The 54,992-nt window shown below is 65.8% G+C and carries 57 protein-coding genes and 1 tRNA gene (2 of these 58 cut by a window edge); 26 read left to right on the top strand and 32 right to left on the bottom strand.

Annotated features, from left to right (window positions below; translation table 11 throughout):
- The 4 genes from LCL94_RS07510 to pepN form a co-directional block, all read right to left on the bottom strand.
- On the bottom strand, positions 1-297 hold the beginning of the coding sequence (locus tag LCL94_RS07510) for a cytochrome b (RefSeq protein ID WP_160608695.1). The gene continues 996 nt to the left of window position 1, outside the view; the window shows 297 of its 1,293 coding nt (coding positions 1-297); its start codon is at positions 295-297; its stop codon lies beyond the left edge, outside the window.
- 23 nt (positions 298-320) lie between these two features.
- A complete protein-coding gene (petA, locus tag LCL94_RS07505; RefSeq protein ID WP_160608694.1) occupies positions 321-893 on the bottom strand; it encodes a ubiquinol-cytochrome c reductase iron-sulfur subunit in 573 nt (190 codons plus the stop codon).
- Positions 894-1,109: 216 nt separating this feature from the next.
- On the bottom strand, positions 1,110-1,772 hold the full coding sequence (gene pgeF, locus LCL94_RS07500; RefSeq protein ID WP_224831661.1) for a peptidoglycan editing factor PgeF: 663 nt from the start codon (positions 1,770-1,772) through the stop codon (positions 1,110-1,112).
- Complete coding sequence (gene pepN, locus LCL94_RS07495) at positions 1,765-4,416, bottom strand: aminopeptidase N (protein WP_224831660.1); 2,652 nt, start codon at positions 4,414-4,416, stop codon at positions 1,765-1,767. Before pepN ends, pgeF begins: the two co-directional genes overlap by 8 nt.
- A 149-nt stretch (positions 4,417-4,565) precedes the next feature.
- On the opposite strand from pepN, the gene LCL94_RS07490 reads away from it, so the two are divergent.
- Together LCL94_RS07490 and LCL94_RS07485 are read left to right on the top strand one after the other, a co-directional pair.
- Positions 4,566-5,810 (top strand): M48 family metallopeptidase, encoded by a 1,245-nt coding sequence (locus tag LCL94_RS07490; RefSeq protein WP_224831659.1) that lies wholly within the window; start codon positions 4,566-4,568, stop codon positions 5,808-5,810.
- On the top strand, positions 5,807-6,598 hold the full coding sequence (locus tag LCL94_RS07485; RefSeq protein ID WP_224831658.1) for an SDR family NAD(P)-dependent oxidoreductase: 792 nt from the start codon (positions 5,807-5,809) through the stop codon (positions 6,596-6,598). Before LCL94_RS07490 ends, LCL94_RS07485 begins: the two co-directional genes overlap by 4 nt.
- On the opposite strand, the gene LCL94_RS07480 is transcribed toward LCL94_RS07485, so the two are convergent.
- Both LCL94_RS07480 and LCL94_RS07475 read right to left on the bottom strand, forming a co-directional pair.
- Positions 6,582-7,523 (bottom strand): DMT family transporter, encoded by a 942-nt coding sequence (locus tag LCL94_RS07480; RefSeq protein WP_224831657.1) that lies wholly within the window; start codon positions 7,521-7,523, stop codon positions 6,582-6,584. The genes LCL94_RS07485 and LCL94_RS07480 overlap by 17 nt on opposite strands.
- On the bottom strand, positions 7,520-8,524 hold the full coding sequence (locus tag LCL94_RS07475; protein ID WP_224831656.1) for a threonine aldolase family protein: 1,005 nt from the start codon (positions 8,522-8,524) through the stop codon (positions 7,520-7,522). The genes LCL94_RS07480 and LCL94_RS07475 overlap by 4 nt, the downstream gene beginning before the upstream one ends.
- 52 nt (positions 8,525-8,576) lie before the next feature.
- Here LCL94_RS07475 and LCL94_RS07470 point away from each other — a divergent pair, with 52 nt between their 5' ends.
- Positions 8,577-8,870: a GNAT family N-acetyltransferase gene (locus tag LCL94_RS07470; protein ID WP_224831655.1), complete on the top strand. Its 294-nt coding sequence runs from the start codon at positions 8,577-8,579 to the stop codon at positions 8,868-8,870.
- Here the strand turns inward: LCL94_RS07470 and LCL94_RS07465 are convergent.
- The 4 genes from LCL94_RS07465 to LCL94_RS07450 all read right to left on the bottom strand — a co-directional run bounded on the left by LCL94_RS07465 (position 8,867) and on the right by LCL94_RS07450 (position 12,327).
- Positions 8,867-10,396, bottom strand: coding sequence for a PH domain-containing protein (locus LCL94_RS07465; RefSeq protein ID WP_224831654.1), 1,530 nt, complete (start codon positions 10,394-10,396; stop codon positions 8,867-8,869). The two genes, LCL94_RS07470 and LCL94_RS07465, sit on opposite strands and share 4 nt — an antisense overlap.
- On the bottom strand, positions 10,396-10,863 hold the full coding sequence (locus LCL94_RS07460) for a PH domain-containing protein (RefSeq protein ID WP_224831653.1): 468 nt from the start codon (positions 10,861-10,863) through the stop codon (positions 10,396-10,398). The genes LCL94_RS07465 and LCL94_RS07460 overlap by 1 nt, the downstream gene beginning before the upstream one ends.
- Positions 10,864-10,895: 32 nt before the next feature.
- Positions 10,896-12,065: an acyl-CoA dehydrogenase family protein gene (locus tag LCL94_RS07455; RefSeq protein WP_224831652.1), complete on the bottom strand. Its 1,170-nt coding sequence runs from the start codon at positions 12,063-12,065 to the stop codon at positions 10,896-10,898.
- 187 nt (positions 12,066-12,252) lie between these two features.
- Positions 12,253-12,327, bottom strand: a tRNA-Thr gene (locus LCL94_RS07450).
- A 112-nt stretch (positions 12,328-12,439) separates the two neighbouring features.
- On the opposite strand from LCL94_RS07450, the gene LCL94_RS07445 reads away from it, so the two are divergent.
- The 11 genes from LCL94_RS07445 to LCL94_RS07395 are packed head-to-tail and all read left to right on the top strand — an operon-like array spanning position 12,440 to position 22,365.
- A complete protein-coding gene (locus LCL94_RS07445) occupies positions 12,440-12,583 on the top strand; it encodes a hypothetical protein (RefSeq protein ID WP_170290017.1) in 144 nt (47 codons plus the stop codon).
- A gap of 33 nt (positions 12,584-12,616) precedes the next feature.
- On the top strand, positions 12,617-13,303 hold the full coding sequence (gpmA, locus tag LCL94_RS07440) for a 2,3-diphosphoglycerate-dependent phosphoglycerate mutase (RefSeq protein WP_224831651.1): 687 nt from the start codon (positions 12,617-12,619) through the stop codon (positions 13,301-13,303).
- Between the two features lies 1 nt (position 13,304).
- Complete coding sequence (gene purE, locus LCL94_RS07435) at positions 13,305-13,787, top strand: 5-(carboxyamino)imidazole ribonucleotide mutase (RefSeq protein WP_224831650.1); 483 nt, start codon at positions 13,305-13,307, stop codon at positions 13,785-13,787.
- Complete coding sequence (locus LCL94_RS07430) at positions 13,787-14,845, top strand: 5-(carboxyamino)imidazole ribonucleotide synthase (RefSeq protein ID WP_224831649.1); 1,059 nt, start codon at positions 13,787-13,789, stop codon at positions 14,843-14,845. The genes purE and LCL94_RS07430 overlap by 1 nt, the downstream gene beginning before the upstream one ends.
- On the top strand, positions 14,842-15,330 hold the full coding sequence (locus LCL94_RS07425) for a dihydrofolate reductase (protein ID WP_224831648.1): 489 nt from the start codon (positions 14,842-14,844) through the stop codon (positions 15,328-15,330). Before LCL94_RS07430 ends, LCL94_RS07425 begins: the two co-directional genes overlap by 4 nt.
- Positions 15,327-16,508 (top strand): dipeptidase, encoded by a 1,182-nt coding sequence (locus tag LCL94_RS07420; RefSeq protein ID WP_224831647.1) that lies wholly within the window; start codon positions 15,327-15,329, stop codon positions 16,506-16,508. The genes LCL94_RS07425 and LCL94_RS07420 overlap by 4 nt, the downstream gene beginning before the upstream one ends.
- On the top strand, positions 16,505-17,431 hold the full coding sequence (locus LCL94_RS07415) for a bifunctional riboflavin kinase/FAD synthetase (protein WP_224831646.1): 927 nt from the start codon (positions 16,505-16,507) through the stop codon (positions 17,429-17,431). The genes LCL94_RS07420 and LCL94_RS07415 overlap by 4 nt, the downstream gene beginning before the upstream one ends.
- Complete coding sequence (locus LCL94_RS07410) at positions 17,428-18,483, top strand: glycerophosphodiester phosphodiesterase family protein (protein WP_224831645.1); 1,056 nt, start codon at positions 17,428-17,430, stop codon at positions 18,481-18,483. Before LCL94_RS07415 ends, LCL94_RS07410 begins: the two co-directional genes overlap by 4 nt.
- Positions 18,484-18,524: 41 nt before the next feature.
- Positions 18,525-21,419: an isoleucine--tRNA ligase gene (ileS, locus tag LCL94_RS07405; RefSeq protein WP_224831644.1), complete on the top strand. Its 2,895-nt coding sequence runs from the start codon at positions 18,525-18,527 to the stop codon at positions 21,417-21,419.
- The gene (gene lspA / locus LCL94_RS07400) at positions 21,416-21,958 is read left to right on the top strand and encodes a signal peptidase II (protein ID WP_224831643.1); all 543 of its coding nucleotides are present in this window, start codon (positions 21,416-21,418) and stop codon (positions 21,956-21,958) included. Before ileS ends, lspA begins: the two co-directional genes overlap by 4 nt.
- Positions 21,955-22,365 carry a DUF3035 domain-containing protein gene (locus LCL94_RS07395; RefSeq protein WP_160608675.1) on the top strand — a complete coding sequence of 137 codons (411 nt, stop codon included), beginning with the start codon at positions 21,955-21,957 and terminating at the stop codon, positions 22,363-22,365. The genes lspA and LCL94_RS07395 overlap by 4 nt, the downstream gene beginning before the upstream one ends.
- Before the next feature lie 42 nt (positions 22,366-22,407).
- Here the strand turns inward: LCL94_RS07395 and LCL94_RS07390 are convergent, their stop codons facing one another.
- Positions 22,408-23,733: a hemolysin family protein gene (locus LCL94_RS07390; RefSeq protein WP_224831642.1), complete on the bottom strand. Its 1,326-nt coding sequence runs from the start codon at positions 23,731-23,733 to the stop codon at positions 22,408-22,410.
- A 166-nt stretch (positions 23,734-23,899) separates the two neighbouring features.
- Here LCL94_RS07390 and LCL94_RS07385 point away from each other — a divergent pair, with 166 nt between their 5' ends.
- Positions 23,900-24,592 carry an OmpA family protein gene (locus tag LCL94_RS07385; protein WP_160608673.1) on the top strand — a complete coding sequence of 231 codons (693 nt, stop codon included), beginning with the start codon at positions 23,900-23,902 and terminating at the stop codon, positions 24,590-24,592.
- 62 nt (positions 24,593-24,654) lie between these two features.
- On the opposite strand, the gene LCL94_RS07380 is transcribed toward LCL94_RS07385, so the two are convergent.
- A complete protein-coding gene (locus LCL94_RS07380; protein ID WP_224831641.1) occupies positions 24,655-25,437 on the bottom strand; it encodes a 3'(2'),5'-bisphosphate nucleotidase CysQ in 783 nt (260 codons plus the stop codon).
- A gap of 121 nt (positions 25,438-25,558) precedes the next feature.
- Between LCL94_RS07380 and sucC the strand changes: the two genes are divergently transcribed.
- The 4 genes from sucC (at position 25,559) to LCL94_RS07360 (ending at position 29,635) form a co-directional block, all read left to right on the top strand.
- Complete coding sequence (sucC, locus tag LCL94_RS07375) at positions 25,559-26,758, top strand: ADP-forming succinate--CoA ligase subunit beta (protein ID WP_224831640.1); 1,200 nt, start codon at positions 25,559-25,561, stop codon at positions 26,756-26,758.
- 193 nt (positions 26,759-26,951) lie between these two features.
- Positions 26,952-27,698: an electron transfer flavoprotein subunit beta/FixA family protein gene (locus LCL94_RS07370; RefSeq protein ID WP_222554822.1), complete on the top strand. Its 747-nt coding sequence runs from the start codon at positions 26,952-26,954 to the stop codon at positions 27,696-27,698.
- Between the two features lie 26 nt (positions 27,699-27,724).
- On the top strand, positions 27,725-28,654 hold the full coding sequence (locus tag LCL94_RS07365) for an electron transfer flavoprotein subunit alpha/FixB family protein (RefSeq protein ID WP_224831639.1): 930 nt from the start codon (positions 27,725-27,727) through the stop codon (positions 28,652-28,654).
- A gap of 96 nt (positions 28,655-28,750) precedes the next feature.
- Positions 28,751-29,635: a TonB family protein gene (locus LCL94_RS07360; RefSeq protein WP_224831638.1), complete on the top strand. Its 885-nt coding sequence runs from the start codon at positions 28,751-28,753 to the stop codon at positions 29,633-29,635.
- 27 nt (positions 29,636-29,662) lie between these two features.
- On the opposite strand, the gene LCL94_RS07355 is transcribed toward LCL94_RS07360, so the two are convergent.
- From LCL94_RS07355 to LCL94_RS07330, 6 genes are all read right to left on the bottom strand, one after another.
- Entirely contained in the window at positions 29,663-30,874 is a 1,212-nt protein-coding gene (locus tag LCL94_RS07355) for a DUF445 domain-containing protein (protein WP_224832679.1), read from the bottom strand.
- An 82-nt stretch (positions 30,875-30,956) separates the two neighbouring features.
- Positions 30,957-34,460, bottom strand: coding sequence for an efflux RND transporter permease subunit (locus LCL94_RS07350; RefSeq protein WP_224831637.1), 3,504 nt, complete (start codon positions 34,458-34,460; stop codon positions 30,957-30,959).
- Between the two features lie 13 nt (positions 34,461-34,473).
- Positions 34,474-35,658, bottom strand: a complete 1,185-nt coding sequence (locus LCL94_RS07345) for an efflux RND transporter periplasmic adaptor subunit (protein WP_224831636.1) — start codon at positions 35,656-35,658, stop codon at positions 34,474-34,476.
- Between the two features lie 214 nt (positions 35,659-35,872).
- Positions 35,873-36,139, bottom strand: coding sequence for a GlsB/YeaQ/YmgE family stress response membrane protein (locus LCL94_RS07340; protein ID WP_224831635.1), 267 nt, complete (start codon positions 36,137-36,139; stop codon positions 35,873-35,875).
- Between the two features lie 139 nt (positions 36,140-36,278).
- A complete protein-coding gene (locus tag LCL94_RS07335; protein WP_160608664.1) occupies positions 36,279-36,578 on the bottom strand; it encodes a DUF1153 domain-containing protein in 300 nt (99 codons plus the stop codon).
- Positions 36,579-36,872 (bottom strand): hypothetical protein, encoded by a 294-nt coding sequence (locus LCL94_RS07330; protein WP_224831634.1) that lies wholly within the window; start codon positions 36,870-36,872, stop codon positions 36,579-36,581.
- Between the two features lie 105 nt (positions 36,873-36,977).
- Here LCL94_RS07330 and mnmA point away from each other — a divergent pair, with 105 nt between their 5' ends.
- The gene (mnmA, locus tag LCL94_RS07325; RefSeq protein ID WP_224831633.1) at positions 36,978-38,132 is read left to right on the top strand and encodes a tRNA 2-thiouridine(34) synthase MnmA; all 1,155 of its coding nucleotides are present in this window, start codon (positions 36,978-36,980) and stop codon (positions 38,130-38,132) included.
- On the opposite strand, the gene LCL94_RS07320 is transcribed toward mnmA, so the two are convergent.
- Complete coding sequence (locus LCL94_RS07320) at positions 38,133-38,471, bottom strand: hypothetical protein (protein WP_224831632.1); 339 nt, start codon at positions 38,469-38,471, stop codon at positions 38,133-38,135. It abuts the gene before it with no gap.
- Between the two features lie 34 nt (positions 38,472-38,505).
- Here LCL94_RS07320 and LCL94_RS07315 point away from each other — a divergent pair, with 34 nt between their 5' ends.
- Positions 38,506-39,639: a serine hydrolase domain-containing protein gene (locus LCL94_RS07315; protein ID WP_224831631.1), complete on the top strand. Its 1,134-nt coding sequence runs from the start codon at positions 38,506-38,508 to the stop codon at positions 39,637-39,639.
- Here LCL94_RS07315 and LCL94_RS07310 read toward each other — a convergent pair.
- Genes LCL94_RS07310 through pdxH form a run of 3 tightly spaced genes read right to left on the bottom strand, consistent with a single transcriptional unit; the run spans position 39,618 to position 41,973 of the window.
- Entirely contained in the window at positions 39,618-40,421 is an 804-nt protein-coding gene (locus LCL94_RS07310; protein ID WP_224831630.1) for a PhzF family phenazine biosynthesis protein, read from the bottom strand. The genes LCL94_RS07315 and LCL94_RS07310 overlap by 22 nt on opposite strands.
- Positions 40,418-41,353: a cation diffusion facilitator family transporter gene (locus LCL94_RS07305; RefSeq protein WP_224831629.1), complete on the bottom strand. Its 936-nt coding sequence runs from the start codon at positions 41,351-41,353 to the stop codon at positions 40,418-40,420. Before LCL94_RS07305 ends, LCL94_RS07310 begins: the two co-directional genes overlap by 4 nt.
- Positions 41,350-41,973: a pyridoxamine 5'-phosphate oxidase gene (gene pdxH, locus LCL94_RS07300; protein WP_224831628.1), complete on the bottom strand. Its 624-nt coding sequence runs from the start codon at positions 41,971-41,973 to the stop codon at positions 41,350-41,352. Before pdxH ends, LCL94_RS07305 begins: the two co-directional genes overlap by 4 nt.
- Before the next feature lie 205 nt (positions 41,974-42,178).
- Here pdxH and LCL94_RS07295 point away from each other — a divergent pair, with 205 nt between their 5' ends.
- Genes LCL94_RS07295 through fabI form a run of 3 tightly spaced genes read left to right on the top strand, consistent with a single transcriptional unit; the run spans position 42,179 to position 44,951 of the window.
- A complete protein-coding gene (locus LCL94_RS07295) occupies positions 42,179-43,117 on the top strand; it encodes a DnaJ C-terminal domain-containing protein (RefSeq protein WP_224831627.1) in 939 nt (312 codons plus the stop codon).
- Between the two features lie 6 nt (positions 43,118-43,123).
- Complete coding sequence (locus LCL94_RS07290) at positions 43,124-44,119, top strand: YihY/virulence factor BrkB family protein (RefSeq protein WP_224831626.1); 996 nt, start codon at positions 43,124-43,126, stop codon at positions 44,117-44,119.
- A 22-nt stretch (positions 44,120-44,141) separates the two neighbouring features.
- Positions 44,142-44,951 carry an enoyl-ACP reductase FabI gene (gene fabI / locus LCL94_RS07285; protein ID WP_224831625.1) on the top strand — a complete coding sequence of 270 codons (810 nt, stop codon included), beginning with the start codon at positions 44,142-44,144 and terminating at the stop codon, positions 44,949-44,951.
- 15 nt (positions 44,952-44,966) lie between these two features.
- Here the strand turns inward: fabI and wecC are convergent, their stop codons facing one another.
- From wecC to LCL94_RS07235, 10 genes are all read right to left on the bottom strand, one after another.
- On the bottom strand, positions 44,967-46,232 hold the full coding sequence (wecC, locus tag LCL94_RS07280) for a UDP-N-acetyl-D-mannosamine dehydrogenase (RefSeq protein ID WP_224831624.1): 1,266 nt from the start codon (positions 46,230-46,232) through the stop codon (positions 44,967-44,969).
- 73 nt (positions 46,233-46,305) lie between these two features.
- Positions 46,306-47,430 carry a non-hydrolyzing UDP-N-acetylglucosamine 2-epimerase gene (wecB, locus tag LCL94_RS07275; RefSeq protein WP_224831623.1) on the bottom strand — a complete coding sequence of 375 codons (1,125 nt, stop codon included), beginning with the start codon at positions 47,428-47,430 and terminating at the stop codon, positions 46,306-46,308.
- A 42-nt stretch (positions 47,431-47,472) separates the two neighbouring features.
- On the bottom strand, positions 47,473-48,057 hold the full coding sequence (locus tag LCL94_RS07270; protein ID WP_224831622.1) for a hypothetical protein: 585 nt from the start codon (positions 48,055-48,057) through the stop codon (positions 47,473-47,475).
- Positions 48,058-48,145: 88 nt separating this feature from the next.
- On the bottom strand, positions 48,146-48,673 hold the full coding sequence (locus tag LCL94_RS07265) for a demethoxyubiquinone hydroxylase family protein (protein WP_222554804.1): 528 nt from the start codon (positions 48,671-48,673) through the stop codon (positions 48,146-48,148).
- A complete protein-coding gene (locus tag LCL94_RS07260; RefSeq protein WP_224831621.1) occupies positions 48,670-49,149 on the bottom strand; it encodes a disulfide bond formation protein B in 480 nt (159 codons plus the stop codon). Before LCL94_RS07260 ends, LCL94_RS07265 begins: the two co-directional genes overlap by 4 nt.
- Positions 49,150-49,167: 18 nt before the next feature.
- Positions 49,168-50,508, bottom strand: a complete 1,341-nt coding sequence (locus LCL94_RS07255; RefSeq protein ID WP_224831620.1) for a S41 family peptidase — start codon at positions 50,506-50,508, stop codon at positions 49,168-49,170.
- 103 nt (positions 50,509-50,611) lie between these two features.
- Positions 50,612-51,835 (bottom strand): murein hydrolase activator EnvC family protein, encoded by a 1,224-nt coding sequence (locus tag LCL94_RS07250; RefSeq protein ID WP_224831619.1) that lies wholly within the window; start codon positions 51,833-51,835, stop codon positions 50,612-50,614.
- Positions 51,836-51,853: 18 nt separating this feature from the next.
- A complete protein-coding gene (locus tag LCL94_RS07245; RefSeq protein WP_224832678.1) occupies positions 51,854-52,276 on the bottom strand; it encodes a 23S rRNA (pseudouridine(1915)-N(3))-methyltransferase RlmH in 423 nt (140 codons plus the stop codon).
- A gap of 130 nt (positions 52,277-52,406) precedes the next feature.
- The gene (rsfS, locus tag LCL94_RS07240) at positions 52,407-52,823 is read right to left on the bottom strand and encodes a ribosome silencing factor (RefSeq protein WP_160608647.1); all 417 of its coding nucleotides are present in this window, start codon (positions 52,821-52,823) and stop codon (positions 52,407-52,409) included.
- A gap of 57 nt (positions 52,824-52,880) precedes the next feature.
- Positions 52,881-53,552, bottom strand: coding sequence for a nicotinate-nucleotide adenylyltransferase (locus LCL94_RS07235; RefSeq protein WP_224831618.1), 672 nt, complete (start codon positions 53,550-53,552; stop codon positions 52,881-52,883).
- 315 nt (positions 53,553-53,867) lie between these two features.
- On the opposite strand from LCL94_RS07235, the gene LCL94_RS07230 reads away from it, so the two are divergent.
- Both LCL94_RS07230 and LCL94_RS07225 read left to right on the top strand, forming a co-directional pair.
- Positions 53,868-54,953, top strand: coding sequence for a M23 family metallopeptidase (locus LCL94_RS07230; RefSeq protein WP_412070792.1), 1,086 nt, complete (start codon positions 53,868-53,870; stop codon positions 54,951-54,953).
- A 19-nt stretch (positions 54,954-54,972) separates the two neighbouring features.
- Positions 54,973-54,992 carry the beginning of a bactofilin family protein gene (locus LCL94_RS07225; protein ID WP_160608644.1) on the top strand. The gene runs 370 nt beyond the window's last position, so 20 of the gene's 390 nt are visible here — the first part of the coding sequence; it begins with the start codon at positions 54,973-54,975; its stop codon lies off the right edge, out of view.

The raw sequence follows: 54,992 nt of genomic DNA, 5'->3' as shown, positions 1-54,992 counted from the left end.
GTGCGCATAGCGCATCAGCCAACCCCAGTTGACGTTGCGCATGATGTGCTCGGTCGTCGCGAAGGCGACCTGCGCGTTCGCCGCATAGTGCATGGCGAGCACGATGCCGGTGACGATCTGCACCATGAGGAACACACCGGCGAGCACGCCGAAGTTCCAGAAATAGGACAGGTTGCGCGGAACCGGGTAGCCGGCACCGACAGCGTTATAGACGAGGCGCGGAAGCGGCAGCTTCTCGTCGAGGAAGCGGGTGAAGCCGTTGCTCGGCTGGTATTCGCGTGCCCAGGGAAAGCTCATGATCTTGTCTCTCGTCTCTTAGCTCAGCCGACCTGGATGACCGTGTCCGAGGTGAACTCGTATTCCGGCACTTCGAGGTTGGTCGGTGCCGGGCCTTTGCGGATGCGGCCGGCCGTATCGTAGTGCGAACCGTGGCAGGGGCAGAAATAGCCGCCGAACTCGCCCTTCACCTCGCCTTCGGCGGCGCCCAGCGGCACGCAGCCGAGGTGGGTGCAAACGCCCATGGTGACGAGCATGTCATTGTGGCCTTCCTTGGTCCGCTCTTCCAGCGTCTGAGGGTCGCGCATTGCCGACAGCGGGGCCGAGTTGGCTTCGGCGACTTCCGCCGGAGTGAGGCGGCGCACGAACAGCGGCTGCTTGCGGAACACGGCCTTGATCGCCTGCCCCGGCTGGATCGCCGAAACGTCGACTTCGGTCGTGCTGGCAGCAAGGACGTCCTTGGAGGGCGCCATCTGGCTCACCAGCGGGTAGACGACCGCGAGGCCGCCGACGCCGGCTGCGCCGATTGCTGCCACGTCGAGGAAGTCGCGACGGCGGATGCCGTCCTCGGTCGTGGTCACTGTTTCGTTGGAAGCGGTTGCAGTCGTGTCTGCCATCAGCGCGTTGCCTTGCCTGCCTTACATGTCACACGCCCAGGACGGGCGTTCGACCAAAAGAATTGCGATCCGTTTGCCGGAGATTCCGGTGTGGCTTCGGCGTGCCGAAAAAGCCTGCGCGAAAGCCCCCGGTGTCCCGGTTTGGTCCGGGCCTCTAGCCTTATTGCGCCTCCTTGCCAACCGCCATTTTGGCGACGGGCGTTCGCAAACATGCAACTATCCACGAAGCCCGATAACGCTGAGCTGGCGCCCCTCGGTGGGCTCCTGCCGGTGCGTGGCGCGGCGATAGGAATAAAACCGCGCAGGCTCGGCATAGGTATCGAGCGCGAGATCGTCGATTCGCCCGACGCCTGCCCTGCCGAGCCGGTGCGCGACATAGGCGGGCAGGTCGAATTGCAGGCGATCTCCCTGCCCGCTTTCGAAGAATCGCCCGTCCTCCGCCTCGAACTGGTCGCGGAAGCCGCTGTCCACCTCGTAGCTTGCCTGCGCGATGGTCGGGCCGATGGCGGCCTCGATCCGCGATGCGGAGGCGCCAAGCGATTCCATCGCCTCGATCGTGTTCTCCAGCACGCCGCCGCGTGCGCCGCGCCAACCGGCATGCGCCGCGCCGACCACCCCGGCCTCGCGGTCGGCAAGGAGGACCGGCGCGCAATCGGCCGTGACGATGCCCAGCAGGAGGCCCTGCCTGTCCGTCACCAGCGCATCGCCCTCGCGCGGCTCGCTCGGCAGTTCGCGCAGCTTGATCGCATCTGCGGAATGGACCTGGACCAGCTTGCACAGGGGCGCGCCGGGCAGGACATCCTCGGAGGTCAGGCCGCCGCGCGTCGAGAAGCCGTGCGGCACACCTTCGAGCAGCGGGGAACGGATGATCTCAGCCAAGGGAGCGGGTCACCTGCTCGAACGTATCGCGCGACAGCTTGGGCGCTTCCGCGATCCGTTCCAGCTGTTCGCGCATCATCGCCGCGCGGCCCGGTTCGATCCTGCGCCAGCGGCCAAGCGGCGGCACGAAGCGCGCTGCGGTCTGGGCATTGATCGGGTCGAGCGCGAGGATCAAGTCGCCGATCATGCGATAGCCTTCGCCGTCGGCGGCATGGAAGCCGTGCGGATTGGCGGCAAAGGCCATGTAGAGCGAGCGCACGCGGTTGGGATTGCGCAAGGTGAAGTCGGGATGGCCCGCCAGCGCCTTCACATGCTCCACCACGTCGGGGTGCAGCGAGGAGGCCTGCAGCGCGAACCATTTGTCGACCACCAGCGCATTGCCGCGATAGCGGTTGTAGAAGTCGAGCAGCTTGTTCGTCCGCTCCACCCCTTCGAGGCCGGTCAGCACCATCAGCGCGCCCTGCCGGTCGGTCATGTTGTCGGCGCGCTCGTACTGGTAGGCGGCCAGTTCGGCGGCCTTCGCTGGATCGCTCGCGGCGGCATAGGCTAGCACCAGCGTCTTGACCTTGCGCGCACCCTTGGCCTCGGCCTCGAGCGAGAAGGGGATTTTCTCCGCGCGGTCGTAGAGCGCGTGCATTTCTGCCGAGAGCCTGCTGCCCAACTCCGCCTTCAGCGCCTCGCGCTCGGCATGGATGCGGCCCGGGTCGGAGACGTCCATCTGCTCTGCAATGTAGGTCTGGCTCGGCATGGTCATCAGTTCGCCGCGCATCAAATCGTCGAGCTTCGCGTCGGTCAGGATCGCGCGCATCGCCTCGGCGATATCCTCGCGCCCGCCCTTGCGCTCATCCTCCGACAGCGTCCCGCCGACCGCGGCTACGAGATGGCCGACCATCAGGTCCTGCATCGCCTCGTAGCGGGCGAAGGGATCGTCGTCGCGCGCGGCGAGGAACACGAGCTCCTCGCGCGGGACGCTCCGCTCCACCGTGACGGGCGCGGAGAAACCGCGGTTGATCGAGAGCACCGGCTTTTCGGCAAAGCCCTTGAAGCGGTATTCGGCGCTCGCCTTGTCCAGTACGACCAGTTGCTCGCCCGAATGCCGTCCGCTGGCCCGGTCGAACAGGGCAAGTTTGAGCGGGATGGGCATGGGCTGCTTGAGCGGCTGGCCGGGCGTTTCCGGCACGGTCTGGCCGAGCTTCAGCACCGCCTCGTCTCCTTCGTGCGACAGGTCGACGGTCACTTTCGGTGTGCCGGCCTGCGAATACCACAGGCGGAACTGCGTGAGGTCGAGCCCCGCACCGTCCTCGATCGACTTGACGAAATCCTCGCAGGTCGCGGCCTCGCCATCGTGGCGCTCGAAATAGAGGTCGGTGCCCTGACGGAACCGTTCCTCGCCCGCCATGGTGCGCATCATGCGGATGACCTCGGCGCCTTTGTTGTAGACCGTCGCAGTGTAGAAATTGCTGATCTCGCGGTAGCTGTCGGGCCGGATCGGATGCGCCAGCGGGCCGCTGTCCTCGGGGAACTGGGCGCTGCGCAGGATGCGCACGTCCTCGATCCGCTTGACCGGGGCCGAGCCCATGTCCTGGCTGAACAACTGGTCGCGCAGGACCGTGAAGCCCTCCTTGAGCGAGAGCTGGAACCAGTCACGGCAGGTGATGCGGTTGCCCGACCAGTTGTGGAAGTATTCGTGCCCGATCACGCCTTCGACGGCGTCGAAATCGCCGTCCGTCGCGGTGTCGGGGTCGGCAAGCACGTATTTCGTGTTGAAGACGTTGAGGCCCTTGTTCTCCATCGCCCCCATGTTGAAATCGCTCACCGCGACGATGTTGAACAGGTCGAGGTCGTATTCGCGCCCGAAGGCTTCCTCGTCCCATTTCATCGAGCGCTTGAGGCTGTCCATGGCGTGCTGCGTGCGTTCGAGATCGCCTTCGCGGACCCACACGTTCAGTTCGACCTCGCGGCCGTTCATGGTGGTGAAGCTGTCGGTGTTGGCGACGAGGTCGCCCGCCACCAGCGCGAAGAGGTAGGACGGCTTGGGCCACGGGTCGTGCCATTCGGCCCAATGGCCCTCGCCTTCCTCGCCCGTCGCCACGCGGTTGCCGTTGCACAGCAGGATCGGAAACTGCGCCTTCGGTCCGCTCATGCGGACGGTATAGGTCGACAGCACATCGGGCCGGTCGGGGAAGAAGGTTATGCGGCGGAAGCCTTCGGATTCGCACTGGGTGCAGAGCATGCCGTTCGAGGCATAGAGGCCCATGAGCTGCGAGTTCGACGCCGGATCGATCTCGGTCTCGATGGCGATCTCGTGCGCATCGCCCGGCAGGGTCAGCACCAGGTCGTCGCCATCCATGGTGAAGGCGCTGGTCGGCTCGCCGTCGACCTTGACGCTGGTCGCGGTGATGCCGTCGCCGTTCAGGCGAATGGTCGGCGACTTGTCGGCCTTTGCATTGCGCACCACCGTCAGGCGCGAGCGGACGCGCGTGCAGTCGAGGCCGAGTTCGAAATCGATCCGGGTTTCCGGCACCAGCCACGCGAAGGGCCGGTAATCCTCGCGCCGGATCTCGGGCGGATCGTGCGGCTGCATCGCCGCATCGGCCATCTCGATATTGCCGTCGGGGTTCGAGGGGGTGCGGGCGATATCCATGGTTTTCCTGATAAATGCTGGGGTCGGGTGCTCTGTGTCACCCAAACCAACGCCCGTCGAGGGCTTGCGTTCACTCGTCGGACCGCAAGCGCGGTGCGATTGACAGATTCGCCGCGCTCCCGCAGCCAGCGCGCAGGAGGGAATTTGCCATGCTAGACCTGCTTGCGACGGCAGCGGGCGGTTTCGATGTCGAAACCGCGACGCGCGCCTATCTCGATACCTTGCAGGGCCCGGCCCGCGCACAGTCGGACGCCTATTTCGAAGGCGGCTACTGGCTGATCCTGTGGGGCGCGCTGGCGAGCATCCTGGCCGACTGGCTGCTGCTGCGCTTCCGCCTGGCGGCAGCCTTCCGCAACATCGGCGAGCGGGTGAGCAAGCGCCGCTGGGCGGTCACCGGCATCACTGCCCTGCTCTACTCGATCGTGGCGCCGATACTGCTGCTCCCATGGACGATCTACACGGAGTTCTTCCGCGAGAAGCAGTACGGCCTGATGTCGCAGGATTTCGGCACATGGGCAGGCGAACAGCTGATGGGGCTCGCCATCGAACTCGTCATCGCGCCGCTCCTGATCATCGCGATCTATGCGCTGATCCGGCGCGCGCCGAAGAGCTGGTGGCTGTGGGCGACCGGCGTCATCGGGGCGTTCATGCTGGTCGGCATGGTGCTGGCGCCGGTGTTCGTCTCGCCGCTGTTCAACACCTACGAGGAAATGGAACAGGGCCCGCTGCGCGACAGGATCGAGGCGGTGGCCGCGAAGTACGACATCCCGGCCGAGCACATTTACGTCTTCGACCAGTCGAAACAGCACAAGCGTATTTCAGCCAACGTTTCCGGCCTCGGCCCGACGATCCGCATCTCGCTCAACGACAACCTGCTCGAACGTACCAGCGAGGAGGAAATCCTTGCCGTGATGGGTCACGAGATGGGCCACTACAAGCTCGACCATGTCTGGTGGATCGTCGGCATCTACCTCGCGATCTTCGGCACCGGCCTGTTCACGATCAGCCGCGTCGCACCCAGGCTGATCGCGCGGCACGGCCAGAAATGGGATGTGCGCGACATCACCGACCCGGCTTCGCTGCCGGTCCTGACGATCCTGTTTTCCGCGTGGATGCTGGTGATGACCCCGGCGACCAATTCGCTCGTCCGCTGGGCGGAAAGCGGGGCCGATGCCTTCGGCCTCGATGCCGCGCAGGAGCCCGACGGTTTCGCCAAGGTCGCCATGCGCCTGTCCGAATATCGCAAGATCGAACCGGGTCCGATCGAGGAAATGCTGTTCTTCGACCACCCGAGCGGCGCAACCCGCGTGCGGATGGCGATGCAGTGGAAGGCCGACCACATGGCCGATCCGCAGGTCGTCATTCCCGAGGAGGGCTATCTCGACGCCAAATGAGCCGGCTTCTCATCTTCGGCCTTGGCTACACCGCCTCACGCATCGCCGACGCGCTGCGCGGGCGCGGCTGGGAGGTGCAGGCAACGGGCAGCGCGGGCGATTTTGCCTTCAAGGACCGGGATGCAGTTGCACGCGCGCTGGAGACGGCTTCTCACGTCCTCTCTTCCGTGCCGCCCGACCGCGAGACCGGCCTCGACCCGGTGCTGAGCACGTACCGGAAGCAAATGGGCCGGGCCTGGTATAGCTACCTGTCCTCGACCGGGGTCTATGGCGATGCGCAGGGCGCGTGGGTCGACGAAAACGCGCCGACCGGCGAGGGTCGCAGGACAGCCCGCAGTGAGGCGGACGCACTATGGCTCCGGCTGGGCGCCCGCGTGTTCCGCCTGCCCGGCATCTACGGTCCGGGCCGCAGCGCGCTCGACCGCGTGCGTGCGGGCAAGGCCCACAGGATCGACTTGCCGGAACAGGTCTTCAGCCGGGTGCATGTCGACGATATCGTTGCGGGCGTTGTCGCCGCAATCGAGAGCGATGCGCCGGAGGGTGCCTACAACCTTTCCGACGACCTGCCGACCAGCCAGAATGCCGTGATCGAGGAGGCCTGCCGCTTACTCGGCCAAGAGCCGCCACCGCTTCAATCGATGGAAGAAGCCGACCTCTCGCCCATGGCGCGCGGCTTCTATGCGGAGAACCGGCGCGTGGCCAACGGCAAGGCGAAGCGGGTGCTCGGCTGGGAGCCGCTCTACCCGACCTACCGTGAAGGGCTCGCGGCGATCAGGGCTCGGGAGTAGCGCGGCGCGGCGGCGCAGCGCGGGTGCGCATGGCAACAACCATTCCGGCGAGCGTGATGGCGGCGCCGGCTGCGGGCAGCCAGTCCCACTGGAACCCTTCGAACAGGGTCGAGAGGATCATCGCCACCACCGGCACCACGACCGAACTGTAGGCTGCCTGCCCTGCCCCGACCTTGCGCACGAGGCCGTAGTAGAGCGGGAAGGTAACGACCGACCCCATCAGGCCGAGATAAAGGATGCCGAGGGCGTATTCGGGCCGCGGATCGAATTGCGGCGGGCCCTGCGTCACCAGCGCGAAAACCGAATTGATCGCCACGCCGCACAGCATTGCCCAGGCGAGCAGCGTGAGCAGCGGGATGCGTTTCGCCCCCTCAGTCGCCTGCACGATATTGGCGACGCTGGCGGACAGGATCCCGCCCAGTGTCAGCGCCGCACCGAGCAGCACTTCGCCCAGCGTTGCAGGGGAAGCGCGATATTCATGCGCGAACAGCATGGCGACGCCGACCGCTGCGATGCCCGACCCGATCACGAACTCGCGCCGGATCGGCTGGCCCAGAACGAAGCGGCCGAGCACGGCATTGGGCACGACCAGCAGCGCGAACATCACCGCCACGAGGCCGGAGGTGATGTAATGTTCCGCATTGTAGACGAAGCTGAAATTGAGCGAGAACTGGAACAGGCCCAGCGCCAGCACCCAAACCCACCCTTCGCGCGGCAGGGCCAGCGGCTCGCCGCGCATCCTGGCGAGGATGAACATCCCCGCAGCGGCGACGATGAAGCGGTAGGCGATCGACCAGCTTGGCGGGACCGAGGATATCTGGTCGCGGATCACCAGCCAGGTGCCGCCCCAGATCACGCTCACCAGCAGGAAGGCCGCGAGGTTGCGCGGGGAGAGCAGGCTCTCGTCGCCCGATGCTGCGCTCATAGAGAGCCGATCGCTGTCGCCAGCGCGCGGGCGTCTTCCTCGCGCGTGTTCCACGCAGTTACGAAGCGCGCTGCGTCGTCGCCCCAGTCGTAGAAGGCAAAGCCCTTGGCGCGCAGCGCCTCGCGCTCGGCGGCAGTGCAATTCACGAACAGCTCGTTCGCCTCGACCGGGTGCATCAGCCGGTCGCTGCAGGCACCGGAGATTTCCTGCGCCGCATCATTCGCCGCGCGGGCATTGGCGAGCCACAGATCGCCTTCCAGCATGGCGTGGATCTGGGCTGCAAGGTAGCGGCCCTTGCTCTGCAAATGGCCCGCGCGCTTGCGGCGATAGCGCGCGACATCGGCCAGCGAGGCGTCGAAGAAGACGATCGCTTCCGCGCTCATCCCGCCGTTCTTCACGAAGCCGAAGCTCAGCGCATCGACATCGCCTGCCACCTCTGCGGCAGGAAGTCCGAGGAAGGCCGCCGCATTGCCGAATCGCGCACCGTCCATGTGAAGGCCGAGCCCGCGCTCGCGTGCCAGCGCGGAAACCTGCGCGAGCTCGTCGGGCCGGTAGCTGCGACCATATTCGCTCGCCTGCGTGATCGAGATCGCATGGGGCTGGACCTGGTGGACGTCGTCGCGGATCGGGTCGATTACCGCGCGGATTGCATCGGGCGTCAGCTTGGCGCCCTCGCCCTGCCCCAGCAGCAGCTTGGCACCGTGCAGATAGAAGCCGGGTGCGCCGCCTTCGTCCACCTCGATATGCGCCTCCTCGTGGCAGACCACGCCGCCATGCGGCTGGGCCATGGTGGCAAGCGCAAGGCAGTTGGCCGCGGTTCCCGTCGCCACCCACAGCGCAGCACACTCGCGGCCGAACAGGGCGGAAAACTTCTCGTCCAGCGCCGCGCTGACGGCATCGCCGTCGTACGGCGAATCGGGCGCATCGGCCGCCTGCATGGCCTCCCAGACCCTGGGATGGACGCGGGCGGCATTGTCGGAAAGAAAGAGGGCCTGGCTCATGTCAGGAACGCCACTAGCGCGCACGGCGTTGCTTGCACAGAAAGGATATTTTGTGAGCGATACGATCACCATCGAACACGAGGGCAGCGAAACCGCAGGCCGCTATTTCGCCACGGTCGAAGGCGCGCCGCGCGATGCCGAACTGACCTGGCGGGGGGATGGCAAGGTGCGCCATGCGACGCACACCTTCGTGCCGACCGCGGCACGGGGCAAGGGGATCGCCGAAAAGCTGGTCAAGGCGATGATCGCCGATGCGCGCGAGCAGGGTTTCCGCATTGCGCCCGACTGTTCCTATGTCGACACCTATTTCCGCCGCCATGCGGAGCTGTCGGACTTGCGCGCCTAGGCGGCGCGCGCATCCACCTGCGCTTCGACCAGTTCGGAAAAATCGGTCCTGCCGATGCTGTCGAGTATGCCGGCGCGCCATTCGCGCGCGCGTTCGACCGGCATTCCGTGCACGCGCAGATTGCCGCCCGCCAGCCCCAGCAGCAGGCTCGCATAGCCGCGGCGACGTGCGATCGGGCCCTGCAGGATTTCGACCGATTGCAGCTTGACCCGCGAGCCGATGGCGAGGCTGGGAGAGAACCAGCCGTGCAGGCTGTAGATCTGGCGGGCATCGATCGCGTGCCGGTCGTGGCGCCAGCGCCACCAGTTGTGCACGACGGTTACGCCGAGAATACCCGCCGGGATCAGCCACTGGACCGAATCGGCAATGAAGATGGCAGCGATGGTGGCCGGTAGCAATACGATGGCCGCCAGCACGATCTTGTCGAAGCGATAGCGGTCCATCGCACGCATCCAGCTTGTGTCCTGCGGCGGCAGGGCGAAGCCGGTTTCGGCGACCACCGGTGCGATTTCGTCCATCTGTCCGAACGGCACCGCTTCGTGATTGGCCGCCCCGCTGTCGCTCGCGAGGCTGACGACCTTGAGGCTGTGCCAGCCGAACAGGCGCCGCAGGAAGCCCGTCTCGACCCGCAAGGCCTGTACGCGGTGCACGGGCATGACGAGGTCGGTGCGGGTGAGCAGGCCACGCCGGCGGCGCAGGCCCTTGGCCGTGCGGTCGAGCCGGAAATCCCATTCACGCAGCGCGGTGCGAACAATTCCGGTCGCAAAGCCCACAAGCGAGAGGCTGGCGAGCGCCATAAGGATGCCGACCACCTGCGCCAGCGGGCCCAGCCCCGCGAGCCACTGGCCCGGACCGGTCAGCCTCTCCTGCCAGCCGTCGATGTCCCACAGGTCGAACGGCAGGAGGAATTCGAACTGCTGCGCGAGACCGCCGATCACTGCCACCACGGCGAGCGAGAATTCGAACAGGCCGAAGGTCAGGACGCGCTTGCCGTCCATCGCGAACAGCGGCGCAGCTTCCGGCAAGGCTTCGGCGGGAACGGCATCTGCCATGGCAGGCGCTTCACCCTCGCGGCGCTCGCGCACCAGTTCGCGCAGGCGCTCCCCTTCCGCTTCGGACAGATAGGTTAGCGCCAGGTCTTCCTTGCCGCCTGCGCCGGTCTCGAACTTCACTTCGACGAGGCCGAAGAGGCGCGGCAACAGCTTCTGCTCGAGGCTCACGTCCTGGATGCGTTCGTAAGGGACGGAACGCGCGGCGCGCGACAGCAGGCCGCTCTCGACGCGGATATCCGCCTCGCCCACCGTATAGGTCAGCCGCGTCCATTGCAGGTAGGCGACCGCCACGTTGAAGAGGATGATCGCGGCGATGAAGGGCACGGCGTAGGCGATCCGCCCGGCGAATTCGCCCTCGTCGAAAATCGTCACGGCCGCGATACCCATCGGAACGACGAGCTGGAACAGCATCATCACCGCGCGCACGGCGAAGCTGCGCGGATCGGTTCGCTGCGGGGTCGCGGGCGGTTGCATTACTGGGTGTCGCGCCGGATGGCCGCACGGATTTCCTCGCGCATGGCGACCGCATCTTCGTGCGCGAGGCCGGGAAGCGATACGGAGGCATTGTGGCTGCCGGCCGTGTGCACGGTCAGCGTTGCGAGGTGGAAGGCGCGCTCCAGCGGTCCCTGGTCGACATCGATATGCTGGACGCGGCCGAAGGGCACGACCGTGTCGGAGCGGAAGAGCACCCCGCGCACGACCCGCAACCGTTCTTCGGCCAGCGAATAGCCGCGCGCCGCGTAACGCCGCATGGGCAGCCACACGACCAGGTAGAGAATGATGAGCAGTGCCGGGACCCAGACGATACCGGTCCAGCCGGGTATCGCCATTTCGGCGATACTCGCGCCCAGCAGCAGGAAGGCGGCGGTAATGCCCGCAACCAGACGCATCATCGTCTTGTAGCGCGGGTCGAGCTGGGTGAGATCTGCGGTATGGTCCATACCGTTCTATCTATGCAATACAGCGCAGCCTATCAACGCCTTTGATCGAACCTTCGCCCGACGATCGCCGCGGCGATATTGGTCTTCTGCACATCGGTCGTCCCGCCAGCGATGCCCCAGGCGAAACCGTCGCGCACGCGCTGCTCCATGCCGTAGTCCTTGTGGTAGCCGTAGCCGCCCATGACCTGCATGCCATTGGCCGTCACGCTGCGCACGATCTCGTTGGCAAAGCACTTGGCGGTGGAACTTTCATAGACGCTCGGCAGGCCGTCCGCATTGTGCTCGGCATTGGCGGCGGCGCGGTAGATCAGCAGCCGAGCTGCCTCGACCTGCATGGCCATTTCGGCAAGCCGCATCTGGACCGCCTGGAAATCGACGATCGGCTTCCCGAAGGCCTTGCGTTCCTGGACGTATTCGGTCGCCTGCTCCAGCGCGCCGGCGGCAAGGCCGAGCGACTGGGTAGCGTTGCCACAGCGCTCGAGGCCGAAAGCACTCATCAGCTTGCCGAACCCGCCGGCCGGCACGATCCGGTTTTCCTTGGGCACCCGCACGCCGTCGAAAGAGATGTCGCGCGTCTCGATGCCGCGGAAACCCATCAGGTTCTCCCGCTTGCCGAAGCCGACGCCCTCCATCTCCTTGTCCACCAGCAGCGCGCCGATGCCGCGTGCGCCGGGTTCGTCCGAAAGGCGCGTGTAGACGACATAATAGCGGGCATGGCCTGCCCCGCTGGTCCAGCGCTTGTTGCCGTCGAGCACGTAATGGTCGCCTGCGTCCTGCGCGCGGGTCGTCAGGTCGGTCAGCGCCGTACCGGCATCGGGTTCAGACATGGACACCGCGACCGTGGCCTCGCCCGAGACAACCTGCGGCACGATCTGCGCCTTCAATGCATCCGAGGCGAAGCGCTCGACCGTGCGCACCGGACCGACCAGCGCCTCGAACACGGGAAAGGCGACAGCGTTCGAAATCATCGCGAACTGTTCGAGCACCAGCAGCGCCTCGAGATGGCCGAGGCCGAGGCCGCCGTATTCCTCCGGCAGGTTGACGCCGAGGAAGCCCATCTCGCCGTAGCGGCGCACCATGTCTGCCGGGACGGAGAAATCCTTCTCCTCCATCTCCCGCGCCAAATCGGGCAATTCCTTGCGCGCAAACGTGCGCGCCGCATCCTGCAGTTCGCGCTGCTGTTCGGTCAGGCGGAAATCCATGTGTGTCTCCCTCTGCGAGAGAACTGCCGCCGAGAGTGGGCTGGTGCAACCGAAAATCCGGGCCGGCGGAGGCCCGGCAAGGGCGACCGCCCGCCCGCAGGCGCTCGGCGCGGAACGCGACGAGACTGCGCCGAGGACGCTCGCACGGAGGTGCGAGCGAAAAACCAAGTCTCATTTTCGGAGAAAATGGTGCTGCTGGGGAGGATTGAACTCCCGGCCTCACCCTTACCAAGGGTGCGCTCTACCACTGAGCTACAGCAGCACTGGTCCGCCGCAAGACGCCTTGCGGGGTGGAGGCGCGCGCTATTGGCAGGACCGGCGGGAAAGTCAACCTTCGCTTGCGGAGGCAGGCGATTTTCGCAAAAGGTTGCGCGATGAGCGCTGCCGACGAAAAGATGACCCGCGAGGAACGCCTCGCCGCGAAACTTCGCGAGAACCTGCGTCGCCGCAAGGCGCAGGGACGCGAAATGCGCGAATCGGACGCAGACGGGGTTTCCAAGCCGGACGCGGACCGCTAACGCGCAGTGCTCCTAGGGAAATCGGGAGCTTTCATGTCCAAGCTGATCCTCGTTCGCCACGGCCAGAGCGAGTGGAACCTCGCCAACCGCTTCACCGGCTGGTGGGACGTCGACCTCACCGAGAAGGGCGAAGCCGAGGCGCGCGCTGCGGGCGAGCTGATGAAAGCCAAGGGCGTCCTTCCGACGATCGCCTTCACTTCCGTGCAGAAGCGCGCGATCAAGACTATGAACCTGGCGCTCGAGGCTTGCGACCGGCTGTGGATCCCGGTGACGCGCGACTGGCACCTCAACGAACGCCACTATGGCGGCCTCACCGGCCTCGACAAGCAGCAGACCCGCGAGCGGCATGGCGACGAGCAGGTGCACATCTGGCGCCGTAGCTTCGACGTGCCCCCGCCCGAACTCGAGCCGGGCAGTGAATTCGACCTGTCGGACGATCCGCGTTACGCCGGAATCGACGTGCCGCGCACCGAAAGCCTCAAGCTGACGATCGAGCGCGTCCTGCCCTATTGGGAAGAGGCGATCCTGCCGCAGCTGGCCAAGGGCGAGAACGTGATCATCTCCGCGCATGGCAATTCGCTGCGCGCGCTGGTCAAGCACCTGTCGAACATTTCCGACGACGAGATCACCGAACTGGAGATCCCGACCGGCCAGCCGATCGTCTACGACTTCGATGGCACCACGGTCGTCGGGGACCGCTATTACCTGAAGGACAGCTGATATGGGGGCAAAGGTCGCAATCGTCATGGGCAGCCAGTCGGACTGGTCGACCATGACCTGCGCCGCGCAGGTGCTGGAAGAACTGGGGGTCGAAACCGATGTGCGGATCGTCTCCGCCCACCGCACGCCCGACCGCATGTACGAGTTCGCCAAGGGCGCGGAAGCGGCCGGCTTCGAGGTCATCATTGCCGGTGCCGGGGGCGCTGCGCACCTGCCCGGCATGATCGCCGCGCTGACCCATGTCCCCGTGCTCGGCGTACCCGTCCAGTCGCGCGCCTTGTCGGGCGAGGACAGCCTGCTTTCAATCGTGCAGATGCCCGCCGGCATCCCCGTCGGCACGCTGGCCATCGGCGAGGCGGGTGCGACCAATGCGGGCCTGCTCGCCGCCGCGATCCTCGCCAGCCATGACGAAGGACTGAAGTCCCGCCTCAAGGACTGGCGCGCGGCACGCAGCGCCGCCGTGACCGAGCGACCGCACGACTGATGCTGAAGCGCGGCTCCACCATCGGCATCCTCGGCGGGGGCCAGCTTGGCCGGATGATGGCAGCAGCCGCCACCCAGATCGGCTACAAGTGCATCGGCTACGCCCCCGAAGGCGACAATGTCGCAGGCGAGCTGTGCGAGGATTTCTTCACCAACCGCTGGGACGACAAGGCTGCGCTCGCCGCTTTCGCCGCCCGCTGCGACGTGGTGACCTGGGAATTCGAGAACGTGCCGGTCGAATCCGCCCGCGCAATTCCTGCCGGCCGTATCTTCCCCGACCCCCGCGCGCTCGAAACCGCGCAGGACCGGTTGAACGAGAAGCGCTTCGTCGAAGGCCTCGGCGGGCGACCGGCTGCCTATGCCAAAGTCGATTCGCCCTCCGACCTCGAAGCTGCCGCCGACCGGCTCGGCGCGCCCGGCATCCTCAAGACCCGACGCGACGGTTACGACGGCAAGGGCCAGTGGCGGATCATGTCGGGACGCGATGCCGCAGGGCTCAAGCTGCCCGACGTGCCCGCGATCTACGAAGGCTTCGTCGAGTTCGACGCGGAATTCTCCGTCATCCTCGTGCGCGGTCAGGACGGCGAGATTCGCTTCTGGGATAGCGCGCGCAACGTCCATGAGGACGGCATCCTTGCCGCCTCGCTGCTGCCTGCCGGCGATATCGTCGAACCGCAGGTGGCCGAAGCGCGTCGCCTTGCCGGAGAGGTTGCCGACGCGCTCGGTTATGTCGGCGTGCTGACGCTCGAATTCTTCGCAACGCGCGAAGGGCCGATCTTCAACGAGATGGCGCCGCGCGTGCACAATTCCGGCCACTGGACCATCGAGGGTGCGGCGACGAGCCAGTTCGAGAACCACATCCGCGCCGTCGCCGGTCTGCCGCTGGGCGACACGCGCACGGTCGCGAAGGGCATCGAGATGCGCAACATCATCGGCAGCGAGATCGAGGGCGCGCACGCCTTCCTCGCCGAGCCCGATTGCCACGTCCACGACTATGGCAAGGCCGAGGTGCGCGAAGGTCGCAAGATGGGCCATCTGACCCGCCTCAGCCGCGCATGAGCCTGTTCTGCATCTATGCCCGCGCCGCCAATGGCGCGATCGGCAAGGACGGTCAGCTGCCGTGGCACCTGCCTGCCGATCTGAAGCGCTTCAAGGCGCTGACCATGGGCAAGCCGATGATCATGGGCCGCAAGACTTTCGAGAGCCTGCCGGGCCTCTTGCCGGGCCGCCGCCACATCGTCCTCACCCGGCGCGAGCGCTGGGATTCAGCCGGCGCGGAAGTGGTCCGTTCGGTCGAGGAAGCGATTGCCACCGCAGGCGAGGACGCGGCTGTTATCGGCGGCGCGGCGATCTTCGCTGTCTTCCTGCCGCATTCGGCCCGCGTCGAGCTTACCGAGATCCACCGCGAGTTCGAGGGCGACGTCTTCATGCCCCCGCTAGGTCCCGAATGGGACCTGTCGGGACGCGAGGACTTCGCGGCCGAGGGCGAAACCCCCGCCTATTCCTTCCTCACCTATAGCCGCGCGGGAGAGAACGCAGGATGAAGCGCAAGGCCGGGATCGCTATCGGCGTGCTGCTGCTCACGAGCGTGGTGGCGTTTTTCGCCATCGGCCCGGGCTGGATCGAGCGCGACCTCAACCGCATCGACGGCGAGCCGCTGATCGAGATTTCGCAGGAGGCGCGCGACTTGCACGCGCGGCTGCAGATCGTCGATTTGCATTCGGACACGCTCCTGTGGAAGCGTGACCTGCTGGACCGCGCCGACCGCGGCCATGTCGACCTCCCGCGGCTGAAGGACGGCAATGTTGCCCTGCAGGTTTTTTCCAGCGTGACCAAGTCGCCGCGCGGCCAGAATTACGATTCGAACACTGGCGAAACCGACAACATAACCCCGCTGGTGATCGGCCAGCTGCAGCCTTTCCGCACCTGGAGCAGCCTGCTCGAACGCTCGCTATGGCATGCAACGAAGCTCGACCGCGCGGTAGAGGAAGAGCGCGACACGCTGTTCCAGATCCATGGCCGCGAGGACATCGAGCGCCTCATCCGTTCGCGCGACATGGGCCGCCCGAGCGTGGGCGCGATGCTGTCCATCGAGGGCCTGCACAATCTGGAAGGCGATCCGGCCAATCTCGACACGCTCCACGCGGCGGGCTTTCGCATGGCAGGCCTCACCCATTTCTTCGACAATGACCTCGCCGGATCGATGCACGGGACCGAGAAGGGCGGTCTCTCCGACAAGGGCCGCGCAGTGGTCCGCCGGATGGAAGAGCTCGGCATGGTTGTCGACATCGCGCATTGCAGCCCGGCCTGCGTCGCCGACATCCTGTCCATAGCCCGCCGCCCCGTCGTCTCCAGCCATGGCGGGGTGCAGGCGACCTGCGAGGTCAATCGCAACCTTTCGGACGAACAGATTCGCGGCGTCGCGGCGACCGGCGGCATCATCGGTGTGGGTTACTGGCCGGGCGCCGTGTGCGACACCTCGCCGCGCTCGGTGGCGAAGGCCATGCGCCACATCCGCGACCTCGTCGGTATCGGCCATGTCGCTCTCGGCAGCGATTTCGACGGCTCGGTCACGACACGGTTCGACACCAGCCAGCTGGTGCAGGTAACGCAGGCGCTAATGGATGAAGGCTTCACTGAAGAAGAGATTCGCGCCGCAATGGGCGGCAATGCGCTGCGCGTCCTGACGGAAGGGATCGAGCCGATGGAGCCTGCCGCGTGAGGTTCCTCGATCACCGCGAGGCCCTGCCGCAGTCGCTGCGCGGAGCGATCATAGCGCTCGGCAATTTCGACGGGTTCCACCTCGGCCACCAGGCGGTGGCGCAGGAAGCGATCGACTGGGCGCGCGCCGAGGGCCGCCCCTCGATCATCGCCACTTTCGACCCGCATCCCGTGCGCCATTTCCGGCCCGATGCCCCGCCCTTCCGCCTGACCACGCTGGAGCAGCGGCAGGAGCTCTACCTCGCCGCCGGTGCCACCGCGATGCTGGTGTTCCATTTCGATGGCGAGCTTGCCGGGACCACGGCTGAGGATTTCGTGAAGGTCCTGCTGGCCGAACATCTCGGCGTGGCAGGCGTGGTGACGGGCGAGGATTTCACCTTCGGCAAAGGCCGCGGGGGCAATCGCGAAGTGCTCGAAACCCTGGGCCGCGAAGTCGGTATCGAGGCCCGCGCGGTAGCGGCCGTCATGGAAAAGGGCGCGCCCGTATCCTCCAGCCGCGTGCGCGACGCCTTGCGTGACGGCGACCCGCAGGAGGCCGCCCGCCTGCTCACTCGCCCCTTCGCGATCCGCGGCGTGGTCGAACATGGCGACAAGCGCGGGCGGACCATCGGCTATCCCACCGCGAACCTGTCGATCGAGCATTACCTGCGCCCGCAATACGGCATCTACGCCGTCACGGGCCGCATCCTGTCGACCGGCGAGGTGCTGAAAGGCGCGGCCAATATCGGCGTGCGCCCGCAGTTCGAACCGCCCAAGGAATTGCTCGAGCCCTATTTCTTCGACTTCTCCGGCGACCTTTACGGGCAGGAAATCGAGGTGGCGTTCCACCATTTCCTGCGCGGCGAAGCGAAGTTCGACAGCCTCGATGAACTGGTCGCGCAAATGGAAAAGGACTGCGAGAGGGCAAAGGCCCTGCTCGGATGAGGAAATACCTCAAGCGGGGCGGCCTCGCCTTCGCGCTTGCCCTGCTGGTCTTCAGTCTCGTCAATGCCAGCTGGCTGGCCCCCGACCCCGTCGGCGCGCCCAAGCTGATTGCCCATCGCGGGCTCTACCAGCTGTACGACAAGGCAGGCGTGGGGCGCGACACCTGCACCGCCGACCGGATCTTCGAGCCCTATCATCCCTATCTCGAGAACACGATCGAGAGCGTGCTGCGCGCACAGAAGCTGGGCGCTTGGCTGGTCGAGGTGGACATTGCGCCCACGAAGGAGGGCGAGCTGGTCGTCTTCCACGACTGGACGCTCGATTGCAGGACCGAAGGCACGGGCGAAGTGCGCGATGCGACGCTCCCTGAACTGAAGGCGCTCGACATCGGCCATGGCTACACTGCCGACGGCGGCAAGACCCATCCGTTTCGCGGCAAGTTCAAGGGCGCGATGCCCACCTTCGCCGAAGTCCTCGCCGCCCTGCCGCCGCGCGGGCGCCTGATGGTCAATTTCAAATCGAAGGACCCAGCCGAAGCCGATCTGGTCGCCCGAGAACTGCGCAAGGCGGGCCGCGATCCGGTGAAGGCCGGCGACGGCTTCTACGGGCATCCGGGTCCGATCGACCGCATCCGCGAGTTCTATCCCGATGCCTGGGCGTGGAGCCAGGAGCGCGCAAAGCAGTGCTCGAAGGACTATGTCGCCTATGGCTGGACCGGCTACCTGCCGCAGAGCTGCCGGGGCGAGACATTGTTCGTGCCGCTCAACTCCCAATGGGCCTTTCCGGGCTGGCCCAACCGCCTGATCGCGCGGATGGAAGCCCATGGCGGGCGGGTCATCGTGATCGGTCCCATCGGCAAGAACCGCCTCCGCGGCCTCACCCTGCCCGAGCAGCTGACCGAGATACCCGACAGCTTCAACGGCTATGTCTGGGTGGAGGATGCCTTTACCATTGCACCTGCGCTCTACCCGAGCTTCGATGATCGCACGGTGGAGGAATGGGAAGCGAGCGAGGCCGCACTCGATCAGCGCAGGGCAAGGAACCGCGATTGACGCTTTATCGCGCGGCGCAAATCCCCTAACGGCCAGCACCTATGTCCGAGCAGCGCGATTACAAAGACACGGTCTTCCTTCCCAAGACCGATTTTCCCATGAAGGCCGGCCTCCCGCAGAAGGAGCCGCAGATCCTTGCGCGCTGGCAGGAAGAGAACCTCTATGCCCAGCTGCGCGAGGCGCGCGCGGGACGCGAGAAGTTCATCCTCCACGACGGCCCGCCCTATGCCAATGGCGACATGCATATCGGCCATGCGCTGAACCGCATCCTGAAAGACATGGTGGTGCGCTCGCAAACGCTGCTCGGCAAGGATGCGCCTTTCGTGCCCGGCTGGGACTGCCACGGCCTGCCGATCGAGTGGAAGGTCGAGGAACAGTTCCGCAAGAAAAAGCGCGACAAGAACGAAATCCCGGCCAGCGAATTCCGCGCCGAATGCCGCGCCTATGCGCAGCACTGGGTCGACGTGCAGCGTGAACAATTGAAGCGCCTGGGCTTGATGGCGGACTTCGACAATCCGTACCTCACCATGCAGTTCGACAGCGAGGCGACCATCGTTGCCGAGCTGATGAAGTTCGTCGAGGCCGGAAACCTCTATCGCGGATCGAAGCCCGTGATGTGGTCGCCGGTCGAGGAAACCGCGCTGGCCGAAGCTGAGGTCGAATACGAGGATATCACCTCGACCCAGATCGATGTGGCGTTCGAGATCGTGGAATCGCCGATACCGGAACTGGTCGGCGCGCATGCGGTGATCTGGACCACCACGCCTTGGACGATCCCGGTGAACCAGGCTTTGGCTTATGGCGAAGAGGTGGATTACGTTCTGCTCGGCGAGCTAGACGAAATGGCCGAACCTACGGGTCGTCGGTTTCTCGTAGCTCGTGACCTCTCCGAAGCGTTCCGCGATCGCGTAAGGTCGCAAGGTGCCCCCCAACAGAATTACGAGACGATCGAGTTCTATTTTGGCCCGGCACTCGCCGGAACCGTTGCCCGCCATCCCATGCACCATCTCGGCGGGTTCTACGCCAAGCCGCGTCCGCTGCTCGCGGGCGATTTCGTCACCACCGACAGCGGTACGGGCCTTGTCCATATGTCGCCCGACCATGGCGAGGACGACTTCCTGCTCTGCCGCGAGCACGGCATCGAGCCGGTTTTCGCGGTCATGGGCGATGGGCGCTATCGCGACGACTGGCCTTGGCTGGGTGGAAATGACGAGCGCCGCCGCGCGGTGATCAACAAGGCTTTCAACGCGCCCGACGGCCCGATCTGTTCGGATTTGCGCGCAGCAGGCGCGCTGCTGTCGGCCAGCGACGACTACCAGCATAGCTACCCGCATTCGTGGCGTTCGAAGGCCAAGGTCATCTACCGCTGCACGCCGCAGTGGTTCGTGCCGATGGACAAGCCGCTCGACACCGGCGACTTCGACGTTGCTGCACCCGAAGGTTTCGGTGCCGCCGTCGCGATGTTCACCAGCAAGGACCACTCCACGCTGCGCGAAATCGCCATGCGCGAGATCGAGCGGGTAAAGTTCTATCCTGAAAAGGGCCGCCGCCGCATCGGCTCCATGGTCGAAGGCCGCCCCGACTGGGTGCTTTCGCGCCAGCGCGCATGGGGGGTGCCGATCACGCTCTTCGTGCGTAGCGACGGGACCTATCTGCAGGACCCTGCGGTCAATGCCCGCGTAGTCGAAGCGGTGAAGCAACAAGGCGTCGATGCCTGGGACGAGGCCCGCAAGGCCGAATTCCTCGGCCCCGATTACGACGCCAACGAATTCGAGATGGTCACCGACATTCTCGACGTCTGGTTCGATTCGGGCTGCACCCATGCCTTCACGCTCGAAGGCGACCGCTGGCCCGACCAGCGCTGGCCCGCAGACCTCTATCTCGAAGGCAGCGACCAGCATCGCGGCTGGTTCCAGTCGAGCCTGCTCGAAAGCTCCGCCACCCGCGGCCGTGCGCCTTATGACGCGGTGCTGACCCATGGCTTCACCATGGATTCGGCCGGTAAGAAGATGTCGAAGAGCCTCGGCAACACCATCGACCCGCTGAAGGTCATGGAACAGTACGGCGCGGACATCATCCGCCTGTGGGCGCTTTCCGTCGACTTCACCGAAGACCACCGCATCGGCGATGAAATCCTGAAAGGTGTCGGCGACCAGTACCGTCGCCTGCGCAACACCTTCCGCTATTTGCTCGGCGCGCTCGACGGCTTCGTCGGCGACATGGGCGATGTGGGCGAAATCCCCGAGCTCGAGCGCTACGTCCTCGCGCTGCTGGCCGATCTCGACGGCAAGCTGAAGGCCGCGCTCGAAAGCTACGACTACAACACCTACACCCGCCTGCTGGTCGATTTCTGCAACGAGGACCTGTCGGCCTTCTACTTCGATATCCGCAAGGACTGCCTCTATTGCGACGGGCCGGATAGCGTGAAGCGCAATGCCTATCGCACCGTGCTCGACCTCCTGTTCCACGCGCTCGTTCGCTATGCCGCGCCGGTGCTGGTGTTCACCGCGGAAGAGGCCTGGACCACGCGCTATCCCGATGGCGGCAGCGTGCACCTGCTCGACTGGCCGGCGGTCCCGGGCGTCACCGCCGACGGCGCGCGCTGGGACAAGCTGCGGGCGCTTCGCGAAAAGGTCACCGAGGCTATCGAGCCGCTGCGCCGCGACAAGACCATCCGGTCCAGCCTCGAGGCCGACGTGGTCGTGCCCGCTGCCGCAGTTCCGGAAGGCTTCAGCGACGAAGACCTCGCCGAACTGTTCATCACCGCGTCAGTCACACGCGGCGATAGCGACAGCGTGACTGTCACGCGAACCGGCGAACACAAATGCGGCCGCTGCTGGCGCCTGCTTCCCTCGGTCCCCGAGGACGGCGCGCTGTGCGATCGCTGCGAGGACGTGATCGAACTGATGGATGCTGCCGGGAGTGCGGGCCAATGACCCCTGTCCTGCGCAATCGCCTGATCGGCGTCGCCATCGCCTTTGCGATCTATGCCGCGGATCAGCTCACCAAATGGTGGGTCGACGGCCCGCTGGGCCTCGAGGTGCCGGGCGACAAGCTCGACCTGCTGCCCTTCTTCGATTTCTACCGCGTCCACAATTATGGCGTGTCGCTGGGCATGTTCGAGGCGACCAGCCCCGAAACGCGCTGGGCGCTGGTCGGCGTGACCGGACTGATCGCGCTGCTGGTCACCGTCTGGATGTTCCGCGAGAAGCTGTTCGGGGATATTCTCGGCCTGTCGCTGATCCTCGGCGGCGCGCTCGGCAACATCAAGGATCGCTACGAGCTCGGCTACGTCCTCGACTTCGCCGATTTCCATATCGGGGAATTCCGCCCCTTCCTCATTTTCAATATCGCCGATGCCGCTATCACCATCGGTGTCGTTATCATCCTTGCCCGCGCGTTCTTCATGCGCGACAAGGACGTCGACGACATGATGGACGGCAAGCCGGCAGACGCCGCGGAGAGCAATACATGAAGACTATCACCCGCATCGCCCTCGTGAGCGCAGCCGCGAGCACGCTCGCCGCCTGTGGCAGCGGCGGTTTCCTCAACCGCGACCGTCCCGACGAATTCGCCGTGCAGCGCGCAGCCCCGCTGGTCGTGCCGCCGGACTTCAACCTCGTGCCCCCGGCACCAGGCGCACCGCGCCCGGCCGAAGGCACTGCCGCAGAGCAGGCACTCGATGCACTGTTCGGCGGTCCGGCTCCGCGCAGCAGCGTGGAAACCTCGGTGCTCGATCGTGCCGGCACGCCCGAACCGGGCATCCGCAGCGCGGTCGGTAGCGCGGGCACCAACACGGTCGCCAAGGGCACCGTGGTGCGCGACATCGTCGCCGCCCCCGAAGGCGACGGCGCTTCGGCACAGGCCGTCATTCCCGGCTGATGCAGTGATGTTCGCACCCGCTTGGCGGCGGGTGCGGCAGACCTAGCCGTCGTCCTGGTCGACCGGTTTTGCCGGTCCCAGTGACGTGACGAGCAATTTGTCGATCCGCCGTTCGTCGAGGTCGACCACTTCGAACCGCCAGCCCTGCTCCTCGAACCATTCGCCTTCGACCGGCAGCTTCTTGAGCACGGCGAGGACGAATCCCGCCACGGTCGCGAACTCGCGATCGTCGCCGTAATCGAGCCCGAGCCGGTCGGCGAGCGCATCGGCGCTGAGCGAGCCAGCCACCAGTAGCGAGCCATCCGCACGCTCGACGATGCCCGGCGCATCGCCCGGGTCCTGATCGCTGGCGAAATCGCCGACCAGCGCGGTCAGCAGGTCCACCGGCGTGACAATTCCGTCGAGATGGCCGTATTCGTCATGCACCATGGCCATGGCGACATCGGCCTGCTGCAGGACGCGCAGCGCATCGACCGCGTCGAGCTGGTCGGGCACGACCTCCGCCCGGTGCAGCAGGTCGGCAAGCACCACCGGCTCGCCCGCGACCTGCGCGGCAAGGATTTCACGCACGCGCACGAGCCCGACGACCTTGTCGGGCGATCCGTCGGCAACCGGCCAGACCGAATGCGGGCTTTCCGCAAGCAGGGACGCAATCGCTTCCTCGTCGGCCGAGATATCCAGCCAGTCGACATCGGTCCGCGGCGTCATCACCTCGCGCACGGGGCGCTGGGCGAGACGGACCACGCCCGCCAGCATCTGGTGCTGTTCGTGTTCGATGATGCCGGTCTTGGTCGCTTCGGCGAACAGCATGTGAAGTTCTTCCGCCGTGACCGAGCTCTGCCCTGCGGGGCGCACGCCCAGCGCGCGTATGATCACGCTCGACGAGGTGTCGAGCAGCCAGACGAGCGGTGCTGCCACGCGCGCCAGCAGGGCCATGGGCAGCGACATGGCAGTCGCAATCGGGACGGCGGCGCGCAGGGCGACCTGCTTGGGGACGAGTTCGCCGATGACGAGGCTGAAATAGGTGGTCAGCGCGATGACCAGCGCGAAGCCGGCTTCGCTGGCCCAGTCGGTCGGGACACCGAGCGCCGCAAGCCGCTCGCCCACGGGTCCGCCAAGGCTCGCGCCGGAATAGGCACCGGCAATGATACCGACCAGCGTGATGCCGATCTGCACGGTCGAGAGGAACTTGCCCGGGTCGGCAGCGAGCGCCAGCGCGGCCTTCGCGCCGGCGCTGCCCTGCTGGGCGGCCGAACGCAGCCGCGCGGTGCGCGCCGAAACGATGGCGAGCTCGCTCATGGCGAAGACGCCGTTGAGCAAGATCAGCCCGGCGATAATGAGAAGGTCGGTCCAGGGGAAAGGTGTCACACTGCTGCGCTAGCACAAATATGGCCTCATGCCAGCGCTTCGCGGAACACGTAGGCGGTTCGCTTGTTAGAAGCTTCAGAGGCGCTGGTGGGCGCGTCCCGCCATGCGCGGTTCCGGCAGGAAAGAACAAGAGGCCGGTGCCGCACTCTGACAAGGGGAACGACATATGAAAAAATCACGCATTTTCCTCGCAGGTTTCTCGGCAGTGGCCCTGATGGGCACCTCGGCCTGCGTCACCGACCCGAATACGGGTGAGCAGAAGGTTTCGCGCACCGTCCTCGGCGGTCTCGGCGGCGCGGTTGCCGGCGGCCTGCTGGGCGGCGTCATCGGCGGCAAGACCGGCCGTATCGTCGGCGCGGTCGCAGGCGGCGCAGCTGGCGGTTACGTCGGCTACCGCATGGACCAGCAGATCAAGGAACTGAAGGAACAGACCGCCGGTTCAGGCGTCGATGTGACCGAAACCGATGGCGGCGAGGCGATTCTCGTCAACCTGCCGAACGGCGTTACCTTCGCCACCGGCAGCTCCAACATCAACGAGACCTTCCGCCGCACGCTCGACAATGTCGCGGCGAACCTGGTCCAGTATCCCAACAGCCTGATCGACGTGTACGGCTATACCGACACGGTCGGCGCTTCGGACTTCAACCAGCGCCTTTCGGAACAGCGCGCGCAGGCCGTTGCCAACTACCTGACCTCGCGCGGTGTCAGCTCGTCGCGCATCCGCTGGATGGGTTTCGGCGAAACGCGCCTTGCAGTGCAGACCGGCGACAACGTCAACGAGCCGCTCAACCGCCGCGTCGAAATCAAGATCATCCCCTTCGACCAGCAAGACGTCGAAGCCGCCCAACAGGGCAACTGAAGAGCCGAGCCCTTCGGATAGTGTCGCAGAGGAAGGGGCCGGGTCGAACCCGGTCCCTTTTTCTATGCGCGCGAGAACGTCGCGGCGCGGTCTGACAGGTGATCGACTGTGGCGCCGTGAATGCCCGGCGCGCTGGCGATGAGGCCGAAGGCGCGCGGGTCGCGCTTGTTGTAATCGAGCTTGCGGCCGAACGCATCGGACACGGCTGCCCCTGCTTCTCGCGCGACGAGCGCAGCAGCGGCAATATCCCATTCGAAACCCCAGCGCAGGGTCGCCACGAGATCCGCCTCATCGGCGGCGACCATCGCGATGCGCAGGGCGATGGAATTGGGCTGGTCGACCTTGGTCAGTATCCGGTCCTGCTTCATCAGGTCGGCAGCAGGCACGCGCGCGCCTGCGAACTCGAGCCGGTTCGATGCCTCCAGCTTCGCGCCGTTGCGCGTCGCGCCCTTGCCTGCGACGGCCTGCCATACCTCGCCCCGGGCGGGCGCGCAGAGCGAGCCGATCAGCGGACGGCCGTTCGAAATCAGCGCGACCGACACGGCCCAGCCGGCCCTGCCGCGAATGAAATCGCGGGTCCCGTCGATCGGATCGACCAGCCAGATGAGATCGCGTTCGAGCCGGGCGGGATCATCTGCCGTCTCTTCGGACAGCCAGCCTGCCGAGGGTAAGAGTGCGCCCAGTTCGCGCTTCAGGAAGGTGTCGACGGCGAGGTCCGCCTCGCACACGGGACTGCCGGGAGTCTTCTCCCAGATGCGCACGTCGGCACCCGCCCCCGGCCAGAGGTCGAGTGCGATCCGCCCCGCTTCGGAGACGATCGATTCGAGTCGCTTGTCGTCGATCATGGATGGCGTGCGCCCCTGCACCCGAAAGTCGCACTTTTCAAGCGCCGCCAGACATGCTTATGCGCCCACGCGACTCTCTATCCCTCCAGCCGCGCCATTACGCGAAGGACGAAAGCCCGACATGAACATTCACGAATACCAGGCCAAGGAACTGCTGGCGAAGTACGGCATTGCGATTCCCGCCGGTCACGCCGCCCTTACCGTCGAAGAAGCGGTCGCAGGTGCCAAACAGCTGCTCGGCCCGCTCTACGTGGTGAAAGCCCAGATCCACGCCGGTGGCCGCGGCAAGGGCAAGTTCAAGGAACTTGGTCCCGACGCGAAGGGCGGCGTCCGCCTGTCGAAGAGCATCGAGGAAGTCGAAGCCAACGCGAAGGAAATGCTCGGCAACACGCTGGTCACCATCCAGACCGGCGCCGAAGGCAAGCAGGTCAACCGCCTCTACGTCACCGACGGCGTCGACATCGCCAAGGAATACTATCTTTCGATGCTGGTCGACCGTGCCAGCGGCCAGGTCGCGATGATCGCCTCGACCGAGGGCGGCATGGACATCGAGGACGTGGCCCACAACACGCCCGAGAAGATCACCACCATCACGATCGACCCGGCGCAGGGCTTCATGCCCCACCACGGCCGCGCGGTCGCCTTCGCGCTCAAGCTGACGGGCGAGACCAACAAGCAGTGCCAGAAGCTGGCCAAGCAGCTTTACACCGCCTTCATGGACCTCGACATGGAAATGCTCGAGATCAACCCGCTGGTCGAAACCGACAAGGGCGACCTGCTGGTGCTCGACACCAAGATGAGCTTCGACGGCAATGCGCTCTATCGTCACAAGGACGTTGAAGCGATGCGCGACGAAACCGAGGAAGACCCGGCCGAAGTCGAAGCGAGCGAATACGACCTCGCCTACATCAAGCTCGACGGCAACATCGGCTGCATGGTCAACGGTGCCGGCCTCGCCATGGCGACGATGGACATCATCAAGCTCAACGGCGCCTTCCCGGCGAACTTCCTCGACGTGGGCGGCGGCGCCACCACCGAGAAGGTTACCGCGGCGTTCAAGATCATCCTCAAGGACCCGGCGGTCGAGGGCATCCTCGTCAACATCTTCGGCGGCATCATGAAGTGCGACGTCATTGCCAATGGCATCGTCCAGGCGGCGAAGGATGTGAACCTGTCGGTTCCGCTGGTGGTCCGCCTCGAAGGCACCAATGTCCAGCAGGGTAAGGACATCCTCGAAAACTCGGGCCTGCCGATCGTGAGCGCCGACGACCTCGGCGATGCGGCGAAGAAGATCGTCGCGGAAGTGAAGAAGGCCGCCTGAGGGGCTGCCTGAAGGCACTGGAAGATTACCAAGGGCGGGCTCTGGCGACAGGGTCCGCCCTTCAAGTTTAAGGCGCGGGGAACACTCGCTCTCCGCCTGTCTTGTCTAAGCAAGGACTGACCCCGTCACAGCTTGACGTTTACGTAAACGCAAGGTAGGTGGGCGCCAGACACATCCAGAGGAAGGAATACCCATGAAAATCCTCGTGCCCGTCAAGCGGGTGATCGACTACAATGTGAAGCCGCGCGTGAAGGCGGACGGGTCGGGCGTCGACCTCGCCAACGTGAAGATGAGCATGAACCCCTTCGACGAAATCGCCGTCGAAGAGGCTATCCGCATCAAGGAAGCGGGCAAGGCGGAAGAAATCATCGCCGTGTCCGTCGGCCCGGCCAAGGCACAGGAAACGCTGCGCACCGCGCTCGCCATGGGTGCGGACCGCGCGATCCTCGTCGAAACCGACGACGAAGTCGAACCTCTCGCCGTCGCCAAGATCCTCAAGGCCATCGCCGAGGAAGAACAGCCCGGCATCGTGATGCTCGGCAAGCAGGCGATCGACGACGATTCGAACCAGACCGGCCAGATGCTCGCCGCCCTGATGGGCCGTCCGCAGGGCACCTTCGCCAACACGGTCGCAGTCGAAGGCGATAGCGTCACCGTGAAGCGCGAAGTCGACGGCGGTCTCGAGACCGTGAAGCTGTCGCTTCCCGCGATCGTCACCACCGACCTGCGCCTCAACGAGCCGCGCTATGCTTCGCTGCCGAACATCATGAAGGCCAAGAAGAAGCCGCTCGATACCAAGACCCCGGGAGATTACGGCGTCGACACCGCGCCGCGCCTCAAGACCACAAATGTCTCCGAACCGCCGGTTCGCCAGGCAGGCGAAAAGGTCGAGGACGTCGATGCGCTGGTCGCCAAGATCAAAGCCCTCGGCATCGCCTGAACCCCGGACAGGAAAGGAATAGACTTATGAAAACTCTCGTCTGGGTCGAACACGACAATGCCGAGATGAAGGACGCAACGCTGGCCGCCGTCACCGCTGCCGGCAAGCTGGGTGAAGTGCACCTGCTGGTTGCAGGCTCGGGCTGCCGCGCGGTCGCCGAGCAGGCCGCCAAGGTCGCCGGCGTGGGCAAGGTCCACCTCGCCGACAACGCTGCCTACGAACACGCGCTGGCCGAAAACGTCGCCCCGCTCGTGGCCGACCTCATGGGCCATCACGACGCCTTCGTCGCTCCTGCCACGACCACCGGCAAGAACGTCGCCCCGCGCGTCGCTGCCCTGCTCGACGTGATGCAGGTGTCGGACATCCTGTCGGTCGAAGGCCCCAAGACCTTCACCCGCCCGATCTACGCCGGCAACGCCATTGCAACGGTCGAATCCTCGGATCCCAAACTGGTCGTAACCGTGCGCGGCACCGCCTTCGAAAAGGCCGCTGCCGAAGGCGGCTCGGCCACGATCGAAGACGTTGCAGGCCCCGGCGATGCCGGCCTGTCGAGCTTTGTGTCGGCCGAAATCGCCGAAAGCGATCGTCCCGAGCTCACCAGCGCCAAGGTTATCGTCTCGGGTGGCCGCGCGCTGAAGGACGCGGCGACCTTCGAGGAATTCATCACTCCGCTCGCCGACAAGCTCGGCGCAGGCATCGGTGCCTCGCGCGCCGCGGTCGATGCGGGCTATGTTCCCAACGACTACCAGGTCGGCCAGACCGGCAAGATCGTGGCACCGGAAGTCTACATCGCCATCGGCATTTCGGGTGCGATCCAGCACCTCGCCGGGATGAAGGATTCCAAGACCATCATCGCGATCAACAAGGACGAGGACGCCCCGATCTTCCAGGTCGCGGACATCGGTCTCGTCGGCGACCTGTTCAAGATCGTGCCCGAGCTGACCCAGAAGCTCTGACAAGAACGCGAACGAAAAAAGGGCGGCAATTCCATTGCGAATTGCCGCCCTTTTCTTATGGTACACCCACCAGCGTTTGCAGGAGGGGTCGCATCCATGAAATTCGTTACGCCATTATTTGTCCTTGCCGGACTGCAACTTGCAGCTGCTCCGCTTTCCGCGGCAGAGCCGGTGGCCCTCCAGCCTGCAAGCAGCTGGAATCTCGACTACAGCAAGGAGGCCTGCCGCCTGGGACGCAAGTTCGGCGAAGGCGAGAACCAGGTCCTCCTCGTAATGGCCAAATATGCCCCCGGGCCAAACATAGAGATCATCGCGTCGGGCAAGCTCCTCTACGACAAGCGCGTCAGGTCGCTGCACTACAGCTTCGGCGAAGGAAACGAGGTCGAAGTCGAGCGGCCGCTGTTCGGTGATCTGGAGAACGGCGAGAGGGTGTGGCAGTGGTCGGGCAGCATCCTGCCACCTGACACGCAGAAAGCGCTCGAGGACGCGGAGGCAGATACGGTCGCCTACCGTGCGGCGGAAGATGATGCGGCAGCCGCAGCCGACAGTTTCACCATGAAGCTCGGCAGCTCGAAAAAGGTAAAGCTCGAAACCGGACGCCTGGCCGCAGGATTCAAGGCCATGGACGACTGCCTGGAGAGCCTGGTGAAGAGCTGGGGTTACGATCCCGAAACCATCGCCACGATCGTCGACGGACCCGAACCGGTCGGGCGCATCACGCAATGGTTCAACACCTACGACTATCCGAGCGAGGCATTGCGCAAGGATTTGTCGGGCGCCGTACGCTTCAGGCTCGGCATCGACGAGGCAGGGCAGATTACCAACTGTACGATCCAGTCCTCCTATTCGGACCCGGCTTTTCCCGAAACCGTCTGCAAGGAATTCACCCGCAAGGGCCGGTTCACCCCTGCACGCAATGCGGCGGGCGAACCCGTCGCCAGCTATTGGGCGAGCACGGTCCTGTTCGTGAGCGGATCGTAAGCGAGGTTGGCCGGCGGCCAGCGTCGATCAGGCGATCGCCTCGCTAATCGCGTGAAGGGTCACGCCAACGAGGCCGCCGACCAGCGTGCCGTTGATGCGGATGAACTGGAGATCGCGGCCGACTGCGCCTTCCACCCGGTCGGTCAGCGTGGTTGCATCCCAGCGGCGCACCGTTTCCGATACCAGTTGCACGATCTGGTCGCCATAGCGCGTGGCGATGCCGACGGCAGTGCGGCGGGCAAAGCGGTTGACCTGCATCTGTAGTCGTTCGTCATCGCGCAGGGCCGCGCCAAGCTCTGCCAGCGTCTCGCCGAGATAACCGGGACCCGTCCCGCCCGAATCGCGGATCGAGCGGATCAGGCGGGCCCGAATGCGCTCCCATACCCCTTGCCACCAATCGGCAATGGCCGGGTTGTGCAGCAGCTCGCGCTTCATACGCTCGACCCGTTCCTGCATCTCGGGATCTTCGCGCAGGCCCTTGGCGAGTTCCTGCAGGCCTTCCTCGATCTTGTCGCGCAGCGGGTGCTGCGGATCGACCAGCACCTCGGCGAGCAGCTTGTAGAGACCGTCGATGACGGAGTTTGCGAGCCGTTCGTCGAGCCCGGTAAAGCGCAGCACGGCATTGGCACGGCGGTGGACCATGTCGCGTACCAGCGCCTCGTTGTCCTCCAGCACCAGCCCCGCCCAGCGGATGATCTTGTCGATCAGCGGCTTGTGCCGCCCGTCGGCAATCATCGCGTCCAGCATGCCGCCGAGCAGTGGCGCGATCTCGAGCTTTTCCAGCTGCGCTGCGATGCCGCTGCGGACCTGCGTGCCCAGCCTGTCGGGATCGAGCGATTCGAGGACTTCGACCGCGAGTTCGCCTGCACCTGCCCTAATGCGCGTGTCCTGAGCTGCCTTGGGATCGGCGAGATAGCTGCCGACCGCGCCTGCAAGGTTCATCGACCCCATGCGTCGCGCGACGACCTGGGGGGTGAGGAAATTGCTGCGCAGGAAGTCCGCCATCGTATCGGCGATGCGGTCCTTGTTCTCTGGAATGATCGCGGTGTGCGGGATCGGCAATCCGAGCGGGCGGCGGAATAGCGCCGTCACGGCAAACCAGTCGGCAAGGCCGCCGACCATGGCGGCCTCGGCGAAGGCGTGGATGTAACCCCATGCCGGATGCACATCGAGATAGCGGCTCGAAGCGATGAAGATCGCGGCCATCAGCACCAGCATGCCGGTTGCGGCGCGGCGCATGGACCGCGCGCGGTCGGGCGGGAGTGGAGCCACTCCCGCGCCGGTCGTTCTGGTGGAAAGTCCCGCCATGATCAGGCGACGATCACTCGGCCGGATCGATCCCGGCTTCCCCGCCAAGGGGCTGCAAGGGCTTGTGCTCGTCACCCGGCTTGTAGGTCAGGAACCGCTGGCGCAGCCACGGACCAAGGCGCTTTTCGAAGCCGTCGGCAAGGCTGAAGCCGGCCGGCACGATCAGCAGGGTCAGCAGCGTCGAAAGGATCAGGCCGCCGATCACGACCCAGCCCATCGGCGCGCGCCACGCACCGTCGCCGGCAAGACTGAGCGCGGTAGGCACCATGCCGGCAGTCATAGCGACCGTGGTCATGACGATCGGCTGTGCGCGCTTGCGGCCGGCATCGACGATGGCCTCGAACTTCTCGACCCCGCGTTCCATTTCCTCGACCGCGAAGTCGATCAAGAGGATCGAGTTCTTCGCGACGATGCCGAACAGCATCAGGATGCCAATGAAGACCGGCATGGAGAGCGGCTGCCCGATCGCCCAGATCAGGAGCAGGCCGCCAAGCGGCGCGAGCAGCAGCGAGGTCATGTTGACCAGCGGCGACACGAAGCGGTGGTAAAGCAGCACCAGCACGGCGAAGACCAGCAGCATGCCGGACAACAGGGCTATCTGGAAATTGACCATCATTTCCTGCTGCCACTCGTCCTCGCCAAACGGCGCATTGGACACGCCCGAAGGGAGGTCTTGCATGATTGGCAGGGCATTGATGGCCTGCATCGCATCGCCCTTCGCCATGTCCGGCTCGAGGTCGGCGCCCACGAAGATGCGGCGGTTCTGATTGTAGCGCTGGATCGAGGTCGGACCCGAACCGAAGCTGATTTCGGCAACACGGCTCAGCGGCACCGAGCCGCCGATCGAGGTCGGCACGGGCAGGTTCTGGATCGTCGCGATGTCCTGGCGCGATTCCTCGGGCAGGCGCACGCGGATCGGCACCTGGCGGTCGGACAGCGAGAACTTGGCGGCGTTCTGGTCGATATCGCCGAGCGTGGCGATACGGATAGTCTGGCTGAGCGCGGCCGTGGTCACACCGAGCTGCGCGGCAAGGTCGAGACGCGGCTTGATGAGGATTTCGGGGCGACGCATGTCCGCCTCGATGCGCGGGGCGACAAGGCCCTTCACGCCCTTCATCTGCTCGACCAGCGTCGCCGCGGTCGCATCCAGCGTCTTGGGATCGCTACCCGACAGCATCACCGAGATCGGTCGGCCTGTGCCGCCGCCGCCCTGGTTGGACTGGAAGGTCACGCGGGCATCGGGGATGTCCTGGAAGACAGGCGTCAGGTTCCGCTCGAATTCCTGCTGGGTCTTCTTGCGGTCGTCCTTCAGCGTGATGAAGAGGCGGGCATTGCCCTCGTTCACGCGCTGGAGCGCGGCCTCCACGTCGGGATCCTCTCCCACGATGCTCGCGACGCGGTCGGCCACGCGCTCGGTCTGTTCGAGCGTGGTGCCCGGCACCATCTCGATGCGCACGCGGCTGAAGTCGCCATCGGAATCGGGGAAGAACTGGCCCGGAAGCGCTGCGCCGACGAGGCCGGTGAGGATAAGCGCGGCAAAGCCGACGCCCAGCATCCATACGCGGTGGTCGCGCATGCGCGCCGCGAAGCGATCGAGCCTCATGCCGAACCACTGGCGATACTCACCGCCGAACAGGCGCGAGGCCAGTCCCATCACCCAGGCGACGAACTTTGCGGCGAGGAAGCCGACGAAGAAACCCAGCCCGAGGAACAGCAGCATGGTCGGGAAGGCGATGAAGAAGCCGATCGCCTGCGACATCCAGTCGGGCAGCATCGTGAGATGGCCCTTCCAGAAGCCAATATCGGTCATCCCGCCGATTACAGAATTCAGCCCCATGACCGTGCCGAAAAGACCTCCGAGCCAGGCTATGGCGATGATGCCGAACATCACGAGGCCGCCGAATGCATAGTACCAGTGGAAGCGGGCCGGCTGGATGCCGGCACGCGCGCGGTCGGCGCCGCTGCGGTCGAGCGTCCAGCGCAGCAGCCGCTCGTACCTGTCCATCATCGGGCCTTCGCCGTGCGAGGCATGGCCCTTGGCCTTGAGGAAGTAGGCCGCAACCATCGGCGTGATCATGCGCGCGACGAGCAGCGACATGGTCACCGATGCGACGACAGTGAGGCCGAAGTTCTTGAAGAACTGGCCCGACACGCCCGGCATCAGGCCGACCGGCAGGAAGACCGCAACGATCGAGGCAGTGGTGGCGACCACCGGCAGGCCGATTTCGTCGGCTGCGTCGATCGAGGCCTGGTAGGCCGTCTTGCCCATTCGCATGTGTCTGACGATGTTCTCGATTTCCACGATCGCATCGTCGACCAGCACGCCGGCCACGAGGCCGAGCGCGAGGAGCGAGAGCTGGTTCAGGGTAAAACCGAGCAGATCCATGACCCAGAAGGTTGGGATGGCCGAAAGCGGGATGGCCAGCGCGGAAATGAAGGTCGCGCGCCAGTCGCGCAGGAAGAAGAACACCACGACGACCGCCAGGATCGCGCCTTCGATCATCGCCGCGATGGAGCTGTCGTACTGCGCCTTGGTATAGTCGACCGAAGTGAACAGGCGGGTGAATTCGATGCCCGGGTTCTCTTCCTTGATCTTCTCCAGCTCTTCGACCGCATTGTCGTAGACGCTGACGTCCGATGCGCCGCGAGCGCGGGTGAGGCTGAAGGTCACGACCTGGCGACCGTCGATCTTGCCGAGCGAGCGGACCTCGCCGAAACTGTCGCGCACTTCGGCGACATCGGAGAGCTTGACCGTGCGGCCGCCGCCGATGGCGACCTGGACCTGCGAGAGCGCATATGCGGTATCGGCATTGCCGAGCACACGGACCGACTGGCGCGATCCGGCGATTTCCGCCTGGCCACCGGCAGCGTTGAGATTGTTCTGCCGCAGCGCGCCGTTGACCTGGCTGGCGGTGACGCCGAGCGACTGCATGCGGGCAGGATCGAGGATTACGAGGATCTCGCGCTCCACTCCGCCGCCGCGGCTCACTTCGGCCATGCCCTCGATGCCGAGCAGGCGCTTGGCGACCGTATCGTCGACGAACCAGCTGAGCTGCTCGAGCGTCATGTCGGGCGCGCTGATGGCGAAATAGCCGATCGGTTCGGACGAGGTCTGCACGCGCTGGACGCGCGGTTCGAGAATGCCGTCCGGCAGTTCGCCGCGGATCTGGCCGATGGCGGTTTCGACCTCGTTCACGGCCTGGCCGATGTCGTGGCCGATCTCGAATTCGATGAAGGTCGAGGAGAAGCCTTCGCTGGCAGTGGAGTTGAGGTTCTTCACCCCTTCCACGCCGCGCACGGCGGATTCCACGCGCTGGGTGATCTGGTTCTCGATTTCCGTCGGAGCGGCGCCGGGCTGCGAAATGCCCACGGTCACGCCGGGGAATTCGATATCGGGCTGCTGCTGCACCTCCATGTCCGAAAAGCTCATGATGCCGGCCAGCATCAGCCCGATGAACAGGATAATCGGAATGATCGGGTTACGGATCGACCATGCGGAGATGTTGCGGAAATTCACCTGCCGGCTCCCGTCACTTCTTCTCGACGACCGGCTTCACCGTCTCGCCTTCGTTGAGGAAGCCGCCGGCGCGCAGCACGACCCGTTCCTGTCCGGTCAGGCCTTCGCGAATGACGATGCCGTTGGACGTGACATTGCCCAGCTTGATCGGGCGGCGGGCAACCCTGTTGTCGTCACCGACGATGAAGACGTAGCTTTCGCTGTCGTCCGACATGATCGCGCTTTCGGGCAGGATCGGGGCGACGATCGTGCCGCTCTTGATCAGCGCCGTGGCGAAGCCGCCCGGGCGCAGTTCAGGGGCATAGGGCAGCGCGATGCGCGCCGTGCCCTGGCGGTCCTGCGCGTTGATGGTCGGGGCGACCTGCCAGATCTGGCCGGTGAAGCTCTTTTCCGAACCGACCGGCGTCACTTCGGCGCTTTCGCCAGCCGTGATGCGCGACAGCTCGATTTCGCCGAGACGGGCCAGCATTTCCATCTCGCCGCCCTTGGCGATGCGGAACAGCGGCTGCGAACCGCCGCTGACTGTCTGGCCGGGTTCGACATTGCGTTCGAGCACGAGACCGGCGGCAGGCGCGACGATGTTGAGGCGCGCATTGCGGGCCTGCAGTTCGCGAAGCGAGGCCTGCGCCACACGCACGCGAGCAACGGCTGCATCGCGGGTCGCCGTCAGGCGGTCGACATCGGCCTTGGAAACGAAACCGCGCTCGACCAGCTGGAGCGCGCGGTCGAGATTGGCCTGCGCGAGATTGGCATCGGCCTGTGCTACCTGAATCTGGGCAGCGGCACTCTGCGCCTGCTGCGTCTGGACCGAACGGTCGATCACGGCGAGCACCTGCCCGGCCTGCACCCAGCTGCCCTGCTCGACCGGGACGGAGACGACGCGGCCACCTTCTCCCACGACGCCCACGGGCATTTCGCGGCGGGCAGCGAGCGTGCCGGTGGCAGTGATTTCACCTGCGATGGTCATGCGACCGGGCGCGACGACGCTGACGGCAGGGGCCTGCGCCTGGCCGGCGTTCGGATCGGCAGGCGCCGAGGAAAGCATGAGGTATGCGCCGATTGCGGCCGCGAGAAGGATAATCGCGCCGATAATCAGGGGCTTCTTGTTTCGTGCAAGGCGCGACACGCTACCTCCTTCGTCGAATTCTACGCTCGACGTGTCGTCGATCTCGGATTGGATGCCTGCCTCGTAATTCATCGTTTTGCCCCGAATGGTCGCAGCCCTGTTCTCGACCACTGTATTAGTCGAGTAAAGCACAATCCGCAAGACTGCGCATGTCGGCCCTAGAACTGCCTGTAAGAGAGGGCAATGGCGCTCTCTATGAAGGGGCTATCTCGCCTGACGAATGCGCCAGACAAAAAGGGCGGCAGGTTGCCCCGCCGCCCCTTCGCATTTCGTATCGTCTTCTCGTTTAGCGGACGCGGCCGCGCTGCACGAGGTTCGCAATGCCCAGCAGCACCACAGCGCCGACGATGGCGATGATGAGGCCGGTCAGCGAGAATTCCTGGACGCTGCCGGAAATGCCGAGCAGCGGTCCGGCGATGAGATTGCCGATCACCGAGCCGATACAACCGACGACGATGTTCCAGAAGATGCCCATTGATGCGTCACGGTTCATGACCAGGCTCGCGAGCCAGCCAGCGATACCGCCAACGATAAGTGCAATAATCCAACCCATTGATAATCCTCCTGCTTTTGCCGTCGTCCTCCCCTGAAACAGAGGCAAAGTGACGGAGAACACCCGGGATACTACTGCCCCGGGGTTAGATAGCAAGCGGCTGGATTCTCGATTGGTTCCCGCAGGCGCGGGCTAGGGCTCAGTACTTGAACTGGCGTTCGTACAGGTCGCGGTAGTGCTGGATGCGCGTGACACGAAGGCCCTGCATGCCCGAACGGTCGACCGCGCGCTGCCACGAAGCGAACTCTTCCAGCGTGAGGCCGTAACGTTCGAGGACCTCGTCGATCGTCAGCAGCCCGCCGTTGACGGCTGCCACGACCTCGGCCTTGCGACGCACGACCCAGCGCTTCGTCGAGGGCGACGGCAAGTCCTTGAGGGTCAGCGGCTCGCCGAGCGGGCCGATTACCTGTGCAGGGCGGATGTCCTGGTTCTCGATCATCTAATTCTCTTCGTCGCCATGCGCCGCACCATCTGCGGCATCTGCCCCGTTTAGCGGCTCGCCTTTGCCATGCGCTAAATCAGTATGGTTACCGACGCATTTACCTTTGTCGCAGGTTTCGCGGCGTGCTTCCCCGAAAGCCTCGAACCCGCCGGCCGAAGACCGGGCGAGTTCCGCGCGCAGTTCGCGAGTCGCTTCCAGCCGCGCAACCAGCTCGGTCCAGCGAAACCGCTGCAAAACCTCGCTTTCACGTCCGTCGACGAAAGCCTGACGATTGATGTGCCCCTCAAACATGCCTCTGTGGATAAGCCCTCATGGTAAAGAACCCGTGAAGCATCGCCTGCGGCACAAATCGGTAAATGGTGGAGGCAAGCCCCCAAGCCGTGTATGGGGCGCGCCATGCCCGAATCCCGCCTCCTCGAACCGGCCTCTGCCGCCGGCCTGTTCGACCTGCCGCGCCCGGCAAGCGAATGCCGCATCGTTGTCGCGATGTCGGGCGGGGTGGATTCCTCCGTGGTCGCCGCGCTGGCCGCCAAAAGCGGTGCCGAAGTGATCGGCATTACGCTGCAGCTTTACGATTACGGTGCGGCTACCGGGCGCAAGGGCGCCTGCTGCGCGGGCGATGATATCGCCGATGCGCGCGCCGTCGCCGACCGGCTGGGCATCGCGCATTACGTCTACGACCATGAGAGCGCCTTCCGCGAAGACGTGGTCGAAGCCTTTGCCGACGAATACCTCGCCGGCCGCACCCCCGTCCCCTGCATCCGCTGCAACATGGGACCCAAGTTCACAGACCTGTTCGCCATGGCGCGCGAGCTGGGTGCCGACTGCCTCGCCACCGGCCACTATGTGCGCCGCGTCGAGGGCCCTGCCGGGGTGGAACTGCACCGCGCGCTCGATCCCGCGCGCGACCAGTCCTACTTCCTCTACGCGACGACCGAGGAGCAGCTCGACTACCTGCGCTTCCCGCTCGGCGGGCTGCCCAAGGCCGAAGTGCGCGACCTGGCCGAGGCGGCGGGTCTGCGCAATGCGGCCAAGCCCGACAGCCAGGACATCTGCTTCGTGCCCGATGGCGATTATGCTAAGATCGTGAAGAAGCTGCGGCCCGAAGGCGGGCGAGCGGGCGACATCGTCCATGCGCAGAGCGGCGAAGTGCTTGGCCGCCACCAGGGCGTGATCCACTACACCGTCGGCCAGCGCCGCGGGCTCGAGATCGGCGGCCAGCCGGAACCGCTCTACGTGGTCGGGATCGACGCGGACAAGGCGCAGGTGCTGGTCGGCCCCCGCCCCATGCTGGCCGTGTCGGCTGCCCGCCTGATCGAGACCAACCGGATCGGCCCGCTGCCCGACGCCGGGCTGACGGCCAAGGTGCGCAGCCTGGCCAAGCCCGTACCGGTCACGCTCGAAGGCCCGCTTGGCGGCGGGGCGGCGACGACCATCCGTTTCGCCCATCCCGAATACGGCGTCGCCCCCGGGCAGGCGGCGGTCATCTATGCCGGCGAACGCGTGGTCGGCGGCGGCTGGATCGACGGGACGACCGGCTTCGCGGGCTGATCAGCCCTCCCATTCCTTCAGCACGCAGCCATAGCCTTCGCGGTATGTGGCGGTGTCCGAGGCGATCAGCGGAATGCTCGCGGTCACGCTCTTTTCGGCGGGATCCTCGCTCAGCATGACCAGTTCCATGCCTTCCAGCTTGTCCTTGGAGCAGTCCGACAGGCTGCGCCCCGAGACGTAGCGGCACGAACAGGCGACATGCGCGCCATAGGCCGTGCCTGCCTCCGAAGTGCGTCGCAGGCCCTCGCCCCAGGCGAACCAAGCGGCCCCGCCAAGCGCGAGGACGAGGACAAAGAGCCACAGCCAGCGGCTGGACGTGAGAGTGCGTTTATTCGCCATTGCGACAGCGGTTTCCCCGTGCGAGTGCAGACCCATGAATTTGCGGTCGCGCCCCCTTATCGTCCTTACCCTTGCCGCCACAAGCCTTGCCGCATGCGGTTCGCCCGGTCCTGCCGAGGAACCGCCGCTGAGCGAGGAAGCGGTGGCCTCCGTGACCGAGAACGCCGGCGCCCCGGCGAAGGCGCTGGCGCGGGAGGTGGACGACCTCTTCACCATGGAAGGCCTTGGCGAAACGCGTGCGCTGATCGTCATGAAGAACGGCAAGATCGCGGCCGAACGCTATGGCGAGGACTACGATGCCGACACGCGGTTCGTGAGCTGGTCGATGGCCAAGACGGTCACCGCCATGATGATCGGCCAGCTGGTCGGCGACGGCCTGCTGCGCCTCGATGCGCCTGCTCCGGTCCCGCGCTGGCAGCGCAGCGGCGACCCGCGCGCCGACATCACCCTGCGCCACCTCCTACAGATGCGCAGCGGGCTGGAGCATACCGAGGCCGGCGACCCGCCCTACGAGAGCGGCGAGGTGCGCATGCTCTTCCTCGACGGGCGCGACGACATGGCGGATTATGCCACCGCCCAGCCGCCCGAGGCGGAGCCGGGGGCGAAGTTCGAGTATTCCTCCAACACCACGGTCATCCTCGCCGACATCGCCGCGCGCACGCTGACCGAAAGCAGCGATCCCGAAGCGCGCCGCCGGGCGGTGAGCGACTATCTCCATGCCCGCCTGTTCGACCAGCTGGGCATGGATTCCATGACTCTCGAATTCGACCGCTCGGGCACTCTGATCGGCGGCAGCCTGATGCACGCGACGGCCCGCGACTGGGCCAAGCTGGGCGAGCTGATGCGCCTCAAGGGCTCGCATCGGGGCGAACAGCTCCTGCCGCGCAGCTGGGTCGCCGAGATGGTCAAGCCCAGCCCCAAGAGCCCGCATTACGGCCTCCAGACCTGGCTCAACCGCCCCAATGGCGAGCCGGAGCACCCGCTGTTCCCCGACCGCGCGCCGCACAGCGCCTTCTCCATGATCGGGCACATGGGCCAGTACGTCTTCGTGTCGCCCGCACAGGGGCTGACCGTGGTGCGCCTCGGCCACTCCAATGCCGAAGAGCGCAAGGCCATGCTGCAGCAGCTGGCCGACGTAATCGAACTCTACCCCGCCGAAGGCAGGTAGAACTCGCCCTTCACCACCGTTACACAGGTTCCGCCGAGCCAAGCCTGTTCGCCCTCGCGCCGGCAGGTCGCATGGCCCCCGCGCTGCGAGGCCTGGAAGGCGGTGAAGCTGTCGCGGCCCAGTTGCTCGCTCCAGTAATAGGTCAGCGCCGCATGGGCCGAGCCGGTGAAGCTGTCCTCGTCCACTCCGCCGCCCGGCACGAAGACCCGGCTAACGATATCGGTATCGCGCCCGCGCGCCGTGCAGATGAACTGGTCGTTCCCCAGCGCGCGAAGCCCGCGCATGTCGGGATCGAGCGCGCGCACCGCCTCTTCGGTTTCGAAGCGGTAGACGCCGTAGCGGTCGGGGCTGAGCCAGACTTCGGCAGGCTCGGCGCCCAGAAAGTCTACCGCCTCCGCCCATTCACCGGGCTCGGTGCGGATGAGCGGCAAGGCAAGCTCGTAGCCATTACCGGCGCGGCGCACTTCGAGGATACCGGCATGGCGCGTACGGAAGGTCACCCGCTCGCCGCCGCTTTGCGACAGCACGACATGGCCGCTGGCGAGGGTTGCATGGCCGCACAGGCGGACCTCTTCCGTCGGAGTGAACCAGCGCAGCTCGTAATCTGCTGCCCCGCTCGCATCGGGGATGATGAAGGCGGTTTCGGCAAAGGCGTTCTCTTCGCCGATAGCCTGCAGCACATCGTCGGGCAGCCACTGGTCCAGCGGCATGACCGCAGCCTGGTTGCCGCGAAAGGGTGCATCGGCAAAGGCGTCGACATGCCAGTAAGGGATGGTGGTCACTTGCCGGTCTCCAGCCGCTTGAACTCGTTTTCCTCGGCCAGCGGGTTGCCCGGCTCGTCGACATGGCCTTCGGGATCGATGTGGATGAGCAGTTCCATTTCGGGGAACTGGCGGCACAGATCCGCTTCCACCCGCTCGATGATGTCGTGCGCTTCCTCCACTGTCATGTCGCCCGGCAGGTCGACGTGGAACTGGACGAAGTCGCGGTGCCCGCTGGTGCGCGTGCGCAGATCGTGGAGCTTGGACAGCTCGGGATGCCGTGCCGCGGCTTCCACGAAGGCGAGGCGTTTCTCTTCCGGCCATTCGCGGTCCATCAGATCGTCCACCGCGGCACGCGCGGCAGTGAAGGCGCCCCAGCCGAGCCATGCGGCAATGGCGAGGCCGAAGGCGGGGTCCGCACCCTTCAACCCGGCCATCTGGTCTAGCGCCAGCGCCGCGATGACGGCGAGGTTCAGGAACAGGTCGGACTTGTAGTGCAAATGGTCGGTCTGGATCGCGAGGCTGCGCGTGCGGCGCATGACGTAGCGCTGCCAGCCGAGCAGCGCGAAGGTCAGCGCAATGGCGACCAGCGACACGCCGATACCCTCGGCCGCGGCCTCGGTCCCCTGCCCGCCGGCGAACTGCATGATGGCGCGGATCGCAATGCCGAAGGCCGACAGCGCGATCAGCATGACCTGGAATATGGCGGCGAGCGCCTCTGCCTTGCCGTGACCGAACCGGTGGTCCTCGTCGGCAGGCTGCGACGCGATCCACACGCCGGTCAGCGTGGCGAAGCTGGCGATGAGGTCGAGTGCCGAATCGGCCAGGCTGCCGAGCATGGCGGTCGAGCCGGTCTTCCAGCTCGCCCAGGTCTTGAGCGCGACCAGCACCACGGCCACGCTGATCGAGGCCAGCGCCGCCGAGCGGGCAAGACGGGCGCGGTCCTCGCTCACGGGTAGAGCAGCGTGTTCGACCACGCCTCGCTTGCCGATGCGCGGGTGAAGCGGCGGCGGTCGTGGAGGCGGAACTCGCGGTCGCGCCAGAACTCGATGGCCAGCGGGGTCAGCAGGAAGCCGGTCCAGTGCGGCGGGCGCGGGATGTCGCCTTCGGGATAGCGTTCCTCCAGCGCGGCCACGCGGTCGAGATAGACCTGCCGGTCTGCCAGCGGGCGCGACTGGTCGCTGGCGGCCGAACCGATCTGCGAAACGCGCGGGCGCGAATGGAAATAGGCATCGGCCTGCTCGCTGGTCACTTCGGTCAGCGGTCCCTCGATGCGGATCTGGCGGCGCAGGCTCTTCCAGTGGAACAGCAGCGAGGCGCGCATGTTGGCGCGGATTTCCTCGCCCTTGCGGCTTTCGGCATTGGTGTAGAACACGAAGCCGCCGCCTTTGCCCCACTGGCTGCCGTGGCCCTTCAGCAGCACCATGCGCACCGATGGCATGCCGTCCGCATTCGCCGTGGCCAGCGCCATGGCGTTGGGATCGTTCGGCTCGCTCGCCTTGGCCTCGCCGAACCACTCCTCGAACAGGGCGAAGGGGTCGGTTACGGGGATGGCGCTGGTCGCTTCACTCATCGGGCGGCAATCCTACAGCTTGGAACAGATGGAACACGGTCCTGGCACAAAAAGCCCCGCCCCGGCATTTCGCCCGCAAAATGGCGGAACTTCGTGCATCGCGAAGGGGTTGGGACCATGCATGACCTGCTCCCTAACCCCAGTGCCGCGCGTAGGAAAGCCTCGCCGCTTGCGCGGCGCGAGTGTTGCACCTAGCTAACACGCAATGGCCGATCCATACTCCATCCTTGGCGTCACCCGCTCCGCGTCCGAACAGGACATCAAGAGCGCCTATCGCAAGCTCGCCAAGGAGCTGCACCCTGACCGTAACAAGGACAACCCCAAGGCTGCCGAGCGGTTCTCGGAAGTCACCAATGCCTATGACCTCCTGTCCGACAAGGACAAGCGCGCCCGTTTCGACCGCGGGGAGATCGATGCGGACGGCAATCCGACCAATCCCTTCGGCAGCGGCTTCGGCGGCCATCCGGGCGGCGGACAGCGCGGGTTCCGGGCAGAGGATTTCCAGGGCTTCGGCAATGACGGCGTCGATCTCGGCGATATTTTCGACGGGCTGTTCGGCGGTGGCCGCGCCGGCGCGCGCGGACGCGCCGATCCCTTCGGCGGGCGGCGGCCCCCGCCGCCGCGCAAGGGCGCCGACATCGCCTATACGCTGCGCGTGCCCTTCACTGACGCGGCTTCGCTGCGCGACCAGCGCATCACGCTGGCCGACGGCAAGACGATCGACCTGAAGCTGCCAAAGGGGCTGGAAGACGGCACCCAGATGCGCCTCAAGGGCAAGGGCGAACAGGGTCCGGGCGGCGCGGGCGACGGGCTCGTCACCATCCGCATCGACAGCCACAAGCTCTACCGCCGCGAAGGCTTCGACGTGCGCTTCGACCTGCCGATCACGCTCGACGAGGCGGTCGGCGGCGGCAAGGTGCGCGTGCCCACGGTTGATGGCCCGGTGATGATGACGATCAAGCCCGGGACCAGCGGCGGCACGGTGCTGCGCCTCAAGGGCAAGGGCTTCACCAAGAAGGACGGAACGCGCGGCGACCAGCTCGTCACGCTGGAAATCCAGCTGCCTGCCGACATGGAGGAGCTTGCCAAGCGGCTCGACGGGTGGAAGGACGAAAGCGACCCACGCAGCAAACTCGGGGTGTAAGGCCGCTTGAGACATCCGACGCTTCCCCAGCCCGAAGAGCGCGAGATCCACTCGCTCTCTCCCGAGGCGCGGCGGCGGGAAGCCCAGACGCTGCGCGGGGAAGTCGCCCGCAGGGTCGGTCCGGGGACGCGCGCCTTCGAAGTGGTGAAGCGCACGGTCGTCGGCACGTTCAACGACGGCTTCATCCATGCCGGCAACCTCGCCTATCTGGCGATGCTCTCGATTTTCCCTTTCTTCATCCTCGGCTCGGCGCTGTTCTCGCTATTCGGGGAAGAGGCGGAACGCGCCGCCACCATCAACGCCGTGCTGGTCGCCCTGCCGCCCGTGGTCGGCAATGTCATCGAGCCGGTCGCACGCGACGTGATCGAGGCGCGCAGCGGCTGGCTGCTCTGGGCAGGTGCGGCCGTCGGATTGTGGACGGTGGGCAGCCTGGTCGAGACGATCCGCGACATCCTGCGCCGCGCCTACGGTACGCGCATGACCAAGGCCTTCTGGAAATACCGCATCTTTTCCAGCGGCGTGATCCTTGCAGCGGTGATGCTGCTGATGCTCTCGCTGCTGGCGCAGGTCGTCATCGGCGCCGCGCAGCAGGTGATCGAGGCCTATTTCCCGCAGCTGATGAACCGCATGGTGGATTTGCAGCTCTCGCGCATCCTGCCAGCGCTCGGCCTGTTCGGCTCGCTCTACATGCTGTTCTATTCGCTCACGCCCTCGCGCTATCGCCACAGGCGCTATCCCAAATGGCCGGGCGTGTTGTTCACGACACTGTGGTGGATCCTCGTCACCACCTGGCTGCCGGTCGTGCTGCGCAGCTTCTTCACTTATAACCTCACTTACGGCAGCCTTGCCGGGATCATGATCGCGCTGTTCTTTTTCTGGCTTGTCGGCCTCGGTGTGGTTATCGGCGCGGAACTCAACGCGGCGCTGGCCGAAACCCCGGAAGAAGAGGGGGCGGGCGAGGCGCCGGACGTTACGGAAGACGCGGTCTCTGACACGCAATGACGCTGAAGGAAGGAATGCACTGATGGGCGGACTGATGGCAGGCAAGCGGGGGCTCATCATGGGGCTCGCCAACGACAAGTCGCTGGCCTGGGGCATTGCCAAGAAGCTGCACGAGGAAGGCGCGGAAATGGCCTTCTCCTACCAGGGCGAAGCGCTGAAGAAGCGCGTCGGCCCGCTGGCCGAACAGCTGGGCAGCGATTTCGTGTTCGAATGCGATGTGTCGGACATGGACGCGCTCGACCGCGCCTTCGACACGCTGAAGGAACGCTGGGAGACGATCGATTTCGTCGTCCACGCGATCGGCTTCTCCGACAAGAGCGAGCTGCGCGGGCAGTATGTCGACACCAGCCTCGACAACTTCCTGATGACGATGAACATCTCCGCCTATTCGCTGGTCGCGGTGGCGAAGCGAGCGAAAGAGATGATGCCTGATGGCGGCAGCATCCTGACGCTGACCTATTACGGCGCGGAAAAGGTCATCCCGCACTACAACGTGATGGGTGTCGCCAAGGCCGCGCTGGAAACGAGCGTGCAGTACCTCGCCAACGATCTCGGCCCGCAGAACATTCGCGTGAACGCGATCAGCGCAGGTCCGATCAAGACGCTGGCAGCCAGCGGCATCGGCGATTTCCGCTACATCCTGAAGTGGAACGAATACAATTCGCCCCTGCGCCGCAATGTCACGATCGAGGACGTGGGCGGGTCGGGCCTATACTTCCTGTCCGACCTCTCATCGGGCGTGACCGGCGAGACGCACCATGTCGATGCGGGCTATCACGTCGTCGGCATGAAGCAGGAAGACGCACCCGACATCGCGCTCGACAAGGCGTGATGTCCCGGCCGGGGCCTAGGCGGCGTCCGGCCAGATACCGCGCGTGTCGTAGACGGCCTTGTTCTCGCGCTCTTCGGGCGGGATGACCTTGAAGACGTCGTGATCGACGAGGACGATGATCACATCGCTCTCTTCCAGCGCGGTGTCGATATCGACCAGCTCGGCGCCGGTACCGTCGAATTCTTTCGGCAGTTCGCCCGCATAGGGTTCGACTACCTGCACGCGCTCGCCATATTCGCGGGCGATGCTGGCTGCGACATAGCGCGCCGGACTTTCGCGGAAGTCGTCGATGTTCGCCTTGAAGGCGAGTCCGAGGCAGGCGACTTTCGCGCCCGGATTGCCCTCCACCAGTGATTTTGCACGGGCGAGCACGTGGTGCATCTTGGCGTCATTGGTCTCGCGCGCCTGGCGGATGATCTTTGCCTCCTCGGGCGCGCCATGGACGATGAACCAGGGGTCGACCGCGATGCAGTGACCACCCACGCCGGGGCCGGGCGTGAGGATGTTCACGCGCGGGTGCCGGTTGGCGAGGCGGATCACCTCCCACACGTCGAGGCCCTGCTTGTCGGCGATCATCGACAATTCGTTGGCGAAGGCGATGTTCACGTCGCGGAAGCTGTTTTCGACCAGCTTGGTCATTTCCGCGCTACGGGCATCGGTGGTGACGCATTCGCCCTTCACGAAGCGCTTGTAGAAGGCGAGCGCCTTGCGCGCACAGCGCGGGGTGATCCCGCCGATCGAGCGGTCGTTATGCGTCAGTTCCTCGAGGATCTTGCCCGGCAGCACGCGCTCGGGACAATAGGCGAGGCTGATGTCGGGCTGGCCGTCGGTCATGCCGGGCATGGCCAGGTCGGGCCGCTTGACCGCGATCGCATCGCGCATCGCCTCGGTCGTGCCGACAGGCGAGGTCGATTCGAGGATCACCACGTCGCCCTTCTTGAGCACCGAGGCGACGTTCTCCGCCGCGGCCATCACGTAGGACGTGTCGGGCGTGTGGTTGCCGTCCTTGGCGAACGGCGTCGGCACCGCGATCACGAAGACATCGGCGGGCGCAATCTCGGTCGAGGCCTTGAGCAGGCCGCGCTGGACCACCGCCTGCACGAGGCCGTCCAGATCGACTTCCTCGATATGGATTTCGCCGCGGTTGATCGTGTCGACCACGGTCTGCGTCACATCGACGCCGTGCACGCGGCAACCCGCACGCGCGATGATCGCCGCCGTGGGCAGGCCGATGTAACCGAGGCCGATGACACAGACGTCGGGTTTGATGTCGCCACGCATGTCTTGAAAAAGTCCCGTCAGAAGTTCGCCCGCATTCCTAGCGCGCGAAGGTAAATTTACCAGTAATGGTGAATCAGGATGAGGCGAGCAGGTCGCAGATGCGCTGCGCGGATTGCCCGTCACCGAACGGATTGTGCGCGCGCGCCATCGCGGCGTAGGCCTCCGCATCGTCGAGCAATCGGGTGGTCTCGCGCACGATGGCATCGGCATCGGTGCCGACCAGCTTGGCGGTGCCGGCCTCGACGCCTTCGGGCCGTTCGGTTGTCTCGCGCATGACGAGCACCGGCTTGCCCAGCGCGGGCGCTTCTTCCTGCACGCCGCCGCTGTCGGTCAGCATCAGCGTGCTGATGTCGAGCAGGCGCGCGAAGTGCGGATAGTCGAGCGGCTCGATCAGCGCGACATTGTCGAGACCGGCCAGCTGCTCGTTCATCACGGCGCGCACGTTCGGGTTCAGATGGACCGGAAAAATAACCGCAACGTCATCACGAGCGGCAATACGCTTAACCGCATCGGCGATATTCTGCATCCCGTCGCCGAAATTCTCGCGACGGTGGCTGGTCATGCCGATGATCCGCTTGCCCGCAAAGCGTGCCTCCAGGCCCGCAAGGCCCGAGGCGAGCGCAGGCTGTTCCTCGATCCGCCGCGTCACCCATTTGAGCGCATCGATCACCGTATTGCCGGTCACATGGACGGTGGCGGGATCGACATTTTCCTTCAGCAAAGCCGCAGCGCTGGTTTCGGTCGGCGCGCAGTGGAGCGCGGCGAAGGTGCCCACCACTCGGCGGTTCACCTCTTCAGGCCAGGGATGGTAGATATTGCCGCTGCGCAGGCCGGCCTCGACATGGCAGACGCGGATCTGGCGGTAATAGGCGGCAAGCGCGCCCGCCATCACCGTGGTCGTATCGCCCTGCACCACCACCCAGTCGGGCCGTTCCTCGTCCAGCACCTTGCCGGCGCCGGTCAGCGCGCGGGCCGTCAGTTGGTCGAGCGATTGGCCCGGCGTCATCAGGTCGAGATCGTGGTCCGGCGCGACCCCCGCAATCGAGAGCACCTGGTCGAGCATCCCGCGATGCTGTGCGGACACGCAGACCCGGCTTTCGAAGCGGTCGTCCGCTTCCAGCGCATGGACCAGCGGGAACAGCTTGATCGCTTCGGGACGGGTGCCGAAAACGGTGAGGATCTTGGGACGCGCAGTCATGAGGCTGCGCTGTAACCGGAAACGGTTAACAGGCCATAGACCTTATTCGGGCTGGTCGGCAACCACGGTCGGCTCGGTGGTCGGGGCAGGCTCGTCGCCCGGCAGCGGCTCGCCGCGTTCGCGGGCGAGGCGCTCCATGTATTCGCGCTCGATCATCTCGACATCGCGCTGGGTGCGCTCGGCATCGGCGTCGATGGTCGAGAGGCGTTCCTCGCGCTGTTCGGCGATGATCTGCGAGAAGCGCACATCGCTGCCTTCGCGCTTTTCGGCATAGGCCTGGTTGATGAATTGCTCGGTACAACCGGTGAAGTTTGCCGGGCCGGTCGGGGTGCAGGACATGATGCCCGACGCGCCGACCATCTCGAGGCTTTCCACGCGCGAGGCCCAGCTTTCGTTCGCCGGGCTGCCCGAAGTGCGCAGCGCCTCGGGGATGCGGTAGCGTTCCGCTTCCGCCTTGCGTGCGCAGACGATGATCGTGTCGCCTTCGCTGGGCGGGCAGGCATCGTCGCCATAGACCACGACCATGTTGTAGCGCTCGTCACCGGTGTCGACCGGCTGCTGCGCGGCGACGGGCGTCGCGGCGAATGCGGCTGCGGTGGCGGCAAGGGCGAAAAGGGGCTTCGACATGGGAACCTCGTGGAATGCGGATGGCGCGATTAGGCGCGCCTTCGCGTGAATAGTCAATGAAGCGGGCCACCAGCGGGCCCGCACAGCGTCAGATCCGTTCCGAAATCCGGATCGCCGCGCGGCAACCCATCCGGATGAGGCCCGAGAGCACCGGATAGGCGGGCGCACGCTCTGCCCCTGCTGCCAGGGCGGCATCGCGATGCTCGCGCTCGTCCTCGCGGAATTCCTCGATCATCGCGGCGAGTTCGGGATCCTCGTTGGTCTCGGCGAGCTGGTCGAGCTGGTCGGAATAATGCTTGTCGATTTCCGTCTCGACGGCGGCCGTGCAGGCCATTGCCGCTTCCGGACCGATCAGCGCGGTCACGGCGCCGAGCGCGAAACCGGCGCGGTCCCAGAACGGCTGGAGCGCGGTCGGGCGCACGCCGCGGCGTGCCATCAACGCATCGAATTTCGCGCGGTGATCGGCTTCCTGTTCGGCCATGCCGGCGATTTCCGCCGAGTGCGGGCCGCGGTCGCCCATCACGGCAAGCTGGCCGGCATAGATGCGGGTGGCGCCGAATTCACCCGCCTGGTCTACGCGGATCATCCGGGCGATGTGGTCGGGTGTCTTGCTCATGCCGCCTTTTCCTTTGCCAGCAGGCGGAAGATGAACAGCCCGCCCAGTACCGAGAAGAGGAAGTTGAAACCTGCAAGGCTAACGCCCAGCAGCGTCCACGCTGCCTCGTCGCAGCGGACCATCGGCGTATTCATGATCGCATCGAGCGCGCTTTCGCCCGAATCCGGCAGCGGGATCGCCGCGCAGGAGGTCACCCCTTCCCACCAGCCGTATTCGACGCCGGCATGGAAGAAGCCGATGGCGCCTGAGGTCAGGATGCCGCCTGCCGCCAGCGCAATCCAGAGCTTCTTCGGCGGGGCAACAAAGGACACCAGCGCCAGCGCGAGCGCGGCGAAATGCGGCCAGCGCTGCCACCAGCACATTTCGCACGGGAACAGGCCGAAGCCGTATTGCGAGATATAGGCGCCTGCCAGCAGGGCTGCGGGGATCGCCAGCGCCAGCCGCTGGGCCAGCTGCGTCGGGGACGTGTCGGTCATACCGGGCGGTTGCTAGCCCTACTTGTTGCGCACGGCAACCGAGCTCGGCGAGGTCCGACGCAGCGTCTGCAGCGCATAGTGCAGCTGGAAGTCCTTGATGCCCTGCTCTTCGAGCTCGGCAGCGGTTTGCTGGAAACGCGGATCGGCGCGCTTGTCGCTTTCGAGATCCTCGTCCTTGAGGCCGAGTTCGTTGATCAGGTGACCGCGCAAATCGCTTTCGCGCATGATGAACTTGTTGCGCTTGGCAAGGTCGGGGTCGGACAGCTGGGGCACCGTGATGTCGGGCTTGATGCCGCCTTCCTGCACCGAATGGCCCTTGGGCGTGTAATAGCGCGCCGTCGTCAGCTTGAGCGCGGCTTCGCGGCCGAGCGGGAGCAGCGACTGGACGCTGCCCTTGCCGAAGCTGCGTTCGCCCATGACCACCGCGCGGCGATGGTCCTGCAGCGCGCCGGCGACGATTTCGCTGGCCGAGGCCGAGCCTGCGTCGATCAGCACCACGATCGGGATGCCTTCCGCGATATCGCCGCGGAACACGGTTTCCGCGTCATAGCTGATCGATTCGCCGCGGGCACGGCCGCGCTGCGAGACGATCTGGCCCTGCGAGAGGAACAGGTCGGACAGCGCCACCGCTTCGTCGAGCGAGCCGCCGGGATTGGAGCGCAAGTCGAGCACGAGGCCGTTGAGGCGGCCGGCGGCCTGCTTCTGCAAATCCTTCCACGCGCCGTAGACGTCGGCGCCGACGTCGCGCGAGAATTCGTTGACCATGATGTGGCCGATCCGGCCGTCTGCCAGTTCCCAGGTGACCGGTTCGAGTTCGATCACACCGCGCGTCACGCTTACGTCGAACGGCTCTTCGCGGCCCGGACGGAAGATGGTGAGCTTGATCGCGGTGCCGGCCTTGCCGCGCATGCGCGCCACTGCCTCGTCGAGTTCGAGGCCGTAGATCAGTTCCCCGTCGAGGTGGGTGATGTAGTCGCCCGCCTTCACACCCATCTGGTCGGCCGGGCTACCGCGGAAGGGCGAGATGACCTTGACCGCACCATCCTCGCTCACGACCGACAGGCCGAGACCGGAATAATTGCCGTCGATCATCGTCTCCAGCCGCTGGAGATCGGAACCGTCGAGATAGGCCGAATGCGGGTCGAGCGCGGCGAGCATGCCGTCGATCGCGCCGTTGATCAGCACGTCGTCGGACACCGGCTCGACATAGCTTGCCTTGATGCGCTGGTAGACTGCGAACAGCTTGCCGAATTCGGGGCCTGCCTTGCCATCGACCTGCGCGAGACCGGCGGTCGTCGCGGGAATGAGCGCGACGGCGGTCACGAGGGCGGCGGAACGGGCCAGTTCGGCAATCTTCATCAAACCAAATCCTTGCAAGCTGCGACCATTCTATAGCGCGCGGGGCGTGAATGAAAGATGAGCCGATTTGTGTCCCTGCAAGGCACGGTTTTCGACCGACGGTCTAGCGCAGGTGGTCGAGCGGATTGACCGGCTCTCCCTCGCGCCGCAATTCGAGCGCGATTTCGGGCCTGCGCAGCGGGGCCTGCCCCAGCGGCGAACCGGCCGTGACGTTCTGGCCCACCTCGACCGCCACATTGCCGAGGCCGGTGACGAGGCTGGTCCAGCAATTGCCGTGCTCGACGATCACGATCGAACCAAACCCGCGGTAGGGCCCGGCAAAGGCGACGCGCCCGGCGCCCGGCGACACGATCTGCGCGCGCGGACGCGGGGCGATGGCGATACCCGAGGTGCGCGAGCCGGCAACGCTCGCCTCGCCGAAGCCTGCCACCACGCGGCCTGCCACCGGCAAGAGGTAGCGCGAGGGCGCTTCGGTCGAATCGGGACTGGGCACGGCGACAGGCTGCGGCGCGGCGGCCTTGCCCTCTTCGGGGCGCAGGACAGGGCCGGGCAACGCCGCGAGGCGCACGCGCAGGGCGCCGGCCAGTTCGAGCTCGCCGACCAGCGCGTCAAGATCGCGCGCTTCTTCCGAAAGGACCAGCGCGCGTTCCGCCTCGCGTGATGCGCCGCCAGCGGCACGGCGGGCCAGCACGCGCTCCTTCTCCGCCAGCGCCACGAGTTCCTTGCGGCGTGACGTCAGGCTCTCCTGCGCCGAACGGAGGCTACCGAGCGTGTCGGCGCGGCTTTTCTCAAGCGCGCGGGCCCGGTCGAGATCGCTCCGCAGCGCGCGGGTCCGTTCCCTCACCACCGGCATGGCAGACGCCAGCGCTGCGCGGGTGTGGACGACGTCTTCCAGCGAACCGGGCTGCAAGGCTGCCAGCGCCAGCGGACGGCGCGACATGGTCTGGAGCGCCGCGGTAAGGCGCATCAGCGGTTCGCGCTTGCGGGCCAGCTGGCGGTCGAGTGCGAGCCGCTGGCCTTCCACCAGCGCGAGCTCTGCCTCGGCGGCGGTGATCGCCGCTTCGGACTGCTGGACGCGCGCGGCCAGCGCGGCGGCTTCGGCCTGCGCCTTGTCGGCCGTGGCTTCCGAGCGGACCGACTGGCGCTCCAGCCGCTCGGCGCGGGCGCGGGCATTGCGCTGCTGCTGGCGGGCGGCTTCCAGCGCCTCGCGCGCATCGGCGGCATCGGCGAAGCGCGCCGCGTCGCCACTTCCCGGCATGGCGATGCCGGGCAGCGCGACAGCGAGCGCCAGCGATGCGGCCATAAGCGGGAGGGCGACACGGATCATGGCGTCACTCCTGCAGCATCAGCCGCTGCGATGATAGGGGTGTCCGGCGATGATCGTCGTCGCACGGTAGAGTTGTTCGGCCAGCATGGCGCGGGCGAGCAGGTGCGGCCAGGTCGCCTTGCCGAAAGCGAGCAGCAGGTCCGCCTCGCGCCGTTCCTCTTCCGAATGCCCGTCCGCCGCGCCCAGCACGAAACGGCATTCGCGCATCCCGTCGTCGCGCCAGCGTTCGAGAATCGCGGCCAGTTCTTCGGACGGAAGGTCCCTGCCCCGCTCGTCGAGCAGGACGGTCTTGCACGGGGCCTGGGGATCGGGAATGCGCCCGCCCGTATCGGGCAGCTCGGTGAATTTCACCGGCCACGTCAGCCGCTTCTCATAGCGCGCAACCAGCTCCGCCTCGGGCGAGCGGGCGATCTTTCCGCGAGCGATGACGTGGAGCAGCAAAGCGCGAACCCGTGGTTTCACCTGCGTGGAGTCACGGCAGTCAAAGGGCGACTGCCCGCCCGCAGGTGCCCGCAGCGAAGCGGAGGAATGGCACCGAGGACGCTCGCGCGGAGGCGCGAGCGCAAGACGGTTACGCCGTACCGGCTACTGGCGGCGCGTCACCGAAGGCCCACATGCGCTCCAGATTGTAGAAGCTGCGGACTTCGGGGCGGAAGAGATGCACCACGACATCGCCGGCATCGATCAGGACCCAGTCCGCGGCCGGAAGCCCTTCGAGCTTCACCGGGCCGAAGCCGTTTTTCTTGATCTCTTCAGCCAGCTTCTGCGCCATCGAGGCCACCTGGCGGGTCGAACGGCCCGATGCGATCACCATATGATCGGCAATCGAGGTCTTCCCCTCGAGGTCGATGGTCACGACCTCCTGGGCCTGGTCGTCGTCGAGCTGCTTGAGCACGAGCGAAAGCAGGGCGTCGCCGGCATCAGCCATGCGGACGACCTTCGCCGTGTCGGTCCCGGTACGCGCCGGGTCGGTATGCGCCTGTGTCATAGGCGTGCACTGTACTCCAAGATGCAGGGGCTGAGGCCATGGAAAGGACAACGCGCATCATGGCGCAGTCGTTTCCTCCTCGTGAGGAATGAGGCGGTGTGTCACCTGGTCTCGCGGGGAAAAACCGGCGTGGTGCGATGCCCAGTCGGGGTCGGCGCGGCGGATGGCCGTTGCCGAACGCGGGTCGGGATCGAAACGCAATGTCACCAGTGCCGGTGCGCTCCATTCGCCCCCATTTGCAAAGCTGGCGAGAGGGACGCGGTAGCGCCTCAGCCAGGCCATCGCGGGGCTCGCGACAGCATCCGCATCATAGCCGGGCCGCGCGATCACCGCAATCGGCATCCTGCGCGCTATTCCCCGCCAGTCGCGCCACTGGTGGAACTGGGCGAGATTGTCCGACCCCATCAGCCAGACGAATTCGAATTTTGGATAGCGCCGCTGGATCGCACCCAGCGTGTCCACCGTGAAGCGCGTGCCCAGCTCGCGCTCGATCGCGGTGGCGCGGATCGGGGCGCGGCGGGCTTGCTGCGCCGCAGAGGCGAGCCGTGCGGCGAGCGGGGCCATGCCTGCCTTGGGTTTCAAGGGGTTACCCGGCGAAACCAGCCACCAGACCTCGTCGAGGTCGAGCGCTTCGAGCGCGAACAGCGAGATCCGCCGGTGCCCGCCATGGGCCGGGTTGAAACTGCCACCCAGCAGACCGATTCGCCGCGCTGTTCCCGAGCCGCTCATGAATCTGCCCTAGCAGGCGCATAAACCCTTGTCATTGGGACGGAATCGGGCCGAATCGGTGGGCGCATGGTAAACAACGACTTAGGGAATGGTTCCCGGAAAAGTTCGGAAATTTCGCGCAGATGAAACGACTCGTCCCGCTTACTCTTCGACTCGTGGATTCGGCGGGGTCAGGATTCGCCTTTGCCGGGAACTGTTGTTAGCGATCCCACCCAAGGGTCAAAGACCAAGGGACGGGTCGTTTTGGATAACAACATCGCACAGGGCGGTCGCATCGCCCGTATCAAGAGCTGGTTCCCGGATCGCGAGTTCTTCATGCGCTCCGAAGGCCAGGTCCGCTTCATCACCATCTCCTCGCGTGTGCAGATGACCGCTGCGGCAATCGCCGTGGCGGTGCTGTTCGTGTGGGCGGTGTCGATGGCGGTCGCCGGCTGGGCGCAGTACCGCGCCGCTTCGGACCGCCTCTCGCTGCTCGACCGCGAAGCCAAGGTCGCGACCTCGGAAGAACGCCTCGCCGCCTATGGCGACAATCTCGAGGAAGTCAGCGCCGACCTCGACCGCCGGATGGAATTCATCGAGGGCGTGGCCGAGCTGCTGCCCGAGGAAATGAAGGTCGAGACTACCGTTTCCGACAGCTCCGGCGAAGCCGCCGCCACGGTCGAGAAGGTCAGCGCCGCATTTCCGCAGGCTGCGGAACTCGCCCGCATCGAAGCCCGCCAGCTTGCCGTGGTCGAAGGCCTCACCCGCTATGCCGACTGGCGCGCCCAGCGTGCCGCCGATGCGCTCAAGCAGCTCCAGCTCAATCCCGCCCAGGTGATCCGTTCCAGCCGCAACCAGGCGATGGGTGGTCCGCTCGAAGGGCTCGCTACCGATGCCGACGGCTCGATCGATCCGCGCTTCGAACGCCTCGGCCTGTCGATGGCGCGCATGGCCGCGCTCGAGCAGGCGCTCGAAGGCGTCCCGCAGTTCGCCCCGGCTCGCAAGGACCTGATCTCGTCGGGCTTCGGCTATCGCCGCGACCCTTTCAACGGCCGTGCCGCAATGCACAGCGGCCTCGACTTCAAGGGCGCCACCGGCACCCCGATCTACGCCGCCGCCAAGGGCCGCGTCACCTTCGTCGGCCGCAAGGGCGGCTACGGCAACACGGTCGAAATCGCCCATGGCAACGGCCTGATGACGCGCTATGCGCACATGTCGAAGTTCAATGCCAAGGTTGGACAGCAGGTCTTGCCGGGCCAGACCATCGGTGCCATCGGCAGCACGGGTCGCTCGACCGGTCCGCACCTCCACTTCGAGGTCCGGATCAACAATCGCGCGGTCAACCCGCGTACTTTCCTGGAGACCGCCCCCCATGTTCTCGAAGAAATCCGCCGAGCCCCTGAGCTCGCCGACGCCCACTAATTCCGGACGCAGCATTCCCATGGCCAGCAAGAGCAATTC

Origin of the sequence: Qipengyuania gaetbuli (assembly GCF_020171365.1) — a bacterium.
GTDB classification, from domain to species: Bacteria; Pseudomonadota; Alphaproteobacteria; order Sphingomonadales; family Sphingomonadaceae; genus Qipengyuania; species Qipengyuania gaetbuli_B.
This window is presented reverse-complemented; position numbering and strand designations above follow the sequence as displayed.

Bases quoted from the DNA above. Each gene is read 5' to 3' on its own strand.
- petA (WP_160608694.1), bottom strand. From the start codon at position 893: ATGGCAGACACGACTGCAACCGCTTCCAACGAAACAGTGACCACGACC.
- pepN (WP_224831660.1), bottom strand. From the start codon at position 4,416: ATGGATATCGCCCGCACCCCCTCGAACCCCGACGGCAATATCGAGATG.
- LCL94_RS07490 (WP_224831659.1), top strand. From the start codon at position 4,566: ATGCTAGACCTGCTTGCGACGGCAGCGGGCGGTTTCGATGTCGAAACC.
- LCL94_RS07485 (WP_224831658.1), top strand. From the start codon at position 5,807: ATGAGCCGGCTTCTCATCTTCGGCCTTGGCTACACCGCCTCACGCATC.
- LCL94_RS07480 (WP_224831657.1), bottom strand. From the start codon at position 7,523: ATGAGCGCAGCATCGGGCGACGAGAGCCTGCTCTCCCCGCGCAACCTC.
- LCL94_RS07475 (WP_224831656.1), bottom strand. From the start codon at position 8,524: ATGAGCCAGGCCCTCTTTCTTTCCGACAATGCCGCCCGCGTCCATCCC.
- LCL94_RS07465 (WP_224831654.1), bottom strand. From the start codon at position 10,396: ATGCAACCGCCCGCGACCCCGCAGCGAACCGATCCGCGCAGCTTCGCC.
- LCL94_RS07460 (WP_224831653.1), bottom strand. From the start codon at position 10,863: ATGGACCATACCGCAGATCTCACCCAGCTCGACCCGCGCTACAAGACG.
- LCL94_RS07455 (WP_224831652.1), bottom strand. From the start codon at position 12,065: ATGGATTTCCGCCTGACCGAACAGCAGCGCGAACTGCAGGATGCGGCG.
- LCL94_RS07445 (WP_170290017.1), top strand. From the start codon at position 12,440: ATGAGCGCTGCCGACGAAAAGATGACCCGCGAGGAACGCCTCGCCGCG.
- gpmA (WP_224831651.1), top strand. From the start codon at position 12,617: ATGTCCAAGCTGATCCTCGTTCGCCACGGCCAGAGCGAGTGGAACCTC.
- purE (WP_224831650.1), top strand. From the start codon at position 13,305: ATGGGGGCAAAGGTCGCAATCGTCATGGGCAGCCAGTCGGACTGGTCG.
- LCL94_RS07430 (WP_224831649.1), top strand. From the start codon at position 13,787: ATGCTGAAGCGCGGCTCCACCATCGGCATCCTCGGCGGGGGCCAGCTT.
- LCL94_RS07425 (WP_224831648.1), top strand. From the start codon at position 14,842: ATGAGCCTGTTCTGCATCTATGCCCGCGCCGCCAATGGCGCGATCGGC.
- LCL94_RS07420 (WP_224831647.1), top strand. From the start codon at position 15,327: ATGAAGCGCAAGGCCGGGATCGCTATCGGCGTGCTGCTGCTCACGAGC.
- LCL94_RS07410 (WP_224831645.1), top strand. From the start codon at position 17,428: ATGAGGAAATACCTCAAGCGGGGCGGCCTCGCCTTCGCGCTTGCCCTG.
- ileS (WP_224831644.1), top strand. From the start codon at position 18,525: ATGTCCGAGCAGCGCGATTACAAAGACACGGTCTTCCTTCCCAAGACC.
- lspA (WP_224831643.1), top strand. From the start codon at position 21,416: ATGACCCCTGTCCTGCGCAATCGCCTGATCGGCGTCGCCATCGCCTTT.
- LCL94_RS07395 (WP_160608675.1), top strand. From the start codon at position 21,955: ATGAAGACTATCACCCGCATCGCCCTCGTGAGCGCAGCCGCGAGCACG.
- LCL94_RS07385 (WP_160608673.1), top strand. From the start codon at position 23,900: ATGAAAAAATCACGCATTTTCCTCGCAGGTTTCTCGGCAGTGGCCCTG.
- LCL94_RS07380 (WP_224831641.1), bottom strand. From the start codon at position 25,437: ATGATCGACGACAAGCGACTCGAATCGATCGTCTCCGAAGCGGGGCGG.
- sucC (WP_224831640.1), top strand. From the start codon at position 25,559: ATGAACATTCACGAATACCAGGCCAAGGAACTGCTGGCGAAGTACGGC.
- LCL94_RS07370 (WP_222554822.1), top strand. From the start codon at position 26,952: ATGAAAATCCTCGTGCCCGTCAAGCGGGTGATCGACTACAATGTGAAG.
- LCL94_RS07365 (WP_224831639.1), top strand. From the start codon at position 27,725: ATGAAAACTCTCGTCTGGGTCGAACACGACAATGCCGAGATGAAGGAC.
- LCL94_RS07360 (WP_224831638.1), top strand. From the start codon at position 28,751: ATGAAATTCGTTACGCCATTATTTGTCCTTGCCGGACTGCAACTTGCA.
- LCL94_RS07355 (WP_224832679.1), bottom strand. From the start codon at position 30,874: ATGCGCCGCGCCGCAACCGGCATGCTGGTGCTGATGGCCGCGATCTTC.
- LCL94_RS07345 (WP_224831636.1), bottom strand. From the start codon at position 35,658: ATGAATTACGAGGCAGGCATCCAATCCGAGATCGACGACACGTCGAGC.
- LCL94_RS07340 (WP_224831635.1), bottom strand. From the start codon at position 36,139: ATGGGTTGGATTATTGCACTTATCGTTGGCGGTATCGCTGGCTGGCTC.
- LCL94_RS07335 (WP_160608664.1), bottom strand. From the start codon at position 36,578: ATGATCGAGAACCAGGACATCCGCCCTGCACAGGTAATCGGCCCGCTC.
- LCL94_RS07330 (WP_224831634.1), bottom strand. From the start codon at position 36,872: ATGTTTGAGGGGCACATCAATCGTCAGGCTTTCGTCGACGGACGTGAA.
- mnmA (WP_224831633.1), top strand. From the start codon at position 36,978: ATGCCCGAATCCCGCCTCCTCGAACCGGCCTCTGCCGCCGGCCTGTTC.
- LCL94_RS07320 (WP_224831632.1), bottom strand. From the start codon at position 38,471: ATGGCGAATAAACGCACTCTCACGTCCAGCCGCTGGCTGTGGCTCTTT.
- LCL94_RS07315 (WP_224831631.1), top strand. From the start codon at position 38,506: ATGAATTTGCGGTCGCGCCCCCTTATCGTCCTTACCCTTGCCGCCACA.
- pdxH (WP_224831628.1), bottom strand. From the start codon at position 41,973: ATGAGTGAAGCGACCAGCGCCATCCCCGTAACCGACCCCTTCGCCCTG.
- LCL94_RS07295 (WP_224831627.1), top strand. From the start codon at position 42,179: ATGGCCGATCCATACTCCATCCTTGGCGTCACCCGCTCCGCGTCCGAA.
- fabI (WP_224831625.1), top strand. From the start codon at position 44,142: ATGGGCGGACTGATGGCAGGCAAGCGGGGGCTCATCATGGGGCTCGCC.
- wecC (WP_224831624.1), bottom strand. From the start codon at position 46,232: ATGCGTGGCGACATCAAACCCGACGTCTGTGTCATCGGCCTCGGTTAC.
- wecB (WP_224831623.1), bottom strand. From the start codon at position 47,430: ATGACTGCGCGTCCCAAGATCCTCACCGTTTTCGGCACCCGTCCCGAA.
- LCL94_RS07270 (WP_224831622.1), bottom strand. From the start codon at position 48,057: ATGTCGAAGCCCCTTTTCGCCCTTGCCGCCACCGCAGCCGCATTCGCC.
- LCL94_RS07265 (WP_222554804.1), bottom strand. From the start codon at position 48,673: ATGAGCAAGACACCCGACCACATCGCCCGGATGATCCGCGTAGACCAG.
- LCL94_RS07260 (WP_224831621.1), bottom strand. From the start codon at position 49,149: ATGACCGACACGTCCCCGACGCAGCTGGCCCAGCGGCTGGCGCTGGCG.
- LCL94_RS07255 (WP_224831620.1), bottom strand. From the start codon at position 50,508: ATGAAGATTGCCGAACTGGCCCGTTCCGCCGCCCTCGTGACCGCCGTC.
- LCL94_RS07250 (WP_224831619.1), bottom strand. From the start codon at position 51,835: ATGATCCGTGTCGCCCTCCCGCTTATGGCCGCATCGCTGGCGCTCGCT.
- rsfS (WP_160608647.1), bottom strand. From the start codon at position 52,823: ATGACACAGGCGCATACCGACCCGGCGCGTACCGGGACCGACACGGCG.
- LCL94_RS07235 (WP_224831618.1), bottom strand. From the start codon at position 53,552: ATGAGCGGCTCGGGAACAGCGCGGCGAATCGGTCTGCTGGGTGGCAGT.
- LCL94_RS07230 (WP_412070792.1), top strand. From the start codon at position 53,868: ATGCGCTCCGAAGGCCAGGTCCGCTTCATCACCATCTCCTCGCGTGTG.